General features: G+C 64.7%; 47 protein-coding genes (2 of these 47 running past the window's edge). 29 read left to right on the forward strand and 18 right to left on the reverse strand.

The features are described 5' to 3' along the window. Together ABIG06_RS23925 and ABIG06_RS23930 are read right to left on the reverse strand one after the other, a co-directional pair. A protein-coding gene (locus tag ABIG06_RS23925) for a Zn-dependent hydrolase (protein ID WP_124160689.1) crosses the window boundary here: on the reverse strand, positions 1–1,012 show its 5' portion. 239 nt of this gene lie to the left of the window's left edge; 1,012 of the gene's 1,251 nt are visible here — the first part of the coding sequence; it begins with the start codon at positions 1,010–1,012; the stop codon falls past the left edge of the window. Positions 1,013–1,094: 82 nt separating this feature from the next. Continuing rightward, positions 1,095–2,012: a LysR family transcriptional regulator gene (locus ABIG06_RS23930; RefSeq protein ID WP_124160690.1), complete on the reverse strand. Its 918-nt coding sequence runs from the start codon at positions 2,010–2,012 to the stop codon at positions 1,095–1,097. 120 nt (positions 2,013–2,132) lie between these two features. On the opposite strand from ABIG06_RS23930, the gene ABIG06_RS23935 reads away from it, so the two are divergent. The 6 genes from ABIG06_RS23935 (at position 2,133) to ABIG06_RS23960 (ending at position 7,710) form a co-directional block, all read left to right on the forward strand. Beyond that, a complete protein-coding gene (locus ABIG06_RS23935; RefSeq protein ID WP_370138834.1) occupies positions 2,133–2,948 on the forward strand; it encodes a putative hydro-lyase in 816 nt (271 codons plus the stop codon). An 88-nt stretch (positions 2,949–3,036) separates the two neighbouring features. Further along, a complete protein-coding gene (locus tag ABIG06_RS23940; protein ID WP_370138835.1) occupies positions 3,037–4,281 on the forward strand; it encodes an ABC transporter substrate-binding protein in 1,245 nt (414 codons plus the stop codon). A 196-nt stretch (positions 4,282–4,477) separates the two neighbouring features. Beyond that, positions 4,478–5,311 (forward strand): branched-chain amino acid ABC transporter permease, encoded by an 834-nt coding sequence (locus ABIG06_RS23945; protein WP_245454515.1) that lies wholly within the window; start codon positions 4,478–4,480, stop codon positions 5,309–5,311. Then, on the forward strand, positions 5,311–6,294 hold the full coding sequence (locus tag ABIG06_RS23950) for a branched-chain amino acid ABC transporter permease (protein ID WP_370138836.1): 984 nt from the start codon (positions 5,311–5,313) through the stop codon (positions 6,292–6,294). Before ABIG06_RS23945 ends, ABIG06_RS23950 begins: the two co-directional genes overlap by 1 nt. Beyond that, a complete protein-coding gene (locus ABIG06_RS23955) occupies positions 6,291–7,022 on the forward strand; it encodes an ABC transporter ATP-binding protein (RefSeq protein WP_124160695.1) in 732 nt (243 codons plus the stop codon). The genes ABIG06_RS23950 and ABIG06_RS23955 overlap by 4 nt, the downstream gene beginning before the upstream one ends. Continuing rightward, entirely contained in the window at positions 7,006–7,710 is a 705-nt protein-coding gene (locus ABIG06_RS23960; protein WP_124160696.1) for an ABC transporter ATP-binding protein, read from the forward strand. Before ABIG06_RS23955 ends, ABIG06_RS23960 begins: the two co-directional genes overlap by 17 nt. Before the next feature lie 165 nt (positions 7,711–7,875). On the opposite strand, the gene ABIG06_RS23965 is transcribed toward ABIG06_RS23960, so the two are convergent. Continuing rightward, entirely contained in the window at positions 7,876–8,562 is a 687-nt protein-coding gene (locus ABIG06_RS23965) for an aldolase (RefSeq protein WP_199751537.1), read from the reverse strand. A gap of 104 nt (positions 8,563–8,666) precedes the next feature. On the opposite strand from ABIG06_RS23965, the gene ltnD reads away from it, so the two are divergent. The 8 genes from ltnD (at position 8,667) to ABIG06_RS24005 (ending at position 21,963) form a co-directional block, all read left to right on the forward strand. Further along, the gene (ltnD, locus tag ABIG06_RS23970; RefSeq protein ID WP_124160698.1) at positions 8,667–9,584 is read left to right on the forward strand and encodes an L-threonate dehydrogenase; all 918 of its coding nucleotides are present in this window, start codon (positions 8,667–8,669) and stop codon (positions 9,582–9,584) included. A gap of 15 nt (positions 9,585–9,599) precedes the next feature. Continuing rightward, positions 9,600–10,382 (forward strand): 2-oxo-tetronate isomerase, encoded by a 783-nt coding sequence (gene otnI / locus ABIG06_RS23975; RefSeq protein WP_370138837.1) that lies wholly within the window; start codon positions 9,600–9,602, stop codon positions 10,380–10,382. Continuing rightward, entirely contained in the window at positions 10,379–11,653 is a 1,275-nt protein-coding gene (gene otnK / locus ABIG06_RS23980) for a 3-oxo-tetronate kinase (protein ID WP_370138838.1), read from the forward strand. The genes otnI and otnK overlap by 4 nt, the downstream gene beginning before the upstream one ends. 165 nt (positions 11,654–11,818) lie before the next feature. Further along, positions 11,819–13,510: a methyl-accepting chemotaxis protein gene (locus tag ABIG06_RS23985; RefSeq protein WP_370138839.1), complete on the forward strand. Its 1,692-nt coding sequence runs from the start codon at positions 11,819–11,821 to the stop codon at positions 13,508–13,510. A gap of 294 nt (positions 13,511–13,804) precedes the next feature. Continuing rightward, on the forward strand, positions 13,805–15,493 hold the full coding sequence (locus tag ABIG06_RS23990) for a methyl-accepting chemotaxis protein (protein WP_370138840.1): 1,689 nt from the start codon (positions 13,805–13,807) through the stop codon (positions 15,491–15,493). A 237-nt stretch (positions 15,494–15,730) separates the two neighbouring features. Next, complete coding sequence (locus ABIG06_RS23995; protein WP_370138841.1) at positions 15,731–17,425, forward strand: methyl-accepting chemotaxis protein; 1,695 nt, start codon at positions 15,731–15,733, stop codon at positions 17,423–17,425. A 169-nt stretch (positions 17,426–17,594) separates the two neighbouring features. Next, the gene (locus ABIG06_RS24000; protein WP_370138842.1) at positions 17,595–20,774 is read left to right on the forward strand and encodes an efflux RND transporter permease subunit; all 3,180 of its coding nucleotides are present in this window, start codon (positions 17,595–17,597) and stop codon (positions 20,772–20,774) included. Next, positions 20,761–21,963 carry an efflux RND transporter periplasmic adaptor subunit gene (locus tag ABIG06_RS24005; RefSeq protein WP_124160704.1) on the forward strand — a complete coding sequence of 401 codons (1,203 nt, stop codon included), beginning with the start codon at positions 20,761–20,763 and terminating at the stop codon, positions 21,961–21,963. Before ABIG06_RS24000 ends, ABIG06_RS24005 begins: the two co-directional genes overlap by 14 nt. A 150-nt stretch (positions 21,964–22,113) precedes the next feature. Here ABIG06_RS24005 and ABIG06_RS24010 read toward each other — a convergent pair whose 3' ends face one another. Continuing rightward, complete coding sequence (locus ABIG06_RS24010; RefSeq protein WP_124160705.1) at positions 22,114–23,622, reverse strand: acetyl-CoA acetyltransferase; 1,509 nt, start codon at positions 23,620–23,622, stop codon at positions 22,114–22,116. Between the two features lie 142 nt (positions 23,623–23,764). Next, entirely contained in the window at positions 23,765–24,898 is a 1,134-nt protein-coding gene (locus ABIG06_RS24015) for a nitronate monooxygenase (RefSeq protein WP_370138843.1), read from the reverse strand. A 239-nt stretch (positions 24,899–25,137) separates the two neighbouring features. On the opposite strand from ABIG06_RS24015, the gene ABIG06_RS24020 reads away from it, so the two are divergent. Both ABIG06_RS24020 and yghU read left to right on the forward strand, forming a co-directional pair. Then, positions 25,138–26,793: a flavin-containing monooxygenase gene (locus ABIG06_RS24020; protein ID WP_370138844.1), complete on the forward strand. Its 1,656-nt coding sequence runs from the start codon at positions 25,138–25,140 to the stop codon at positions 26,791–26,793. Between the two features lie 238 nt (positions 26,794–27,031). Next, positions 27,032–27,907 (forward strand): glutathione-dependent disulfide-bond oxidoreductase, encoded by an 876-nt coding sequence (yghU, locus tag ABIG06_RS24025; RefSeq protein WP_370138845.1) that lies wholly within the window; start codon positions 27,032–27,034, stop codon positions 27,905–27,907. Between the two features lie 332 nt (positions 27,908–28,239). On the opposite strand, the gene ABIG06_RS24030 is transcribed toward yghU, so the two are convergent. The 4 genes from ABIG06_RS24030 to ABIG06_RS24045 form a co-directional block, all read right to left on the reverse strand. Beyond that, positions 28,240–28,857, reverse strand: a complete 618-nt coding sequence (locus ABIG06_RS24030) for a flavin reductase family protein (protein WP_124160709.1) — start codon at positions 28,855–28,857, stop codon at positions 28,240–28,242. Positions 28,858–28,970: 113 nt separating this feature from the next. Continuing rightward, on the reverse strand, positions 28,971–30,248 hold the full coding sequence (locus ABIG06_RS24035) for an acyl-CoA dehydrogenase family protein (protein ID WP_370138846.1): 1,278 nt from the start codon (positions 30,246–30,248) through the stop codon (positions 28,971–28,973). Between the two features lie 281 nt (positions 30,249–30,529). Beyond that, on the reverse strand, positions 30,530–30,910 hold the full coding sequence (locus ABIG06_RS24040) for a VOC family protein (RefSeq protein WP_124160711.1): 381 nt from the start codon (positions 30,908–30,910) through the stop codon (positions 30,530–30,532). A gap of 127 nt (positions 30,911–31,037) precedes the next feature. Further along, positions 31,038–31,817, reverse strand: coding sequence for an SDR family NAD(P)-dependent oxidoreductase (locus ABIG06_RS24045; RefSeq protein ID WP_124160712.1), 780 nt, complete (start codon positions 31,815–31,817; stop codon positions 31,038–31,040). Between the two features lie 178 nt (positions 31,818–31,995). On the opposite strand from ABIG06_RS24045, the gene ABIG06_RS24050 reads away from it, so the two are divergent. The 3 genes from ABIG06_RS24050 to ABIG06_RS24060 are packed head-to-tail and all read left to right on the forward strand — an operon-like array spanning position 31,996 to position 34,148. Beyond that, positions 31,996–32,784, forward strand: a complete 789-nt coding sequence (locus tag ABIG06_RS24050) for an enoyl-CoA hydratase/isomerase (protein ID WP_124160713.1) — start codon at positions 31,996–31,998, stop codon at positions 32,782–32,784. Then, the gene (locus ABIG06_RS24055; RefSeq protein WP_124160714.1) at positions 32,781–33,767 is read left to right on the forward strand and encodes a phosphotransferase family protein; all 987 of its coding nucleotides are present in this window, start codon (positions 32,781–32,783) and stop codon (positions 33,765–33,767) included. Before ABIG06_RS24050 ends, ABIG06_RS24055 begins: the two co-directional genes overlap by 4 nt. Before the next feature lie 3 nt (positions 33,768–33,770). Continuing rightward, positions 33,771–34,148 (forward strand): DUF6285 domain-containing protein, encoded by a 378-nt coding sequence (locus tag ABIG06_RS24060; protein ID WP_124160715.1) that lies wholly within the window; start codon positions 33,771–33,773, stop codon positions 34,146–34,148. 124 nt (positions 34,149–34,272) lie between these two features. Here the strand turns inward: ABIG06_RS24060 and ABIG06_RS24065 are convergent, their stop codons facing one another. Further along, a complete protein-coding gene (locus ABIG06_RS24065; protein WP_124160716.1) occupies positions 34,273–35,052 on the reverse strand; it encodes an enoyl-CoA hydratase-related protein in 780 nt (259 codons plus the stop codon). Between the two features lie 213 nt (positions 35,053–35,265). On the opposite strand from ABIG06_RS24065, the gene ABIG06_RS24070 reads away from it, so the two are divergent. Further along, on the forward strand, positions 35,266–36,540 hold the full coding sequence (locus tag ABIG06_RS24070) for an acyl-CoA dehydrogenase family protein (protein ID WP_124160717.1): 1,275 nt from the start codon (positions 35,266–35,268) through the stop codon (positions 36,538–36,540). A 177-nt stretch (positions 36,541–36,717) separates the two neighbouring features. Here ABIG06_RS24070 and ABIG06_RS24075 read toward each other — a convergent pair whose 3' ends face one another. Both ABIG06_RS24075 and ABIG06_RS24080 read right to left on the reverse strand, forming a co-directional pair. Next, on the reverse strand, positions 36,718–38,295 hold the full coding sequence (locus tag ABIG06_RS24075) for a fatty acid--CoA ligase (RefSeq protein WP_124160718.1): 1,578 nt from the start codon (positions 38,293–38,295) through the stop codon (positions 36,718–36,720). Positions 38,296–38,527: 232 nt separating this feature from the next. Beyond that, positions 38,528–39,400 carry an SDR family oxidoreductase gene (locus tag ABIG06_RS24080; RefSeq protein WP_124160719.1) on the reverse strand — a complete coding sequence of 291 codons (873 nt, stop codon included), beginning with the start codon at positions 39,398–39,400 and terminating at the stop codon, positions 38,528–38,530. 105 nt (positions 39,401–39,505) lie between these two features. Here ABIG06_RS24080 and ABIG06_RS24085 point away from each other — a divergent pair, with 105 nt between their 5' ends. The 4 genes from ABIG06_RS24085 (at position 39,506) to ABIG06_RS24100 (ending at position 43,724) form a co-directional block, all read left to right on the forward strand. Beyond that, a complete protein-coding gene (locus tag ABIG06_RS24085; RefSeq protein WP_124160720.1) occupies positions 39,506–40,315 on the forward strand; it encodes a crotonase/enoyl-CoA hydratase family protein in 810 nt (269 codons plus the stop codon). Between the two features lie 116 nt (positions 40,316–40,431). Beyond that, complete coding sequence (locus ABIG06_RS24090; protein WP_124160721.1) at positions 40,432–41,976, forward strand: acyl-CoA synthetase; 1,545 nt, start codon at positions 40,432–40,434, stop codon at positions 41,974–41,976. A gap of 186 nt (positions 41,977–42,162) precedes the next feature. After that, positions 42,163–43,254: a rhomboid family intramembrane serine protease gene (locus ABIG06_RS24095; protein ID WP_370138847.1), complete on the forward strand. Its 1,092-nt coding sequence runs from the start codon at positions 42,163–42,165 to the stop codon at positions 43,252–43,254. Positions 43,255–43,319: 65 nt separating this feature from the next. After that, positions 43,320–43,724 carry a YccF domain-containing protein gene (locus ABIG06_RS24100; protein WP_370138848.1) on the forward strand — a complete coding sequence of 135 codons (405 nt, stop codon included), beginning with the start codon at positions 43,320–43,322 and terminating at the stop codon, positions 43,722–43,724. Positions 43,725–43,879: 155 nt separating this feature from the next. Here the strand turns inward: ABIG06_RS24100 and ABIG06_RS24105 are convergent, their stop codons facing one another. Then, a complete protein-coding gene (locus ABIG06_RS24105; RefSeq protein WP_424578395.1) occupies positions 43,880–44,797 on the reverse strand; it encodes an NADP-dependent oxidoreductase in 918 nt (305 codons plus the stop codon). 655 nt (positions 44,798–45,452) lie between these two features. Between ABIG06_RS24105 and ppc the strand changes: the two genes are divergently transcribed. Further along, positions 45,453–48,248, forward strand: coding sequence for a phosphoenolpyruvate carboxylase (gene ppc, locus ABIG06_RS24110; RefSeq protein WP_370138850.1), 2,796 nt, complete (start codon positions 45,453–45,455; stop codon positions 48,246–48,248). Positions 48,249–48,307: 59 nt separating this feature from the next. Here the strand turns inward: ppc and ABIG06_RS24115 are convergent, their stop codons facing one another. The 4 genes from ABIG06_RS24115 to ABIG06_RS24130 form a co-directional block, all read right to left on the reverse strand. Next, the gene (locus tag ABIG06_RS24115) at positions 48,308–49,471 is read right to left on the reverse strand and encodes an SMP-30/gluconolactonase/LRE family protein (RefSeq protein WP_370138851.1); all 1,164 of its coding nucleotides are present in this window, start codon (positions 49,469–49,471) and stop codon (positions 48,308–48,310) included. Between the two features lie 115 nt (positions 49,472–49,586). Beyond that, a complete protein-coding gene (locus ABIG06_RS24120) occupies positions 49,587–50,501 on the reverse strand; it encodes an SDR family NAD(P)-dependent oxidoreductase (RefSeq protein WP_319334213.1) in 915 nt (304 codons plus the stop codon). Between the two features lie 105 nt (positions 50,502–50,606). Then, positions 50,607–51,746: a thiolase C-terminal domain-containing protein gene (locus ABIG06_RS24125; RefSeq protein WP_370138852.1), complete on the reverse strand. Its 1,140-nt coding sequence runs from the start codon at positions 51,744–51,746 to the stop codon at positions 50,607–50,609. Between the two features lie 3 nt (positions 51,747–51,749). Then, positions 51,750–52,163, reverse strand: coding sequence for a Zn-ribbon domain-containing OB-fold protein (locus tag ABIG06_RS24130; RefSeq protein ID WP_027558650.1), 414 nt, complete (start codon positions 52,161–52,163; stop codon positions 51,750–51,752). A 178-nt stretch (positions 52,164–52,341) separates the two neighbouring features. Between ABIG06_RS24130 and ABIG06_RS24135 the strand changes: the two genes are divergently transcribed. The 4 genes from ABIG06_RS24135 to alkB all read left to right on the forward strand — a co-directional run bounded on the left by ABIG06_RS24135 (position 52,342) and on the right by alkB (position 55,935). Next, on the forward strand, positions 52,342–53,691 hold the full coding sequence (locus tag ABIG06_RS24135) for an amidase (protein ID WP_370138853.1): 1,350 nt from the start codon (positions 52,342–52,344) through the stop codon (positions 53,689–53,691). Continuing rightward, positions 53,684–54,370, forward strand: a complete 687-nt coding sequence (locus tag ABIG06_RS24140) for a DUF2848 domain-containing protein (protein WP_370138854.1) — start codon at positions 53,684–53,686, stop codon at positions 54,368–54,370. Before ABIG06_RS24135 ends, ABIG06_RS24140 begins: the two co-directional genes overlap by 8 nt. 155 nt (positions 54,371–54,525) lie before the next feature. Continuing rightward, on the forward strand, positions 54,526–55,272 hold the full coding sequence (locus ABIG06_RS24145) for a 2OG-Fe(II) oxygenase (RefSeq protein ID WP_370138855.1): 747 nt from the start codon (positions 54,526–54,528) through the stop codon (positions 55,270–55,272). Positions 55,273–55,281: 9 nt separating this feature from the next. Beyond that, positions 55,282–55,935 carry a DNA oxidative demethylase AlkB gene (gene alkB / locus ABIG06_RS24150; RefSeq protein ID WP_370138856.1) on the forward strand — a complete coding sequence of 218 codons (654 nt, stop codon included), beginning with the start codon at positions 55,282–55,284 and terminating at the stop codon, positions 55,933–55,935. A gap of 54 nt (positions 55,936–55,989) precedes the next feature. On the opposite strand, the gene ABIG06_RS24155 is transcribed toward alkB, so the two are convergent. Continuing rightward, on the reverse strand, positions 55,990–57,496 hold the 3' portion of the coding sequence (locus ABIG06_RS24155; RefSeq protein ID WP_370138857.1) for a thiamine pyrophosphate-dependent enzyme. The gene runs 122 nt beyond the window's last position; 1,507 of the gene's 1,629 nt are visible here — the last part of the coding sequence; the start codon falls outside the window, past its right edge; its stop codon occupies positions 55,990–55,992.

The following is a 57,496-nucleotide window of genomic DNA, read 5'->3' on the forward strand; positions in this document are numbered from 1 at the left end:
GCTTGGGATCGAAATGGGTCGGCGGCTTGCGCCAGACCAGGTCGAGCTTGACCTCGACCTTGCGGCGTGCCGCGATCTCGGCGATCGCCGCACGAAGATCGCGATCGAGTGCATCCATGATGGCGCCGTCGGCACTGCGGCAGTCCATGGTGAAGGCGATCTCGCCGGGAATGACGTTGCGCGAGGGATTTGCGATCACCGCCTCGCCGATGGTGCCGACCGCGTTCGGCCCGTGCTTCTTCGCAATCGCCTCCATCGCCAGCACGATCTCCGACAGCGTCGCCAGCGCGTCGCGCCGCAGCGGCATCGGGGTCGAACCCGCATGGCTCTCGAAGCCGGAAATCTTGCCGTCGTACCAGAGCACGCCCTGACCGGAATCGACCACGCCGATGGTCTTGCCTTCCGCTTCCAGAATTGGCCCTTGCTCGATGTGCAGCTCGACGAAGCATCCGAGCTTCTGGAAGCCGACCGGCTTGTCGCCGCGATAACCGATACTGTCGAGCGCCTGGCCAACGGTCATGCCTTCGGCATCCTTGCGCGACAAAATGTCGTCGGTGGTGAAGTCGCCGACATAGGCGGCGGAGGCCATCATCGCAGGTGCGAAGCGCGAGCCTTCCTCGTTGGTCCAGTTGACGACGCAGATCGGCGCCTCGGTCTCGATGCCGGCATCGTTCAGCGTGCGGATCACTTCCAGCGCGCCGAGCGTCCCCAGGATGCCGTCATATTTGCCGCCGGTCGGCTGGGTGTCGAGGTGCGAGCCGATGCCGACGGGCGGCTTCGACATGTCGCGGCCCCTGCGCAGGCCGAACTGTGATCCGAGCGCGTCGACGTGGACTTCCAGTCCGGCATCCTCGCAGGCCTTGCGGAACCAGTCGCGCACCTGCTTGTCCTCGGTGCTGAGCGTCAGCCGCCGCACGCCGCCCTTGGCGGTCGCGCCGAATTGCGCGGTCTCGTGGATGGAGCCCCAGAGGCGGGCGGAATCGATTTGCAGGTTGCTGGCGGCTCGGCTCATGCGGTCAGTCTCTCAGTTGTCATTCCGGGTCTGGTGCTGCGCACCATCCCGGAACGACGTTGCAGGTTGTCCGGCGCCTTTTTCAATGACGCGCCAGCGCGGGCGCGTCAACCGCGAGGCTGCTCTGCGCAATCTGCCTTGCGAGCTCGGCGACGCGCTCCACGGCGACGACGTCGGGCGAGGCGAGCCAGCTTGCGGTGAAGGTCAGCGGCGCGATCGCGAGATCGGTGTCGAGCAGTTGCAGCCGTCCGTCGGCGAGCTCGTTCTCGACGATGGCGTCGGGGATCACGGCGATGCCGAGCCCCTCGACCGCCATGTGGATGACCGTCGCGAGCGAGGCGGAGGCGTGAAGGCGGATCGGCGGCAGCTCCGGCCGGTCGAACACCTCGCGCACGACCTCGTAAGGCTTGGTCTTGCGCGGGAAGGTGATGATCGGAAACCGCGCGAGGTCGGCCGACGTCACCGGGCCCTTTCCGAGGCCGAGCGAGGGACTTGCGAGAAACCCGATCGGATAATCGGCAAGCACGCGATTGTGCACGCCGGAGGCGGACAGCGGTCCGACGACAAACGCAAGCTCGATCTCCTGGGCGAGCAGGCGCGCGGTGAGGTTCGGCGTGATGTCGACCTCGATCTCCAGCGACAGGTTCGGATAAACCTGGTTCACGCTCTTCACGAGACGCGGCAGCCAGGTGTGCACGATGGTCTCGGCGACGCCGAGCCGCATCACGCCACGCATCGCCGAGGCGTCGCTGATCTCCGCCATCATCTGGGCCCGCATGCCGATCAGCTTCTCCGCATAGACCATCATCTGCCGGCCGCTCGGGGTCGGCGAGGCCACGCGATGATCGCGGTTGAGCAGCTTCACGCCCATCTCGCGCTCGAGCTGGGCGATGCGCTGGGAGATCGCGGGCTGGGTCGTGTTGAGCCGTTGCGCGGCGCCGCGAAAGCTGCCGAGCTTCACAACCCAGAGGAACGTCTCGATCGACCTGAAGTCCAGCATTGGAAGGAGTATCCCAGTCGATAAATCGGATTTATCGATATTGATTAGAAACGACGATTAGACTTTATAGCACGCTTGGTGTTGGCTTGTCCTTGTCGAGTTTATAGGCAGGTCGATCACATGACTGTTTTGGTGGCAGCGCAGCAAACTGAAACGCCCGACGCCCTTCCGAGCCGCAAGGCCCGGCTTGCCTACCGCGAGGGGCTGGTCGCCTCCACCGCCGGCGTCGCTCCGGGTTTTGTCCAAGGCAATCTGGCGATCCTGCCTGCCGAGTATGCCGGCGCCTTTCACCGTTTCTGCCAGCTCAATCCGAAGCCGTGCCCGATCATCGGCATGTCGGACGTCGGCAGTCCGCATATCCGATCGCTCGGCGCCGATCTCGACATCCGCACCGACGTGCCACGCTATCGCGTCTGGCGCGATGGCGAAGTGGTGGACGAGCCGACCGATGTGAGGAAGCATTGGCGCGACGATCTCGTCACCTTCGTGCTCGGTTGCTCCTTCTCGTTTGAGGAAGCTCTGCTCGAGGAGGGCATGCCGATCCGGCACATCGAGCACAATGTGCGCGTGCCGATGTATCGCACAAACATTCCTTGCGGCGAGGCCGGTCCGTTCGCCGGTCCGATGGTGGTGTCGATGCGCCCGTTCAAGCCGGTCGATGCCATCCGCGCGGTGCAGATCACCTCACGCTATCCCGCCGTGCACGGTGCGCCCGTGCATCTCGGCCATCCGCATCTGATCGGCATCAAGGACATTGCGAAGCCCGATTACGGCGATCCGGTGCCGGTCGCCGATGACGAGATTCCGGTGTTCTGGGCCTGCGGGGTGACGCCGCAATCGGTGATCAACGCCGCGAAGCTCCCGTTCGCGATCACGCATTCGCCCGGCCTGATGCTGGTGACGGATCTGAAGAACAGAAACCTGGCCGTGATTTAGTAGGCAGCGTTTGCTGCTTCTTCAGGCTTTACCGCATCCATCAATCGCTTCATTCGATCAGCCGAATTCGATAACAGGGGACTTTGCCATGACTATCACTCGCCGCGACGTGCTGTTGGGAGCCACCGCCACTGCCGCTCTCGTGCCGCTGGCAGCGCGCGCACAGACGTCGGAGGTCGTGATCGGCGTGATCTATCCGTTCTCCGGCGGCAGCGCGCAGCAGGGCGTCGACGCGCAGAAGGCCTATGAGACTGCGCTCGAAGTCATCAACAAGGACACCGCTTTCGACCTGCCGCTGGCGAAAGGCGAAGGCCTGCCGGGCCTCGGCGGCGCGAAGATCCGTCTCGTGTTCGCCGACCACCAGGCCGATCCGCAGAAGGGCCGCGCCGAGGCCGAGCGCCTGATCACGCAGGAGAAGGTCTGCGCCATCATCGGCACCTACCAGAGCGCCGTCGCCGTCACCGTCAGCCAGATCTGCGAACGCTATCAGGTCCCGTTCGTGTCGGCCGACAATTCCTCGCCCAGCCTGCATCGCCGCGGCCTGAAATATTACTTCCGCGCCGCGCCGCATGACGAGATGTACTCGGCTGCGATGTTCGACTTCTTCGATGCGATGAAGAAGAAGGGCACCAAGATCGAGACGCTGTCGCTGTTCCACGAGGACACTATCTTCGGCACCGACTCCGGCAATGCCCAGACCAAGATCGCCGGCGAGCGCGGCTACAAGATCGTCACCGACATCAAGTACCGCGCCAACTCGCCCTCGCTCTCGGCCGAGGTGCAGCAGCTCAAGACCGCCAATGCCGACGTGCTGATGCCCTCGAGCTACACCACCGACGGCATCCTCCTGGTCAAGACCATGGCCGAGCTCGGCTACAAGCCGAATGCGATCGTGGCGCAGGACGCCGGCTTCTCCGAGAAGGCGCTCTATGATGCCGTCGGCGACAAGCTCGAAGGCGTCATCTCGCGCGGCACGTTCTCGCTCGACCTCGCGCAGAAGCGCCCGATGGTCGGCAAGATCAACGAGATGTTCAAGGCGAAGTCGGGCAAGGATTTCAACGACCTCACCTCGCGCCAGTTCATGGGCCTGATCATCCTCGCCGATGCCATCAACCGCGCCAAGTCGACCGACGGCGAGAAGATCCGCGACGCGCTGGCCGCGACCGACATTCCGGGCGAGCAGACCATCATGCCCTGGAAGCGCGTCAAGTTCGACGAGATGGGTCAGAACAACGACGCCGACCCGGTGCTGCTGCAATATGTCGGCGGCAAGTTCGTCACCATCTTCCCGCCGCAGGCCGCGATCGCCGAGGCGATCTGGCCGATGAAGTAAGCGTGGGAAGCGGGAGCTCAGATGTAGCTCCCGCCCTCATCCTGAGGAGCGGGCGTTGCCCGCGCCTCGAAGGACGAGGGCTGGGCCATCCTTCGAGACGCGCGCTGATGCGCGCCCCTCGGGATGAGGATCTATTTCGGGGGACAGACTTTTGACAGCCCAAGCCATTATCCAGAGTCTCGCGAGCGGCCTCCTCATGGGCCTGCTCTACGGACTGATCGCGGTCGGCCTCGCGCTGATCTTCGGCCTGATGGACGTCACGAACTTCGCCCATGGCGAGTTCCTGATGCTCGCGATGTACCTGTCCTTCTTCCTGTTCGCGTTCTTCGCCATCGACCCCCTGCTGTCGGCGCCCTTGGTCGCCGCGGCGCTCTTCGTTTTCGGAGCGGTGATCTACCTGCTCATTGTCCGCTTCGCCATGCGGGCCAAGGCCAATGCCGGCATGGTGCAGATCTTCACCACGTTCGGTCTCGCCATAGTCATGCGCGGCCTCGCGCAGTTCTTCTTCACCCCGGACTATCGCAGCATTCCGCAGTCCTGGCTCGGCGGTAAAACCATCTCGGTCGCCGGCATCTTCCTGCCGGAGCCTCAGCTGGTCGGCGCGCTGGTCTCGATTCTCGCCTTTGTCGGTCTCTACTTCTTCATCCATCGCACCGATTTCGGCCGTGCGATCGAAGCCACCCGCGAAGATCCCGGTGCGGTCGCTCTCGTCGGCATCGACAAGAACCGCGTGTTCGCGTTCGGCTGGGGCCTCGGCGCCGCGCTGGTCGGTCTCGCCGGCGCGATCATGGCGGTGTTCTTCTACATCTACCCCGACGTCGGCGCGTCCTTTGCGCTGATCGCCTACGTCACGGTGGCGCTCGGCGGCTTCGGCAGCGTGTTCGGCGCCTTCGCCGGCGGCATCATCGTCGGTCTCGTCGAGGCGGTCACCGCCTTGGTGCTGCCGCCGTCGCTGAAGTCGGTCGGCATCTACGCCGTCTATCTCCTCGTCGTCTTCATCCGGCCGCGCGGCCTGTTCGGGTCGATGTGATGGACAAGAATTTTGCCGCGCGGCGCCGCCGCGACCTCATCATCGCCGCAGGACTGGCCGGGCTCGCCGCACTGGCGCCGCTGTTCGTCAAGGACGTCTACGTCCAGAACATCCTGATCCTGACGCTGATGTACGCAGCGCTGTCGCAGAGCTGGAACATCCTGTCCGGCTATTGCGGACAGATCTCGCTTGGGCACGCGCTCTATTTCGGCATCGGCGCCTACACCACCGAGCTGCTGTTCACCAAGTTCGGCGTGCTGCCCTGGTTCGGCATGCTCGGCGGCGGCGTGATCGCGGCACTCATCGCAATGGGGCTCGGCTATCCCTTCTTCCGCCTGCGCGGCCATTATTTCGTGATCGCGACCATCGTCATCGCCGAGATCGGGCTGCTGCTTTTCCAGAACTGGGAGTGGGCGGGGGCCGCGATGGGAATCACCATCCCGATCCGCGGCGACAGCTGGCTGAAGTTCCAGTTCCTGCGCACCAAGCTGCCGTACTTCTATTTTGCGCTGGGGCTGTGCTGCCTCGCCTGGTTCGTCACCTGGTGGCTGGAAGATTCCAAATGGGGCTTTTGGTGGCGCGCGGTGAAGGACAATCCGGAAGCGGCCGAGAGCCTCGGCGTCGTCGTGTTCAATTCCAAGATGGGGGCGGCTGCCGTCTCCGCCTTCCTGGTCGCCATCGGCGGCGCCTTCTATGCGCAGTTTCTCGCCTATATCGATCCTGAGAGCGTGATGGGCTTCCAGTTCTCGCTGCTGATGGCGCTGCCGGCCGTGCTCGGCGGTATCGGTACGCTCTGGGGCCCCGTGCTTGGCGCCGCCATCCTGATCCCGATGACGGAGCTGACGCGCTCCTATATCGGCGGCTCCGGGCGCGGCGTCGATCTCATCGTCTACGGCACGCTGATCGTGCTGATCTCGCTGGCGCTGCCGCAGGGACTGGTGAGTCTGTTCTCCCGCGCCAAGACGAAAGGAGCCACGCGATGAGTGCGCTGCTCGAAACCCGCGGCGTCTGGCAGCGCTTTGGCGGGCTCATCGCCAACAGCGACGTCTCGATCTCGGTCGGCCGCGGCGAGATCGTCGGTCTGATCGGCCCGAACGGTGCCGGCAAGTCGACCCTGTTCAATCTCATCGCGGGCGTCCTGCCGCCGACGCAAGGCTCGATCCGGTTCGACGGCGAGGACGTCACCCACATGCCGGCGGCCGAGCGCTGCCAGCGCGGGATCGGCCGAACCTTCCAGGTGGTCAAGAGCTTCGAGACCATGACGGTGATCGACAACGTCATCGTCGGTGCGCTCGTGCGCAACACCGTGATGCGGGAAGCGCGCCGCAAGGCGCATGAGGTGCTGGAGTTCACCGGCCTTGCCGCGCGCGCCGACGTGCTCGCGAGCGACCTCGTGCCGGCCGAGAAGCGCCGCCTCGAAGTCGCGCGGGCGCTTGCGACCGAGCCGAAGCTGCTGCTGCTCGACGAAGTCCTCACCGGCCTCACGCCCACGGAGGCGCAGACCGGTGTCGCGCTCGTGCGCAAGGTGCGCGATGCCGGCATCACCGTGCTGATGGTCGAGCATGTCATGGAGATCGTGATGCCATTGGTGGACCGCGCCATCGTGCTCGATCTCGGCAAGGTCCTGGTCGAGGGCAAGCCCGCAGACGTCGTCCGCGATCCCAAGGTGATCAAGGCATATCTGGGAGATCGTCATGCTGTCGGTGCGTGAAGTCACCACCGCCTATCAGGGCCTGGTCGCGATCTCCGCGGTCTCGATCGAGGTCGAGAAGGGCGAGATCGTCTGCGTCGCCGGCGCCAACGGCGCGGGCAAGTCGACGCTGCTGAAATCCATCGCCGGCGCCGAGCGCCCGCGTTCCGGCACGGTGACATTCGACGGCAAGCGCCTCGACGGCATGGCGCAGCACCACATCACCGCCACCGGCATCGCCTATGTGCCGGAGAACCGCCGCCTGTTCCCGCGCCTGTCGGTGCGCGACAATCTTCGCCTCGGCAGCTATCTCTACCGGGGCGAAGCCAACCGTGAGCAGCCGCTCGATCTCGTCTTCACGCTGTTCCCGCGTCTACAGGAACGTTTGGAGCAGCGCGCCGAGACGCTCTCCGGCGGCGAGCAGCAAATGCTCGCCATCGGCCGCGCGCTGATGACACGTCCGCGCCTCTTGATGCTCGACGAGCCCTCGCAGGGCATCATGCCGAAGCTGGTCGATGAGATCTTCCAGGCCGTGAAGCGCATCCGCGATGCCGGCATGACCGTGCTGATCGTCGAGCAGCGCATGGCCGAATGCCTCGAGATCGCCGATCGCGCCTACATCCTGCAAACCGGACGCGTGCTGATGCAGGGCGCAGCAAGCGAGATCAAGGGCAATCCCGATGTGCGCAAGGCGTATCTGGGGCTGTAGCTAGACTGCCGCCGCAATCGCAGCCGTCATCCTGAGGTGCGCACTCTTCGCGCGCCTCGAAGGATGGGCTGCGGGCGTCTGTAGCCTATCGTTCGAGGCTTCACCTTGCGATGCTGATGCATCGCAAGGTTCGCACGTCAGGATGGACGGAGGTGAGAGCCGAGCCTAATGTCCGTGCCCGTGCTCCGGCAGCGCCACCCCGAACACCTTCACCAGATCCGTCACCTGCTCCGGCGACAAGTACCGCGGGTTCATCCCGCGCAGCAGCAGGTACAGCTTCGCCGTTTCCTCCAGCTCCTCGGTCGCGAACACCGCGGCTTCCAGCGTATCGCCGGCGACGACCGGGCCGTGATTGGCGAGCAGCACGGATGAATACTTGCCCGCCAGCCCCTTGATGGCGTCCGCCACCGCGGGATCGCCGGGGCGGTAATAGGGCACGAGCGCGGTGGCGCCGCATTTCATCAGATAATAGGCCGTCATCGGCGGCAGCGCGGCGCGCGGATCGATCTCGGGCAGCATTGAGAGCGCGACCGAATGGGTGGAGTGCAGGTGCACGATCGCGCGCGCGCTCCCGCGCGTGTCGTAGAGCGCGGTGTGCAGCGGAACTTCCTTGGTGGGCGCATCGCCCGAGACCAGCTGTCCCGTTCTATCCAGCCGCGACAGCCGCGCCGGGTCGAGGAAGCCGAGCGAGGCATTGGTGGGCGTCACCAGCCAGCCGCCGCTGTCCAGCCGCACGCTGATATTACCGGAGGAGCCCGGCGTCAGCCCGCGCTCGAACAGGGACCGTCCGAAGCGGCAGATATCCTCGCGCAGCCTTGTTTCGTCGCTCGTTTCAGTTTTCATGGCCGTCATGCCCGCTTGTCTCACGCTTTGGCGGCGCGGCCAAGCCGTGATATCGGTTCGATGAGCCGCCGCAAAGGGCGGCCGTCCGGGAAACGTTCGCAAGGATCAGTTGCATGTCGGCCTCCACGTCACAAAATCAGCGTATCGCCGTCATCGGGCTCGGCTCGATGGGATACGGCATGGCGACCTCGCTGAAGCGAGCCGGCCACGCCGTGACCGGCTGCGACGTTTCGACCGATGCCGTCGCGCGCTTTGTGAAGGATGGCGGCGCGGGGGTCACCACGCCGGCCGAAGCGGCCAAGGAGGCCGATATCGTCGTCAGCGTCGTCGTCAATGCCGCGCAGACCGAGGCGATCCTGTTCGGCAAGGATGGTGCCGCCGAATCCATGCCGAAGGACAGCGTCTTCGTATCCTCGGCCACCATGGATCCCGACGTGGCGCGGCGCCTGGCCAAGCAACTCGAGGCGACCGGTCGGCACTATCTCGATGCGCCGATCTCAGGCGGAGCGCAGCGCGCCGCGCAAGGCGAACTGACGATCCTCGCCTCCGGCAGTCCCGCGGCTTTTGCGAAAGCGCGGCCCGCGCTCGATGCCATGGCGGCAAAGCTCTACGAGCTCGGCGATGCCGCCGGGCAGGGCGCTGCGTTCAAGATGATCAATCAATTGCTCGCCGGCGTGCACATCGCCGCCGCCAGCGAAGCCATGGCGTTCGCGGCAAAGCAGGGCCTCGACATCCGCAAGGTCTATGAGGTGATCACGGCATCGGCCGGTAATTCCTGGATGTTCGAGAACCGCATGCCGCACGTGCTCGACGGCGATTACACGCCGCGCAGCGCGGTGGAGATCTTCGTCAAGGACCTCGGCATCATTCAAGACATGGCGCGCAGCGCCCGATTCCCTGTGCCGGTCTCCGCCGCCGCGCTCCAGATGTTTCTGATGACATCAGCCGCCGGTATGGGCCGCGACGACGACGCGTCGGTCGCGCGCATGTACGCGCAGGTCACCGGCGTGAAGCTGCCCGGCGACAAATAAGCAAGAGGAACTCCGATGCCCCGTTTTGCCGCCAATCTCTCGATGATGTTCACCGAGGTGCCGTTCCTCGACCGCTTCGATGCCGCGGCGCAAGCCGGCTTCACCGCGGTCGAGTTCCTGTTTCCCTATGATCATCCGGCCGAGGTGGTGGGCGAGCGGCTCAAGCGCAACGGCCTGACCCAGGCGCTGTTCAACCTGCCGCCGGGTGACTGGAATGTCGGCGAGAAGGGGTTTGCGGCACTCCCGTCACGGTTCAACGATCTTAAGGCGAGCCTGGAGACGGCGCTGCCTTATGCCAAGGCGACCGGCGTCAAGCGCCTACATCTGATGGCCGGCATCGCCAACCGCGGCGAGCGCGTCGCGATCGAGGCCTTCTACAAGTCGGTGGCCTGGGCCGCGGAATTCTTCGCGCCGCACGGCATCGACATCGTGATCGAGCCGATCAACGCACGCAACGTGCCCGGCTACTTCCTCAACGATTTCGGCTTCGCCCGCGATCTGATCCAGGAGTTGCGGCTTTCGAACCTCAAGCTCCAGTTCGACATCTATCACTGCCAGATCATCCATGGCGACGTCACCATGCGGCTGCGCGAGATGATGCCGATCATCGGCCACGTCCAGATCGCCAGCATCCCTTCGCGCAACGAGCCAGACGGCGAGGAACTGAACTATCCGTTCCTGTTCGACGAGCTAGACCGGCTCGGCTATGCGGGCTTCGTCGGCTGCGAATACAATCCCCGCGGCAAGACCACCGATGGGCTTGCCTGGTTCAAGCCTTATGCCGGAGTGAAGCCGTGACACTTGCGTTGGGCTGCATCGCCGACGACTACACCGGCGCCTCCGATCTCGCCAACACGCTGACGCGCGCGGGCCTGCGCACCGTGCAGACCATCGGTGTGCCCGCCGACGATCTCGCGCTGCCCGAGGTCGATGCCGTCGTGGTGTCGCTGAAGAGCCGCTCGATCGAAGCCGGCCTCGCGGTGTCGCGCTCGCGCGCCGCCGAAGCATGGCTGCGCGGCCGCGGCGCGGGCCACGTGTTGTTCAAGATCTGCTCGACCTTCGATTCCACCGATGCCGGCAATATCGGCCCGGTGATGGACGCGTTGCGCGCCGATTGCGGCGAAGCTGTCGTGCTGGTGACGCCGGCGTTCCCGGAGACAGGCCGTACCGTCTACCAGGGCAACCTCTTCGTCGGTGCCGCGCCGCTCAACGAGAGCCCGCTGAAGGACCATCCGCTCAACCCGATGCACGATTCGAACCTGGTGCGAGTGCTGGCGCGCCAGAGCAGGACACAGATCGGCCTCGTCGATCTCGTCACCGTGACGCGCGGCGCGGGCGCCGTGCGGGCGCGATTGGCCGAGTTCGCGGGCAAGGGCGTCGGCGCCGCGATCATTGACGCCGTCTTCGACCGCGACCTCGAGACCATCGGTCTCGTCGCTGGCGAACATCGGTTGTCGGTAGGCGCCTCCGGCATCGGGCTGGGACTGGCGCGTGCGTTGGTGTCGACGGGCAAGGTCAGGTCGGCGTCACGGAGCGCCGAAACCGGCGCGCCGGTCGTCGGACCGGCGGCATGCCTTGCCGGAAGCTGCTCGCAGGCGACGCTTCAGCAGATCGCCAACGCCGAACGCATCATGCCGGTGCTTCATCTCGATCCGGACCGTATCATTACGGGGGCGGGCGAAGCACAGCGCGCGCTGGACTGGGCAAGGCCACGACTGGCCGAGGGGCCGGTGCTGATCGCATCGAGCTCGACACCCAATCAGGTCGCCGCGCTGCAGGCGCGCCACGGTCGCGACGCCGCCGGCCATGCGATCGAGCAGGCCATGGCTGATATTGCGGAAAGCCTCGTCAAATCAGGCGTGCGGCGTTTGGTCGTTGCCGGTGGCGAGACATCCGGCGCCGTAGTAGATCGGTTGAAGATTCCCGGGTTTCTCGTAGGAGTGGAAATCGCCGCGGGCGTTCCAGTGTTGCGCGCGGTCGGCGCCGAAAGCGACATGCTGCTCGCTCTGAAGTCCGGAAATTTCGGCGGAGCAGAGTTTTTCTCCGACGCGCTTAGACTCATGCGCTGAGCGCAGGACATTTTTAGCTGACTGTTCATTTCTTTCGGGCTCCGTACTCGCACGGAGTCGCAGTTAACATCCGCACAAGTGCTCCGTTGGATGTCGGCGCTGCTCCCTTTGATTGATTCGTAAAACTCCGGACGCGCGCCCGCGCCAGTACAACGAGACCCGATTATGTTTGCCAAACTCTCCATCCGCACCAAAATCATCAGTGTCGTGGCATTCCTGCTGGTCGCGATGACCGGCATGGGCCTGCTCGCCGTCATGAAGATGCGGTCGATGAATGCCAATACCGTGGACATCACCACAAACTGGCTGCCCAGCGTGCGGGTGATCGGCGACCTTCGCGCCAGCGTCATCACGTATCGTAACGTGGTGCGCCAGCACATGCTGGCTGAAGGCTTGGAGGACAAGCTTGCGGTGGAGAAGACCGCCGCCACCGTGACGGAAGCGCTGGCCAAGGTGCGCAGCAGGTACGAGGCAATGATCAGCTCTCCGGAAGAGCAAGCTCTCTATAACCAGTGGTCCAAGCTCTGGGACGAGTACAAGAAGGGCACCGAGGAGGTCATGGCGCTGTCGCGCAAGGAGGCCGGCAAGCTCCCGCGCGAAGCCCAGGAACTCAACTCCAAGACGGTCAACAAGATCGGGCTCCAGGCGGATGAGGTCCTGAACAAGGACATCGAGCTTAACACCAAGGGCGGCGAACAGGCGGCGCAGAATGCGGCCGACAGCTATTCCTTCGCGCTCACGCTGGTCTCGATCATTCTCGGCGCCGCCGTCGTCCTTGGTATCGGCGTCAGCTTCTATCTCGTCCGAGACGTCTCCCGCGGCATCAACTCGATCATCGAGCCGATGCAGGCGCTGGGTAAGGGCGACCTCTCCGCCGAAGTCCCGCGTCGCGGCGAGAAGACGGAGATCGGCGCCATGGCCGACGTGCTCCAAATCTTCAAGGAAGCCCTGATCGCCAAGAAGGCCGCCGACGAAGCTGCCGCGGTCGACGCAGAAGCCAAGATCGAGCGCGGCCGCCGTGTCGACAACATCACCCGCGAATTCGAAGCGATGATCGGCGAGATCGTCCAGACCGTGTCGTCGGCCTCGACCCAGCTCGAAGCCTCCGCCTCGACCCTGACCGCGACCGCCGACCGTTCGCAGCAACTGGCGACCACGGTGGCCTCCGCTTCGGAGGAAGCCTCGACCAACGTGCAATCGGTCGCCTCGGCGACGGAAGAGATGGCTTCGTCGGTCGGCGAGATCAGCCGTCAGGTGCAGGAATCGGCGCGGATGGCGGGCGATGCCGTCGGCCAGGCGCGCGCCACCACCGAGCGCGTCAGCGAGCTCTCCAAGGCCGCCGCGCGCATCGGCGACGTCGTCGAGCTGATCAACACCATCGCTGGCCAGACCAATCTGCTCGCGCTGAATGCCACCATCGAAGCCGCACGTGCCGGCGAGGCCGGTCGCGGCTTCGCCGTGGTCGCCTCCGAGGTGAAGGCGCTCGCCGAGCAGACCGCGAAGGCGACCGGCGAGATCGGCCAGCAGATATCCGGCATCCAGGCGGCGACCAACGACTCGGTGGGCGCGATCAAGGAGATCTCCTCGACCATCGAGCGTCTGTCGGAGATCTCGTCGGCGATTGCAGCGGCGGTGGAAGAGCAGGGCGCGGCGACGCAGGAAATCGCCCGCAACGTGCAGCAGGCCGCGCAGGGCACGCAGCAGGTGTCGTCGAACATCACCGACGTGCAGCGCGGCGCGACCGAGACCGGCACGGCTTCATCGCAGGTGCTGTCGGCGGCGCAGATGCTGTCGAACGATTCGAACCGGCTGAAGACCGAGGTCAGCAAGTTCCTGACCAACGTCCGCGCGGCGTGACTGGTTGCAATTCAGCGACCAAAAGAGCGGAGCGACTCGTTCGGCGGCCGTTGACAGTTTGGCTCGGAGCCGCCCAGCGGGTCCGAGCCTGTAGTCGAGTGGCCCGTCTTCCGTTTCCGATACTCCAGTAAGAATGCGGAGCATTGCTCCGCATGACCTCCGTAGGAATGCGGAGTATGGCTAATGGTTTCATCACATGTCGCGCGCATAAAGACAGGGCCGAACTTCGTGCGCAACTCGGGGAAGCTGTGCGCCCGATGAGCAATTGGTGCACCGGCAAGCTTGGGGTATCTGATGTCCTGGATCAATAATCTGCGCATTTCCATCAAGGTTTCTGCGGTGTTTGTCGCGATCTGTCTCGTCGTCGCCGGCAGCACCGGGGCAATCTACAATTCGCTGAGCGTGATGAGCTCGACGGCGAAAATGACCGTTCATACCTATGAGGTGCTTGAGCAGCTTTCCGGCCTTGTCAGCGCCATGGTCAATCAGGAAACCGGTGTTCGCGGCTATCTCGTGTCGGGCGATGCGGGCTTTCTCGCCCCCTATGAGGCCGGGCAAAAACAGTTTCAGGCGGCGGCGGCCAAGGTCGGCAGCCTGACCTCGGATAACGCGACGCAGCAGAAGCGCCTTGATCAAGTCAGGGCGTTCGCGAGTGACTGGGCGACCAACATCGCGCAGCGCGAAATCGCGCTGATGAAGGATCCGGCAACTCAGGCAAAGGCCCGCGAGCTCGAAGCATCCGGCGCCGGCAAGAAAGCGATGGATGGCTTGCGCGCCGTGGTGCAGGAGATGGACAAGGAAGAGCGGTCGTTGTTGTCGGTGCGGGCCGCGGCTGCCGACGCTGCGTCCAGCAACGCAACTCTGTCCATGCTGATCGGTGGCCTCGTCACCCTGCTGCTATCGCTTGTGGGCGCCTTCGGCGTCGCGTTCGCGGTGACCCACCCAATCCAGCGCATCACCACGGAGATGGGGATTCTTGCGCAGGGTGACACATCGGTGGTCGTTTCGGGCACCGAACGCAAGGACGAGATCGGCGAGATGGCCCAGGCGGTTCAGGTGTTCAAGACAAATGCGATCGAGGTCGAGCGGTTGAAGGCGGAACAGGTCGAGGCTGAGCGACGGAATGCGGAGCAACGCAAGCAAGACATGATCAGGCTCGCAGACGATTTCGAAGGCGCTGTCGGTCAGATTATCGGAACGGTCTCGTCCGCCTCGACCCAGCTCGAGGCGTCGGCCAGTACCCTGACGGGTACGGCCGAACGCTCGCAGCAACTGGCGACCACGGTGGCCTCCGCTTCGGAGGAAGCCTCGACCAACGTGCAATCGGTCGCCTCGGCGACGGAAGAGATGGCTTCGTCGGTCGGCGAGATCAGCCGTCAGGTGCAGGAATCGGCGCGGATGGCGGGCGATGCCGTCGGCCAGGCGCGCGCCACCACCGAGCGCGTCAGCGAGCTCTCCAAGGCCGCCGCGCGCATCGGCGACGTCGTCGAGCTGATCAACACCATCGCTGGCCAGACCAATCTGCTCGCGCTGAATGCCACCATCGAAGCCGCACGTGCCGGCGAGGCCGGTCGCGGCTTCGCCGTGGTCGCCTCCGAGGTGAAGGCGCTCGCCGAGCAGACCGCGAAGGCGACCGGCGAGATCGGCCAGCAGATATCCGGCATCCAGGCGGCAACCAACGACTCGGTGGGCGCGATCAAGGAGATCTCCTCGACCATCGAGCGTCTGTCGGAGATCTCTTCGGCGATTGCAGCGGCGGTGGAAGAGCAGGGCGCGGCGACGCAGGAAATCGCCCGCAACGTGCAACAGGCCGCGCAGGGCACGCAGCAGGTGTCGTCGAACATCACCGACGTGCAGCGCGGCGCGACCGAGACCGGCACGGCTTCATCGCAGGTGCTGTCGGCGGCGCAGATGCTATCGAACGATTCGAACCGGCTGAAGACCGAGGTCAGCAAGTTCCTGACCAACGTCCGCGCGGCGTGAAATCGCGCGCAGAGCCCATCCCATCAAACGGGCGGCGCCTAGCGCGCCGCCCGTTTTATTTCCTTTATGGTAGGGGTGATCGCGCCTCCGCGGGGAATTACCTGCTGGTGCCCGTAAACATACGGGGGGCTCGTTTCATCAATAGTTAAATTCGATTTACGAGAATCGTAGAAGACGCCTCGAACAGCGGCCGTCCTATTTTTTGGAAGAACGCAACCCAGTTCGTCGGAGGCTTCGATGCGCAAGAATTTTCCTGTCACCCAGATCGAATATCCCGTCAGCGACGAGACGCTGATCGTCTCCCGTACCGATCTCAAGGGCAAGCTCACCTACTTCAATGAGGACTTCATTGCCGCTGCCGGCTTCACGTCGGCGGAACTCATGGGGCAGCCGCACAACATCGTCCGCCATCCCGACATGCCGCCGGAGGCGTTCGACAATCTGTGGGACACGCTGAAGGGCGGCAAGCCGTGGCTCGGCGCGGTGAAGAACCGCCGCAAGAACGGCGACTTCTACTGGGTGCTGGCGACGGCCTCGCCGATCCGCGAGAACGGCGAGGTCAAGGGCTATACCTCGATCCGCACCAAACTGCCGGCCGACCAGCGCAAGCTCGCCGAAGAGGTCTACGCCGCCATCCGCGAGAAGAAGCCGCATGGCTATCGCATCGACGCCGGCATCATCCGCCGCCGCTCCTGGCTCGACCGCTTCAGCATCTTCACCGGCACGCTGAAGGCGCGCCTGGTCACGACCCTGGTGCTCCAGGCGCTGTTCATGCTCGCGCTCGGCATCGGCGGCGCGCTCTCCACCGGCGGCTCGGCCAGCCTGATCCTGTCGGCGCTTGCCGCCGTAGGCGCCGCCATCGTCTGCTTCGCCGGCTTTGCGACCATGCGTGCGATCCAGGAGCCGATGCGGCAGCTCAACGACATTCTGGTCAACATCGTGCAGGACAAGCTCGACAACCGGATCGTGATCGAGCGCGACGACGAGATCGGCGAGGCCCTGCGCAACCTTCAGACCGTGCAAACCATCGTCCGCTTCAGCCGCGACGAGGTGCAGGCGGTGCAGCGCCGGGCCGAGGCGCAGCGCAAGGCCGACATGACCAAGCTCGCCGACGGTTTCGAGGCCGCGATCGGCGAGATCGTCGAGACCGTGTCGTCGGCGGCAACCGAGCTCGAGGCTTCGGCCTCGACGCTGTCTTCGACCGCCGGTCGGGCGCAGGAATTGGCGACGGTGGTCGCAACCGGCTCGGAAGCAGCGTCGACCAACGTCCATTCGGTAGCTTCGGCTGCCGAAGAGATGTCGTCCTCGGTGCGCGAGATCGGCCGCCAGGTGCAGGATTCCAGCAGGATCGCGAGCGAGGCGGTCAGTCAGGCCCACGCTACCACCGAACGTGTCAGTGAATTGTCGCGAGCCGCATCGCGGATCGGCGACGTCGTCGAGCTCATCAATGCGATTGCCGGCCAGACCAACCTGCTGGCGCTCAATGCCACGATCGAGGCGGCGCGGGCGGGCGAGGCCGGTCGCGGCTTCGCGGTGGTCGCCTCCGAGGTCAAGGCGCTTGCCGAGCAGACGGCCAAGGCCACGGGCGAGATCGGCCAGCAGGTCGGCGGCATTCAGTCGGCGACGCAGGATTCAGTCGGAGCCATCGGCGAGATCAGCGGCACCATCGCGCGTCTGTCGGAGATCGCCTCGGCGATCGCAGCGGCCGTGGAGCAGCAGGGCGCGGCGACCCAGGAGATCGCCCGCAACGTTCAGCAGGCGGCGCGGGGAACGCAGCAGGTCTCGTCCAACGTCGGCGACGTCCAACGCGGCGCCTCCGAAACCGGCTCGGCCTCCTCGCAGGTGCTGACTGCGGCGCAGATGCTGTCGCGCGATTCCAACCGCCTCAAGCTCGAAGTCGGCAAGTTCCTGGACTCGGTCCGTGCCGCCTAGCGGCACGTGGCCGCATGGCTGCGATGTCCGTTTTGCAGTGCGGTAGCAGGGAAGTGAATGCAGGATAGTTCTGGTAATTAGCGTTTCCGACGGTGCTCAGGTAAAGGGGAAAAGGGGGTCGCCGTGGGGGCGGATTCCTCATTTCGCTTGACCTGGAATTGCCTGGCGCATGATTGCTCTGGTCCGTATTGCCCTGAGCCGGCCTTATACGTTCGTCGTGCTCGCGCTGCTGCTGCTGATCATCGGACCGCTCGCGGCGCTGCGAACCCCGACCGACATCTTCCCGGATATCCGTATTCCCGTCATCGGCGTGGTCTGGCAGTACACCGGGCTGCCGCCGGACCAGATGTCCGGCCGCATCACCACGCCGTTCCAGCGCGCGCTGACGACCACGGTCAATGACATCGAGCACATCGTCGCCAACTCCTACAACGGCTTTGGCATCATCAAGCTCTTCTTCCAGCCCAACGTCGACATCCGCACCGCCAACGCCCAGGTGACTGCGATCTCGCAGACGCTGCTCAAGCAGATGCCGCCGGGCGCGACGCCCCCCTTGATCCTGAACTACTCGGCTTCCACCGTGCCGATCATTCAGGTGGCCCTGTCGGGCGACGGGCTCACCGAGCAAAATCTCGCCGATATCGGCATCAACCAGCTTCGTACGCCCCTGGTCACGGTGCCGGGCGCGGCGATTCCCTATCCGTTCGGCGGCAAGCAGCGCCAGGTCCAGATCGACCTCAACCCCACAGCGCTCCAGGCCCGCGGCCTCTCGGGCCAGGACGTCGCCAATGCGCTGGCGGCCCAGAACCTGATCACACCGGTCGGCACCCAGAAGATCGGCCAGTTCGAGTACAACATCCAGCTCAACAACTCGCCGCTCCGGATCGACGAGCTCGGTAACCTGCCGATCAAGACCGTCAACGGCGCCATGGTCTATGTGCGCGACGTCGCCACGGTGCGCGACGGCAATCCGCCGCAGACCAACATCGTCCATGTCGACGGCAACCGCTCGGTGCTGATGATGGTGCTGAAGGCGGGCGCGACCTCGACGCTCGATATCATTGCCGGCATCAAGCAGAAGGTCATTGACGTCAAGGACCAGCTGCCCGACGCACTGAAGATCGGTTTCATCGGTGATCAGTCGGTGTTCGTCCGCGGCGCGATTCAAGGTGTGGCCTTCGAGGGCGTGATCGCGGCGCTCCTCACCAGCGTCATGATCCTGCTGTTCCTCGGCAGCTGGCGCTCGACCATCATCATTGCGGTCTCGATCCCGCTGTCGGTGCTGGGCGCCATCATCATGCTGTCGGCGATCGGCGAGACGTTGAACATCATGACGCTCGGCGGCCTCGCGCTCGCGGTCGGCATCCTCGTCGACGATGCCACGGTCACGATCGAGAACATCAACTACCATCTGGAGCAGGGCAAGCCGGTCGAGCAGTCCATCCTCGACGGCGCCAACCAGATCGTGACGCCGGCCTTCGTCTCGCTGCTCTGCATCTGCATCGTGTTCGTGCCGATGTTCTTCCTCACCGGCGTCGCGCGCTTCCTGTTCGTGCCGATGGCCGAAGCGGTGATGTTCGCGATGATCTGGTCGTTCATCCTGTCGCGCACGCTGGTGCCGACCATGGCGAACTATTTGTTGCAGGCGCACGTCCATCACGAGGATGGACCGCCGAAGTCGCGCAATCCTCTGGTCTGGTTCCAGCGCGGCTTCGAGGCACGGTTCGAGCGCATCCGCGGCTTCTATCGCGGCCTGCTCGGGCTTGCGCTGGCGCACCGGGCGGTGTTCGTCATCGGTTTCATCTGCATCGTCGGCGCGTCCTTCGCGCTGGTGCCGTTCCTGGGGCGCAACTTCTTCCCCGCCGTCGATGCCGGCAACATCCTGATGCATGTCCGCACCCAGGTCGGCACCCGCGTCGAGGAGACCGCCAATCAGCTCGCCGACGTGCAGAAGGCGGTGCGCAAGCTGATTCCGGGCGAGATCGAGACCATGACCGACAATATCGGCATGCCGATCTCCGGCATCAACATGACCTACAACAACACCGGCGTGGTCGGCCCTCAGGACGGCGACATTCAGATCAAGCTGAAGGAAGGCCACAAGCCGACCGAGGAGCATGTCCGCGTGCTGCGCGAGCAGCTGCCGCGGCTGTTCCCCGGCGTCAGCTTCGCGTTCCTGCCCGCCGACATCGTCAGCCAGATCCTGAATTTCGGGGCGCCGGCGCCGATCGATCTGCAAATCCGCGGCGCCAATGTCGGCGCGAATTTTGCCTATGCCAACAGCCTGCTGGCGAAGGTCCGCAAGATTCCCGGCGTTGCCGATGCGCGCATCCAGCAGTCGCCGAACAACCCGACCTTCAACATCGATGTCGACCGCACCCGCGCGCAATATGTCGGCCTCACCGAACGCGACGTCACCAACAGCCTCGTGGTCAATCTCGCCGGCTCCTCGCAGGTGGCGCCGACCTACTACCTCAATCCCGATAACGGCGTGTCCTACTCGATCGTGATGCAGACGCCGCAATACCAGATCGACTCGCTCAGCGCGCTGCAGACCCTGCCGGTCACCGCGGCCGGCAATGCGCAGTCGCCGATCCTCGGCGGCATCGCCGACATCAAGCGCTCGACGTCGAGCGCGGTCGTCTCGCAATACGACATCCAGTCGATGGTGCAGATCTTTGCCACGACCTCGGGCCGCGATCTCGGTGCGGTCGCCGCCGATATCCGCCAGCTGATCGCCGACACCGCGAAGGATGTGCCGAAGGGCTCTTCCGTGGTGCTGCTCGGCCAGGTGCAGACCATGAACAGCGCCTTCACCGGCCTCCTGTTCGGCCTGCTCGGAGCCGTCGTGCTGATCTACTTCCTGATCGTCGTGAACTTCCAGTCGTGGTCCGACCCGTTCGTGATCATCACCGCGTTGCCGGCCGCGCTTGCCGGCATCGTCTGGATGCTGTTCGTGACCGAGACCACGCTGTCGGTGCCGGCGCTGACCGGCGCCATCATGTGCATGGGCGTTGCCACCGCCAACAGCGTGCTCGTGATCTCCTTCGCCCGCGAGCGCTACGAGGAACTCGGCGATCCCGTCGCCGCCGCGCTCGAAGCCGGCTTCGTCCGGTTCCGCCCCGTGCTGATGACCGCACTTGCCATGATCATCGGCATGGCGCCGATGGCGTTGGGGTTGGGTGAGGGCGGCGAGCAGAATGCGCCGCTGGGCCGCGCCGTGATCGGCGGCCTGATCTTTGCAACATTCGCCACGCTGATGTTTGTTCCCGTGGTGTTCAGCATGGTTCACAAGAAACAAGGCGCCAGACCCGCCGCCTCATTGGAGACTCCGCATGTCGCCCACTGAACCCCGCTCGCCGGTGTCGCACCGGAAACTGGGCATCTTCGGCGTGGTGGCGCTGATTGCGGCAGGCCTTGTCGTCGGCACCGGCATCCGTGCCCGCGAGGAGCAGGGCTCCAAGCTGAAAGAGTGGACTGACGACCAAGCCGTTCCCAGCGTGGCGGTGACGCTGCCCAATGCCAAGGACCTCAACGCCACCATCGACCTGCCGGGCCGGCTGGAAGCCTACTACCGCGCCCCTATCTTCGCGCGCGTGTCGGGCTATTTGAAGAGCTGGAGTGCCGACATCGGCGCCCGCGTCAAGGCCGGCCAGGTGATTGCCGAGATCGAGGCGCCCGACCTCGATCAGCAGCTGCTGCAAGCCCGCGCCGACCTTACCAGCCAGCAGGCCAGCGCCAGGCTGTCGGAGGCAACGCTGAACCGGCGCAAGACGCTGGTCGCCTCCAACTTCGTCTCCGCGCAGGAGATCGACGAGCGCACCGCCGACCTCTCCAACAAGAAGGCCGCCGTCAATTCGGGGCAGGCCAATGTCGAGCGCCTGGAAGCGCTCGCCGGCTACAAGAAGATCACAGCGCCGTTCGACGGCGTCGTCACCGCGCGCGACACCGACGTCGGCGCGCTCATCAATGCCGGCGGCGGCTCGGGCCCGGCGATGTTCGTGATCTCGGACATCACCAAGCTGCGCGTCTACGTCAACGTGCCGCAGAACTACGTGCCGGCGATCAAAATCGGGGCCAGAGCGATCATCACGCTGCCGGAATATCCCAATCGGACTTTCCAGGCGACTGTGGAGGCTTCCTCGCAGGCCGTCGACGTCGCCTCCGGCACCACGCGCATGCAGCTCGGGCTCGACAATTCCAGAGGCGAGTTGATGCCCGGCGGCTATGCCAGCGTGAAGCTCAGCCTGCAGCGTGACTCCGCGCCGCTCAGCATCCCCGCCAGCGCCTTGATCTTCAACGGCAGCGGCCTGCGTGTGGCGACGGTCGGGTCCGACGACAAGGTGCTGTTCAAGCCGGTCACGATCGCGCGCGATCTCGGCCGCGAAATCGAGCTCGCGTCGGGCATCGCGCCGGACGATCGCGTCATCACCGCCCCGCCGGATGGTCTGTCGGATGGCGATGCGGTGCGCGTGGTTGGCGCGGGTGCCAAGAGTAAGCCGACAACCGCGTCGGAGAAGCAGGCGCCGAAAAGCTGAGACGGTCTCGTGCCCCGGACGCAGCGCAGCATGCAATGATGCGCTGCTGAGCCGGGACCCATCTCTCCTTCTGTGCCGTGCTGCCTTTTTGGGGCCCGGCTCTGCGGAGCGGCATTACATGCCGCACCGCGTCCGGGACACGAGGGCCAACTACGCCGCCCGCCACTCCGGCACGCCATCCGCGGCCATCGCGATCTCGCCGAGTGAGCCGACCGGCGTGCGATCCATATTGAGCAGACGTGCCAGCGTCGCGCCGTCGGTCGCCGGAATCCGCGCCAGCGTGCGCCGGTCATCTTCGGTGCGCAGCATCACCACGCCGTGCTCGACATCGCCGCTGCGGCCATAGAGCACCGTAAAGCTCTCGACCTTGCCTTTGCCTCCAGCCTCGGTGACGAACTCCGGCACCGCGCGCTTGTTGCGATCCGCCTGCGTTTGCACGCTCGTCTCCTGCGCCAGCGCCTCGCGCGGCGGGCTCTTCGACACCACCAAGGCATGGTGCTTGGTGACGAAGCCGCCCTGGCCGTAGAGCAGGCCGAGTCCGGCGCCGCCGCGCAGGCGCCGCACCATCGCGCAGGCCGCATGCGTCATGTAGGTGTTGAGCGGCGCCCCGAAGAAGGTAAGCCCGCCGGTCACGGTCGGCTGCACGTCCGCGCCCAGGCCGAGCGTCCGCCGCGCCATCTTGGGCACGCAGGGAAAGCAGCTGTAGAGCTCGATCGCATCGAACTTTCTGCCGTCGCCGCCGGCGAGGTCCATCACGGCGTTCAGCACCGCGTTCTGCGGATGGCTCTCGTAAAACTGATCGCGCAGGAGATAATCGCGCGGTTCTTCGGCCGAGGCGCCGCCGAGCGGGTAGACGAGCTTGTCCTCGGCGATGCCGGCCTCACGCGCCTTGGCAAGACTGGTGAGCAGCAGCGCGCCACCCATATTGACGCTCGGGTTGGCAACCATGAGCTTGTTGTAGGGCCACGCGATCAAGCGGTTGTCGGCGGTCGGCGTCGTGATCTCCTCGGGCCCATAGCGCCGCTTCAGCCAAGCATTCGGATTTTGCGCGGCGGCTTCCGAATAGCGCGACCACAGCACACCGGACTCCGCCATGGCCTCGCGCGGCGTCTGTCCCCAATGGGCAGAGGAGGCCGCCTCATAGAACGGATAGACCGTGACGGGGCGGAATACGCCGAGCTTGACCGCCAGCGGCTTCTGGAAAGCCGCGCCGCGCTTGGGCTCCTCGACGTCGTGGGCGAACGGGGTCCATGGCAGCTTGACGCCCGCACGCTCCGCCTTGGTCGCGGTCGACTGCGCCTCCGCGCCGCATACGGCCGCCACAGTGCATTCGCCGCGCGCAATGCGCTTTGCGGCCTCGTGGATGTAGCGGATCGGGCTCTCGCCGCCAACGGGGCCGTAATAACAATGCGAAGGCGCGATCCCAAGCCGCTGCGCCAAAAGCCTCTCCGGATCGCGATAGCGCCAGCTCAGGAAATTGACGAGGTCGAGCGATTGCACGTCACCGAGCAGCTTTGTGCCGGCGTCCTGCTCGGCCCGCCGCAGCGCCTGCTCGAGCAGGTCGAGTGGCTCGAGGCCTGCGGTGATCTCCTTGGGGCGGTCGACGATCTCGCCGACGCCGACGATGACGGGGATGCGGTCAGGGGAAACAGTCGTCATTGTTCTTGCTTTTCACTCTCTCAGATTTCTCCGACCGCATCCTGAGGAGAGCCTGCGCGGCAGGCGTCTCGAAGGATGGGCCGCGGGCTCTCATGGTTCGAGACGGTGCTTGCGCGCCTCCTCACCATGAGGGTCTACACCATCATTCCGCCACCAGTGCATTCATATGCTCGACGGCTTCGGCAAACTCTTCCTTGAACTCCTGTACCACCGCGCCGGCCGATTTCACGCTGTCGATCAGGCCGACGCCCTGGCCGACGAAATAGCTGACGAGATCGCGAGCTTTCGCATTCCCGCTCGCCGCCGCGCGGTCGATGGAGTTGAAGGCGTCGCGGCTGATGATGCTTTGCAGCGGCATTGGCAGCGCTCCGGGGCTTTCCGGCGAGCGATCCCAGGCGTCGGTCCAGACCGAGCGGAGCTGCCGTGCCGGCTTTCCGGTGCGGCCCTTCGAGCGCACAGCGTCGCGGGAGGAAGCAGCGATCATCTTCTCGCGAAAGATCTCAGTGGTCTCGGCCTCGACGGTCGCAAGCCACACCGAGCCGGTCCACGCGCCGGCCGCGCCCATCGCCATGCAGGCCGCCATCTGCCGTCCGGTCATGATGCCGCCGGCCGCGAGCACCGGCACGTCGCGGATCGACTTGATCGCCTTGATCACCTCCGGCACCAGCACCATGGTCGAGACCTCGCCGCAATGGCCTCCGGCCTCGGTGCCCTGCACCACGAGGATGTCGACGCCGGCCGCGACCTGGCGCAGCGCGTGCTCCTTGGCGCCGACAAGCGCTGCGACCGGCACTCCGTGTCTCTTGCCCATCTCGATCATCGCCTTCGGCGGAACGCCCAGCGCATTGGCGATCAGCCGTATCGGATGACGGAAAGAGACTTCGAGCAGTTCCAGCGCGGTCTCGGCATCGAACGGCTGCGGTTGGTCGTCCGCGACGTCCGTGGTGGTCAGTTCGATGTCGTACTTCTTCAGGAGATCGCGCGTGTAGTTGCGATGCTCCTGCGGTACCCGCGCTTCCAGGCTCTTCCAGGTGACGTCCTTCTCGCCCGCGGTCGAGATGTTCTCGGGGATCAGCACGTCGATGCCGTAGGGCTTGCCATCGACATGCGCATCGATCCAAATCAGCTCGCGTTCGAGCGTCTCCGGCGTGTGCACGGTCGCGCCCAGCACGCCAAAGCCGCCGGCGCGGCTGACGGCGGCAACGACGTCGCGGCAATGGCTGAAAGCGAGCAGCGGGAACTCGATGCCCAGCATGTCGCAGATCGGCGATTTCATGGCCCTCTCCCGGCAGCAGCCGTCGCGTTGCTGTTGTTGCTTTGCTTGCGAAGGCGCTCGACGCTAGCCCATCGCCATCCGCGATGCCAAGCAGGATTTGGTGGCGCATCTTGCGTGCAGGCGCCGCGAAGCGGATGAGCCATTCCGCTGCACAAAATAAGCGGCCCGATTTGCCTCTTGCGCTTTCGAGAGCGACAGCAAATGCTGGCGCACAACAACAGAAAAATCAGGGAGCGCCAATGTCGTCAACGCAATCGAACCCGGCCCGCGCCGCCGAAGCCTACGACGTGGTCGTCGTCGGTGCCGGCTTCGCCGGCCTGTACATGCTGCATCGCCTGCGCGGGCTCGGCTTCTCCGCCCGCGTCTACGAGCAGGGCGGCGGCGTCGGCGGCACATGGTACTGGAACCGCTATCCCGGCGCGCGCTGCGATGTCGAGAGCATGCAATATTCCTATTCCTTCTCCGAAGAGCTGCAGCAGGAATGGGACTGGAGCGAACGCTACGCGCCGCAACCAGAGATCCTGAAATATGCCAACCACGTCGCCGACCGCTTTGATCTGCGCCGCGACATCCAGTTCAACACCCGCGTCCAGCGTGCCGCATTCGACGAGCGCGCGACATGCTGGTCGGTGACGACCTCCGACGGCAAGACGGTCGAAGCCAAATTCGTCGTGCTCGCCACGGGTTGTCTCTCCAACGCACGCAAGCCGGACATCGAGGGCCTGGAGAACTTCAAGGGGCCCGTCTACCACACCGGCAACTGGCCGCATGAAGAGGTCGACTTCACGGGCCTGCGCGTGGGCCTGATCGGCACGGGATCATCGGGCATCCAGTCGGCTCCCATCATCGCAGAGCAGGCGAAACATCTCACGGTGTTCCAGCGCACCGCGAATTTCTCCGTTCCCGCCCGCAACGCCGCGTTGACCGATGAGGAACGCGGCGCGTTCCGCAAGAACTATTCGGAGATCCGCCGCTTCGCCCGCGAGGTCGCCCGCAACGGCATCTATGCCGAGCAGCCGGATCGTGGCGCGCTCGATGACAATGACGATGTCAGGCGCGCCAAGTATTCGGCGCGCTGGGAGCGCGGCGGGCTCACATTCATGTATGCCTATAACAATCTCGGCCTCGACCGGGCCGCGAACGACACCGCGGCGGATTTCGTGCGCGGCAAGATCGCCGAGATCGTGCAGAACCCTGACACCGCGAAGCTGCTTCAACCGAGCAGCCACCCGATCGGCACCAAGCGCATCTGCGTCGATACCGACTATTTCGCGACCTTCAACCGGCCGAACGTCTCGCTGGTGGACATCAACACCAACCCGATTCAAGAGATCACCGCAAACGTCGTGCGCGTCGCGGGGAAGGACCACGAGGTCGATGCGCTGGTGCTGGCGACCGGCTTCGACGCCATGACCGGCTCGGTCGCCAGGATCGACATTCTGGGCCGTGGCGGGCAAACGCTGAACCAGAAATGGGCCGAGGGACCCAAAACCTATCTCGGCCTGATGAGCGCGGGTTTTCCAAACCTCTTCATCATCACCGGGCCCGGCAGCCCGTCGGTGCTGTCGAACATGATCGTGTCGATCGAGCAGCATGTCGACTGGATCGCCGATTGCCTCGATCACATGCGCAAGCAGGGGCTCGCCACCATGGAGGCAGGCAGGGAGGCCGAGGAGAGATGGGTCACCCATGTCAACGAGGTCGCTCACGGCACGCTCTATCCGCAAGCCAATTCCTGGTACATGGGCGCCAACATCCCGGGCAAGCCGCGCATCTTCATGCCTTACATCGGCGGCGTCGGCGTCTACCGGCGGATCTGCGACGAGGTCGCGGCGAAAGGATATGAGGGATTTGCGATGGACCGGGCGGAGCAGGGGATGGCGGTGGCGTCTTAGGTGACGCCGTCATTCCGGGGCTCGCGCCAGCGAGAAGCCCGGAATCCATTTTTTCCAGCATTCCGCGGCCCGATGGATTCCGGGCTCGCTTTTCGGGCTGCCCGGAATGATGGCGGAGGCGGCGGCTTGCCATGACGAAACGGTGAGTTGCCCCGCCGGGCAATGCATTTCCGGGGCCTTGTCATAGGCCGTTCGCGGGCTAATTAATGCAGACGCATCTTTCCGCCGGAGCCCACGCATGACCGATGACCCCGCCTACGTGCCGCCCAAAGTCTGGACCTGGAACAAGGAGAATGGCGGACAATTCGCCAGCATCAATCGCCCGATCGCCGGCCCGACTCACGACAAGGAGCTGCCGGTCGGCAAGCATCCCTTGCAGCTCTATTCGCTGGCGACACCGAACGGGGTGAAGGTGACGGTGATGCTGGAGGAGCTCCTGGCCCTGGGCCACAAGGGCGCTGAATACGACGCCTGGCTGATCAAGATCGGCAACGGTGATCAGTTCGGTAGCGGCTTCGTCGACATCAACCCCAACTCGAAAATCCCGGCACTGATGGATCGCTCCGGGCCTGAGCCGATCCGCGTGTTCGAGTCCGGCTCGATCCTGTTCTACCTCGCCGAGAAGTTCGGCGCCTTCCTGCCGAAGGACATCAAGACACGCACCGAGGCGATGTCCTGGCTGTTCTGGCAGATGGGCAGCGCGCCGTATCTCGGCGGCGGCTTCGGCCATTTCTATGCGTACGCGCCGTTCAAGATCGAATACGCCATCGATCGTTTCGCGATGGAAGTCAAACGCCAGCTCGACGTGCTCGACCGCCGCCTCGCCGACAACGAATATCTCGCGGGCAAGGACTACACCATCGCCGACATCGCGGTGTGGCCCTGGTACGGCGCGCTCGCCAAGGGGCTGGTCTATGGCGCCGGCGAATTCCTTTCGGTGCAGGACTACAAGAACGTGCAGCGCTGGACCGACCAGATCGCCAAGCGTCCGGCCGTGAAGCGCGGGCGCATGGTCAACCGCATCTCCGGCGACCCCGCCAGCCAGCTCCACGAACGCCACGACGCCAGCGATTTCGAGACCAAGACCCAGGACAAGCTCGCGCCCGCGACGTAGGTGTTGGGCTCGCTCGCCCCGCTTGCGGCAGGGCTACCGCATTTGGGAGCGACTTCGCCGCCGTCATCCTTCGAGACGCCCGTCTGATGCGGGCTCCTCTCTATGAGCCACCTGTCAGGCGTCGTCTGAGGTGGTTCATGGTTCCATGTGCAGCGTCCGCTTTCGGCGCTGGGGACTCAGGATGAGGACGGAGTTCGCGCCAGCAGTTTCGGCGGGCTCGATGCCAATGAACCTCATCCCGAGGAGACCGCTGGAAGCGGTCGTCTCGAAGGACGAGGCGCTTGCTCGCCCCGACGCATTGAGGCGATAGTCCCGCGCAGGCGGCGCGACGGCTAACTCGTCTTTACACCTTCCGCCGCCGGGAAAACCACGCGGTCATCGGTGCGGCAATAGCGGTCAGCGAACATGCGGCCGATCGGGTGATAGCGGTCCATGTGCACCCGCATCGCCTCGGGATCCCACAGTTCGTCGCGGATGTGGAAGTGGATGCCTTCGCCCATGATCAGGCGGCGATCATTATTGACGTCGATCATCTTCCAGAGCTTGCACTCCATCGCCCAGGGCGTGTCGGCGAGCCGCGGCACGGCGACCTTGGTCGATGGCGCGAGCTTCAGCCCGAGATGGTCGGGCTCGCCGATCTCAGGCGGAAAATCGCCGCTGCTCTCGTGCATCGCTCTTGCCAGCGGTTCGTCGGCGATGTTGACCACGAACTCGCCGGTCCGCTGGATGTTGAGGAACGTGTCCTTGTCCTCGCCGTTCGGCTTGCGGTTCGCCGCGAACATGCAGAGCGGCGGATCTTCGCAGAATGCGTTGAAGAAGCTGAACGGGGCGGCGTTGACCACGCCGGTCGGCCCGAGTGAGGTCACCCACGCGATCGGCCGCGGCAAAATGAAGGAGGTCAGCACCTTGTAGCGCTCGCGTGGCGTCAGGTCGCTGGCGGCGTAGTCCATGATGGCTCCTGGGCAAGTCGTCATTGCCGGGCTTGACCCGGCAATCCATCAATTCCGAAGAAATGTTCTCTTCGATGGATGCAGTGGTCAAGCCCGCGAATGACGAGGAGAGATCACGCCATGCTCAGCTCGTGCCGGCCGACCACCATCCAGTGCACCTCGTCCGGACCGTCGGCAAAGCGCAGGTGGCGCACGTCCTGGTACATTTCGGCCAGCGGGGTCCAGTGCGAGATGCCGGTGGCGCCGTGCATCTGGATCGCCTGGTCGATGATCTTGCAGGCGCGCTCCGGCACCATGGCCTTGACCATGGAGACCCAGACGCGGGCTTCCTTGTTGCCGAGCACGTCCATCGCCTTGGCGGCCTTCAGCACCATCAGCCGCATCGCCTCGATCTCGCAGCGGGCCTGCGCGATGATCTGCATGTTGCCGCCGAGATGGGCGATCTTCTTGCCGAAGGCTTCGCGGGTGAGGCCACGCTGCACCATGAGGTCGAGCGCCTTCTCTGCCTTGCCGATGGTGCGCATGCAGTGATGGATGCGGCCCGGGCCGAGGCGGAGCTGCGAGATCTCGAAGCCGCGGCCTTCGCCGAGCAGCATGTTCTCCTTCGGCACGCGGACGTTGTTGAAGCGCATATGCATGTGACCGCGCGGGGCGTGGTCCTGGCCGAACACGTACATGGGCCCGAGCACCTCGACGCCGGGCGTGTCGCGCGGCACCAGGATCTGCGACTGCTGCTTGCTCGGCGCCGCATCCGGATTGGTCTTCACCATCACGATCAGGATCTTGCAGCGGGGATCGCCGAGGCCGGAGATGTAATATTTCTCGCCGTTGATGACCCATTCGTCACCGACGAGTTTCGCGGTGGTCGAGATGTTCTTGGCGTCGGAGGAGGCGACGTTCGGCTCGGTCATCACATAGGCCGAGCGGATCTCGCCGTTGAGCAGCGGCTTCAGCCACTTCTCCTTCTGCTCCTTGGTGCCGATGCGCTCCAGCACCTCCATGTTGCCGGTGTCGGGCGCCGAGCAGTTCATGGTCTCGGAGGCCAGCGGGCTCTTGCCGAGCTCGGCCGCGATATAGGCATAGTCGAGATTCTTCAGGCCCTGGCCGGTCTCGTCATCGGGCAGGAAGAAGTTCCACAAGCCCTCCTGCTTGGCCTTGTTCTTGGCCTTCTCCAGCACCTCGAGCTGCTTTGGCGTGAAGCTCCAGCGATCCTCCTTGCCTTCGCCCGCCTTGGCGAATTCGATCGACATCGGCTCGACGGTGTCGCGGATGAACTTCTTGACGTGGTCATAGAGTGGACGGACCTGGTCCGACATCCTGAGATCGTTGAGCTCGTCGCCGGGATTGAGCGTGTAGTTGGTGGTGCGGGGAATGTAGGTGTGTTTTGTCATTGTTCCTCCCGGGGCGCTAGAATGTGTTGAGCGCAAGAATAGTCGCAGCGCCGCCAAAGTGCGAGCGCGCTTTTGTCACGCGAGCCATGCCACGCGATGCAATATCGCGAGGTCGTTTGAAATGTTGTTTGAATGGGGCGGCGCGAGTGGGTTGAGCGCCGTCAGATCCTCACGACTCCGTCATTGCGAGCGCAGCGGAGCAATCCAGAATCTTACCGCGGCGGCAGTCTGGATTGCTTCGTCGCAAGAGCTCCTCGCAATGACGAGGAGAGTCCGAGGCCTCACGCCGGCATCCGATGCATGGCACAGATCTTGTTGCCGTCGAGATCGCGCAGGTAAGCCAGATAGAGCTGGCCGCCCGGGCCCTGGCGAATGCCGGGCGGATCCTCGATGGATTTTGCGCCGGCTGCGATACCAGCCGCGTGCCAGGCGTCGACCTGCTCCGGGGAATTGCAGGCAAAGCCGATCGTGCCGCCATTCGCGCAGGTTGCCGGTTCACCGTTGATCGGCTTCGAGACCGAGAAGACGCCGGTTTTGGTGATGTAGAAGATGCGATGGCCGTCGACCCTGGCCGGCCGCACTTCGAGCGTGCCGAGCAGCTTGTCGTAGAACGCCTTGGCCTTGTCGAGGTCGTTGGTGCCGATCATGACGTGTGAAAACATTTGCCCGTTCCCTCTGCGCTCACAAACAGAAACCGCAGGGTGGACAAAGCGCAGCGTGCCCACCACCACACTCGCAGGGCTTATGGTGGGCGCGGCGCAGGAGCGCCTTTGCCCACCCTGCGAGATCTCAAAACGCCGTATAGCCGCCATCGATCACGAACGTATCGGCAGTGTGATACGACGACGCCTTGCTCATCAGATACACCGCGATGCCGCCGAAATCGGATGCCTCGCCGAAGCGCCGCATCGGAATGCGTGGCATGACGTTGGCGACGAACTTGTCGTTGGCCATGAGCCCTGCCGTCATGTCGCTCTTGATCCATCCTGGCAGGATCGCATTGGCGGTGACTCCATAGCGTGCCAGCTCGACGCCGAGCGCGCGTACCAGCGCGTTGATCGCCGCCTTGGTCGCCGCATAGTGCTCGTTGCGCGCGGTGCCGAAGATCGAGGCGAGGCTCGAGGTCGCGACGAGGCGGCCAAAGGGATCGCCGGCATTGGCGCGCTCGGTCATGTGCTTCGCCGCGGCCTGGAACGCGTGGAACACGCCGTCGAGGTTGGTTGCGAACATCGTGCGCCATTCCTCCTCGGTGCGTTCGATGAAGGAGCGCCGTCCGCCGCCGCCGATGCCGGCATTGGCGAAGCAGCCGTCGACCCGGCCGAACGTGTCGAGCGTCGCCTTCATCGCGGAATTGACCGAGGCTGGGTCGGTGACGTCGCAGACGCGGGTGTCGACCTTGCCGGCAAGGCCGGCCATGCTCGCGGCAGCGGACTTGTTCTTGTCGGCATTTCGGCCCCAGATCGAGACGTTGCAGCCTTGCGCCGCGAGCGCCTGCGCAATGCCGAGCCCGATGCCGCCATTGCCGCCGGTGATCACGGCCACGCGGCCGGTGAGGTCGAAAAGGTTCATGGCGCGTTTCCTGTTCCTGACAAGACTTCCTGGCATGAGGCGTATCAGCCGCTGCGCACAAGATTGCTTGCTATGCTCCGATCACCATGGACAAGGTCGCGACAAAAATCAAATATGCGCCCCGGCAAAGTAATTCCGGTCTGCGAAACTATCGCGGGTCGCAACTGACGAGGAAACCATGCAGTTCAAACACGTCACGCTCGATTTCGATGGCGCCGTCGCGGTCCTCAAGCTCGACCATCAGGAGGTGATGAACGCGGTCTCCGTGGACATGCTGGGGGGTCTCGCCGAGGCGCTCGATGCGATCGAGGAGAAGAAGGACGAGGTGCGCTGCGTGGTGCTGACCGGCGCGGGCCGCGCGTTCTGCACGGGTGCGAATCTCCAGGGCCGCAACAATCAGTCGAAGAAGACCAAGGCCGGCCTGACGCTGGAAACCGGCTTCCACCCTTTCCTGCGCCGCATCCGCAATCTGCACTGTCCGATCGTGACCGCGGTCAACGGTCCCGCCGCCGGCGCCGGCATGAGCTTCGCGCTGCTCGGCGACATGATCCTGTGCGCGCGCTCGTCCTATTTCCTGCAAGCCTTCCGCCGCATCGGCCTCGTGCCGGATTGCGGCTCGACCTGGCTCTTGCCGCGCCTCGTCGGCCGGGCGCGCTCGATCGAATTGTCGCTGATGGGCGAGCGGCTGCCGGCGGAGAAGGCGCTGGAATGGGGCCTCGTCAACCGCGTCTACGACGACGGCGTGCTGATGGAAGAGGCGATGAAGCTCGCGCGCGATCTCGCCAGCGGCCCGACCATCGCATTGTCGCTGATCCGCAAGCTCTATTGGGACAGCCCGGAAAATTCCTTCGAGGATCAGCTCAATCTCGAATTCCAGTGCCAGCTCCGTGCCGGCGACACCCAGGATTTTCGCGAGGGCGTCGGCGCGTTTCTCGAGAAGCGTCCCGCGCAGTTCAAGGGCAAATGATCGAGGCCGAGCTCTCGCGCAGCGTCGCGCGCTGGTGCAGCGGAGCAAGCGGCGTCACGGGCGCGGCAAAGCTGTCCGGCGGCGCCAGCCAGGAAACCTGGCGCTTCGATATCGTGCATCCCGATGGGCCGATCGGCGCGATCCTGCGCCGCTCGCCGAAGGGCTATGGCGCGGCGCCAACGCGCGCGGCAGGCCTTGCCGCTGAAGCGCAGCTGATGCAGCTCGCCTTCGAGGCCGGCGTTCCGTCGCCGCGCGTGCTGCATGTGTTGACGGTCGAGGACGATCTCGGCACCGGCTTCATCATGCAGCGGGTCGAGGGCGAAACCATCGCGCGCAAGATTCTTCGCGATGAGGAGTACGCGGCGGCGCGGCCCCTGCTGGCGCGGCAGATCGGCGGCATTCTCGCAGCCCTTCACAGGCTGCCGCAGGACAAATTGCCCGAGCTGCGCAGAAGGGGCGCGACCCAGGAAATCGCCGAGTTTGAGCGCGACTATCGCAGTTTGAACTGGCCCAAGCCCGTGTTCGAGCTGGCGCTGCGCTGGCTGCGCGACCACGATCCCGGTCCCGCGGCCGAGACCACGCTGGTTCACGGCGATTTCCGCAACGGCAATCTCATCATCGGCGCCGACGGCGTCCGCGCCGTGCTCGACTGGGAGCTCGCCCATCTCGGCGACCCCATGGAGGATCTCGGCTGGGTCTGCGTCAATTCCTGGCGGTTCGGCGAAATCGACAAGCCTGTCGGCGGTTTTGGCACACGCGAGGAGTTGTTCGCGGGCTACGAGGCGGCCGGCCGCAAGGTCGACCCCTCGCGCGTGACATTCTGGGAAGTGATGGGCACGCTGCGCTGGGGCATCATGTGCGGCGGCATGATGCAGCGCTTTCGCGAGGGCCCCGATCATTCCATGGAGCGCGCCATGATCGGACGCCGCGCCAGCGAGACCGAGATCGATCTCTTGCGGCTGCTGGCGCCGCGCGGGAGCTGAACCATGCAGGACGAACCGATCCCGATCGAGCTGACCAAGTCCGTCGCCGATTTCCTCCGTAACGACATCGCGCCGCTGATCTCGGGTCACCAGGCCTTCAAGCTGCGCGTCGCCATCAACATCCTCGATCTCGTGACGCGGCAGCTGACGCGGGAGGATGAGAGCGATGCGAAGGAGATCGAGCGCCTGCGCGCGCTGCTCGGCCTGGAGGGCTCAATCGCCGAACTCAACCGCGTGCTCGCCGAGCGCATCGCCAGGGGAGAAGTCGATCTCGCGACACCCGGTCTCGCCGAGCATCTCTGGGCGACCACGATGGACAAGCTCGCGGTGGATCAGCCGAACTACGCATCGTACAGGCGCGAGCTGGACCGAAGCGGATAGCTCTCTCACCGTCATTCCGGGGCGTCGCGAAGCGACGAGCCCGGAATCCATTTATCCACTGTCTCTGACGCTTAATGGATTCCGGGTTCGCGCCTGAGAGGTGGAATGACCGAGCAAAGCGCGGTCACTTCCCCACCCATTTCGGCGGCCGCTTCTCCGAGAACGCCTTCGGGCCCTCGATGTAGTCCTGCGAGGCGACCATCGCCTTCACCGCAGGGTACTCGCGCTGCTCCTCGATCGCCTGCTCCAGCGACACGCCAAGCCCCTTCTGGATCGCCTGCTTCGAGGCCCGGATCGACATCGGCGAGTTCTTGCTGATCATCTCGGCCCAGCGCAGCGCGGCGTTGAGGGCATCGCCCTGCGGCACCACCTCGTTGACGAAGCCGAGCTCCAGCCCTTCCTTGGCGCTGACATGGCGCGCGGTGAGGATCATGCCCATGGCACGCTTCAGCCCGATCTGCCGCGGCAGGCGGTGCAGGCCGCCGGCAAGCGCGGCGAGGCCGACGCGCGGCTCGGGCAGGGCGAAGGTCGCGTTCTCCGACGCAATGATCAGGTCGCACGCCAGCGCGATCTCGAAGCCGCCGCCCATGGCGACACCGTTCACGGCGGCGATGATCGGCTTGTCGCAGTCGAAGCGTGAGGTGAGACCGGCGAAGCCGCCCTTGTCCCAGCCGCGTTTTCCCCCCGCCGCCTGCCACTTCAAATCGTTGCCGGCGCAGAACGCCTTGTCGCCGCTGCCCGTGACGATGGCGATCCACTGCTCGGGATCTGCGGAGAAATCGTCAAACACCTTCTGAAGCTCGAAATGCGCATCGGTGTGCAGCGCGTTGTAGACCTCGGGCCGCGACAGCGTGACGATCGTGATCGGCCCCTTGCGTTCCACCTTTGAGAATTTCAGCTCCATCGCGCGCTCCCGCATTTTCCCGTGAAGGAATATTGCCGTCATACTACCGCGCGTTGGCGGCAGAGCACCATCGAATTGCGCTGGTGCGCCTTGCGCGCGCCCCACGTCTCGCCTTGCTTGACTTGCACACGCTCTTCTCCGCTTAATCGTGCGAAGCATGAGTGCCCCTAGCGCCTTAACGCAAAACGACAAAATCAATCCGGGAGAGAACCTGTGGATTTCGCATTGCCTGCCGATCTCGTCGCCTATCTGGGAGAGCTCGACCGCTTCATCGAACGCGAGATCAAGCCGCTGGAAGAGGCCGATGACAACATCCGCTTCTTCGACCACCGCCGCGAATGGGCGCGCACCGATTTCGAGAATGGCGGCCTGCCGCGTCAGGAATGGGAGGCGCTGCTGCGCAAAGCCAAGGATCTCGCCGACGCAGCCGGTCACCTGCGCTTTCCGGTGCCGAAGCAATATGGCGGCAAGGACGGCTCCAACCTCTGGATGGCCGTGATCCGCGAGCATTTTGCCGCAAAGGGGCTCGGCCTGCACAACGATCTCCAGAACGAGCACTCCATCGTCGGCAACTTCCCCGTCGTCACCATGCTCGACCGCTACGGCCGCGATGACCAGAAGGCGATGATCGACGGCTCGATCAGGGGCAAGTACCGCATCACCTTCGGCCTGACCGAGCCGCATCACGGCTCGGACGCGACCCACATGGAGACACGCGCGGTGCCCGCGACCCGCGACAACGTCAAGGGCTGGATCATCAACGGCGAGAAGATGTGGACCACCGGCATGCACGTCGCCACGCATTGCGCGCTGTTCGCGCGCACGAGCGGCAATGACGGCGATGCTCGCGGCATCACCTGCTTCCTGGTGCCGGCGAAGAGCCATGGCGTGAAGGTCGAGGAGTACATGTGGACCTTCAACATGCCGACCGACCATCCCCGCGTCAGCTTCACCGACGTGTTCGTGCCGGAGGACGCGCTGTTCGGCGAGGTCGGCCGCGGCTTGTCGCTGGCACAGTGCTTCGTGCACCAGAACCGTATCCGCCAGGCCGCAAGCTCGCTCGGCGCCGCCGTCTACTGCATCAACGAGAGCGTGAAATACGCGCGCGAGCGAAAACCGTTTGGCCGGGCGCTCGCCGAGAACCAGGCAATCCAGTTCCCGCTGGTCGAGCTCGCAACGCAAGCCGAGATGCTGCGCCTTCTGATCCGCAAGACCGCCTGGGAGATGGACCAGCTCACCGAGGACCAGATCGAGCGTACGCTGTCCGACCGTGTCTCGATGTGCAACTACTGGGCAAACCGCCTCGGTTGCGAATCCGCCGACCGCGCCATGCAGGTCCATGGCGGCATGGGCTATTCACGCCACAAGCCGTTCGAGCACATCTACCGCCACCACCGCCGCTATCGGATCACCGAAGGCAGCGAGGAGATCCAGATGCGGAAGGTGGCGGGATTCCTGTTCGGCTACATGGGGCCGGGGAAGCATTGACTGTTGGCGAGGGTAACAATCCAGGTCTTCGTATGGAGGTGGTCTGGATTGCTTCGTCGCAAGGGCTCCTCGCGATGACGCGGAGAGAGCAACGCCTCTCTCCTCCGTCATTTGCGAGTGTAGCGAAGCAATCCAGCGTCTCTCAAAGAAGGTAGTCTCGATGGCTGCGCCTCGAGGCTAGTTCACCCTTCGATCCTTCCCCGCCCAATACGGCTCGCGCAATTGCCTCCGCAGAATCTTGCCGCTCGGATTCCGCGGCAGCGCCGGCAAAAACTCGACGCTCTTCGGCGTCTTGTAGCCGGCGATGCGCGTCCGGGTGAAGTTGATGATGTCGGCGGCGGTTGCCTGCTTGCCCGGCTTCATCACCACCACGGCCTTTACCGCCTCGCCCCATTTGTCGTCGGGCACGCCGATGACCGCGGCTTCGGCGACATCGGGGTGATCGCACAGCGCGCTCTCGACCTCGGCGGGGTAGATGTTCTCGCCGCCGGAGATGATCATGTCCTTGATGCGGTCGTGAATGTAGAGATAGCCGTCCTCGTCCATGTAGCCGGCATCGCCGGTGCGCAGCCAGCCGTCGCTACGCAGCGTCGCAGCGGTTGCCTCCGGCAGGTTCCAGTAGCCCGCCATGTTCGATCCCGAGCGCGTCGCGATCTCGCCGACCTGGCGCGGCGGCAGCGGCTTGCCGTCCACGTCCAGGATCGCGATCTCGACGCCCGGCAGCGCCTTGCCGGCCGAGCGCATCCGCTCGAGGCCCTCGACGTGATCCTCCGGCGGCAGCGCGACGATCGTGCCCGTGGTCTCGGTCATGCCGTACATCTGCACGAAGCCGCATTTGAAGATCTCGATGCATTCCTTCAGTAGCGCCGCGGGTATAGGCGAGGCGCCATAGAGCATGTACTTCAGCCGCGAGAAATCGACGGTTTTCGCGCGCGGCTGCCGCACTACGAATTGCATCGCCGCCGGCACCATGAACAGCTTCGTGATCCCGGACTGCTCGAAGAAATCCAGCACCTTGCTCGGATCGAACTCGCGCGCGATCACGCCGCGAGCACCGTGATAGAGTCCCATCACGCCCCAGCCGGAGCCGCCGATGTGGAAGATCGGCATTGCGACCAGCGAGACGTCGTCCGTCGACCACCGGTTCCACTCCGGCTTGTCCTCGGCATTGCCTGTCTGCACCAGGTTCAGGAAGTTCGCGTGGCTCAGCATCGCGCCCTTCGGCCTGCCTGTCGTGCCCGAGGTGTAGAGCTGGATGGCGATGTCCTTTGTGTCGATCGGCACCTTCGGGTCGTCGCCGCTCTGCGCATCGCGCCAGGCCGTAAAGTCCTGCCATTCTGGCGCACCGCCTTCGGTGGTGATGGTGGTGCGCACGGTGGGGAGTTGGTCCCGGATCTGGCGGACCAGCGTGATGAACTCCGGACCCACGAACAGCACTGGCGCCCTGCAATCCTCGACGATGAAGGCGACCTCCGGGCCCGCGAGCCGCCAGTTCACCGGCGCCATCACGACGCCAGCTTTCATCGCGCCCATCAAGAGCTCGAAATAGAGGTCGCTGTTCTTGCCGAGATAGGCGATGCGGTCGCCCTTCGTCACGCCCATCGCGAGGAGCGCGTTCGCGACCTTGTTGGTCTTGATGTCGAACTCGGCGAAGCTGGTGGTGCGGCCTTCGAATTCATAGGCGATGGCGCTGCCCCGGCTCTTCGCACGCTCGCGCACCATGTCGGCGAGGTTCGCCAATGGCTGTATGGACATGTTTCTCCCGTGGCGTCTTGTTCTTATGCCGGGGAGTGTGGCGTCATCCGCGGGTGAAGACAAGATGGGCGAGGACGGTGGTGCTTCCGTGTCCCGGACGCTGCGCAGGACGAAGTGATGCGCTGCAGAGCCCGGGCCCATTCTATCCACGCGCAAGAAATCTGGGCCCCGGCTCAGCAGTGCACCACGCCGAAGGCGGCGCGCTGCACTGCGTCCGGGGCACGAGAGAGCGTCACCCCCGCTTCGCCCGGTCCTTCTCGTTCTGCGCCATGATGCTCTCGCGCGCGGTCTTCCAGTCGTCGTCGCTCCAGTCGCGGAGCTGGTAGAAATTGCCGCCCATGGCGAGCGCCTGGGCGCCGTCCATGGCGATGGTCTCGCCGTTGATCCAGTCGCAGCCGCCGGAGATCAGGAACACCGCGAGGTTCTGCAGTTCCTCCATGGTGCCGACGCGGCCCATCGGGTTCATCGCCCTGGTGCGCGCGCCGGCTTCGTCGCCCGGCTTGATGCGCTTGCTCATGCCCTCGGTCGGGATCTCGCCCGGCGCGATGGTGTTGAGGCGGATGCCGTAGCGGCCCCATTCGGTCGCCAGCGACATCGTCATTGCGTGGATCGCCGACTTGCTCATCGCCGACGGCACCACGTAGGGCGAACCGTTGCGCACCCAGGTCACCGTGATCGAGACGACGTTGCCGGGCTGCTTCAGCGCGATCCAGCGTTTGCCGATAGCGTGCGTCACGTAGAACGTGCCGTGCATGACGATGTTGGCAACCGCATCGAAGCCGCGCGGCGACAGCTCCTCGGTCCGCGAGATGAAATTGCCGGCGGCATTGTTGATGAGGTCGGTCAGGGGAGCCTCGCGGAAGATGTTCTCCACCATCTCCTCGACCGCGAGCGCGTTGCGGATGTCGACGCCATGGCTGGTAACGCGGCCGCCATGGAGATCCATCAGCTCGGTCGCGGTCTCGTCGCAGACGATCTTGCGCCGGCCGCAAATGTGCACGTCGGCGCCGAGCTGGAGAAAGCGCGCCGCCATCGACTTGCCGAGACCCGTGCCGCCGCCGGTCACGAGAATGCGCCGGCCGGCCAGAAGATTTTCCTTGAACATGGCTGTTTCCCCCGTAGGGATTGTCAGTTAATTGGTCGATTGACTAAATCCGTCCGTCAGCTTTCTGTAAAGCGGCACCGAACAAGAACAGGGGAGAATTCATCCATGGAAGATCGCGTCTCGATCTCGATCTCGGAAGGCGTCGCTGATGTGCGCCTGGTGCGCGCCGACAAGATGAACGCGCTGGATCAGCCCATGTTCGAGGCCCTCGTCGCCGCAACCGACCGGCTTTCGAGGGAAAAAGGCGTGCGCGCCGTCGTGCTGTCAGGCGAGGGCCGCGCCTTCTGCGCCGGTCTCGACATGGGGCGTTTTGCCGCCATGAAGGAGAAGGGCGGCAACGGAATTCCGGGTGGCGAAAATCGAGACCTGACCAAGCGCACGCACGGCCAGGCGAACTTTCCGCAACAGGCGGTATGGGGATGGCGCCAACTTCCGGTACCGGTGATCGCAGCCGTGCACGGCGTCGCCTTCGGTGGCGGTTTCCAGCTCTCGCTCGGCGCCGACATGCGCTTTCTCACCCCCGACGCGCGGATGTCGGTCATGGAGATCAAATGGGGCCTCGTGCCTGATATGGCGGGCACGCCGATCCTGGCCTCGCTCGTGCGCGACGACATCCTGCGCGACCTCACCTATACCGGCAGGATCTTCTCAGCGCAGGAGGCGATGGCCTACGGCCTTGCCACGCGCATCTGCGACGATCCGCGCGCTGCCGCGCTCGAAGTCGCGCGCGAGATCGCCGGCAAGAGCCCCGATGCGATCCGTGCGGCCAAGCGGATGCTGAACAATCTCTCGGTCGATCCGGGCCCGGCGCTGCTGGCGGAATCGGTCGAGCAGCAGAAGCTGATCGGCAGCGCCAACCAGACCGAAGCCGTGCGCGCCAATCTGGAAAAGCGTGCGCCGAAGTTTGCGGATTGATCCGCTCTCCGTCGTTCCGGGATGGTCCGAAGGACCAGACCCGGAACCTCGAGATTCCGGGTTCGATACTGCGCGTCGCCCCGGAATGACGAACACAACACCAAAGATAAACAACAATGAGCGAAACGTCTGACTTCCTCGGCATCGTCTCCGGCGACCGCCGCCGCACCCACACTGAAGTCGCCAACCGCGCCGACCGCATCGCCTCCGGCCTCGCCAAACTCGGCGTCCGCCCGGGCGATTGCGTCTGCATGCTGATGCGCAACGACATCGCCTTCCTGGAAGCCGCCTATGCCGCGATGCGGCTGGGGGCCTATGGCGTGCCGATCAACTGGCACTTCAAGCCGGAGGAAATCAACTACATCCTTGGCGATACCGGCACGTCCGTGCTGATTGGACACGCCGACATGTTGCACGCCCTGCGCGATGCGATCCCCAACGGCGTCACCGTGCTCAGCGTGCCGACGCCGCCGGAGATCCTGTCCAACTACAAAATCGATCCCGATCATCTGAAGACACCGGACTTCGCGATCGATTTCGAATCCTGGCTTGTACAATTCCAGCCTTATGACGGCCCGGTGGTGCCGCAGCCGATGAACATGATCTACACCTCAGGCACGACCGGCCATCCCAAGGGCGTCCGCCGCAACGCGCCGACGCCGGAGCAGCAGGCCGCCGGCGAGCGCATGCGCGCGATGATCTATGGGCTAAAGCCTGGCGCCCGCGCGCTGCTGCCGGGTCCGCTCTATCATTCCGCGCCGAACTCCTTCGGCATCCGCGCCGGCAAGCTTGGCGGGGTACTGGTGCTGATGCCGCGCTTCGAGGCGGCGGAATTCCTGGAAGCGATCGAGCGGTACAAGATGGACACCATCTTCATGGTGCCGACCATGTTCATCCGCCTGATGAAGCTCCCCGAAGCTGTGCGGAAGAAGTACGACGTCTCCTCGCTGCGCCACGTCATCCACGCCGCAGCGCCGTGCCCGGCCGACGTCAAGCGCGCCATGATCGAATGGTGGGGGCCGGTGATCTACGAATTCTACGGTTCGACCGAATCCAGCGCCGTCACGTTTGCGACCTCGGAGGACGCGCTGAAGAAGCCTGGCACCGTCGGCAGGATATCGCCCGGTGCCGAACTGCGCTTCATCGGCGATGACGGCCGTATGCTTGGCGTGGGCGAGATCGGCGAGATCTATTCCCGCATGGCCGAGCTTGCCGATTTCACCTACCACAACAAGCCGGAGAAGCGCGCCGAGATCGATCGCGACGGCTTCATCACCTCCGGTGACGTCGGCTATATCGACGAGGACGGCTACGTCTTCATCTGTGATCGCAAGCGCGACATGGTGATCTCGGGCGGCGTCAACATCTACCCGGCCGAGATTGAATCCGTGCTGCATGCCGTGCCCGGTGTGCATGATTGCGCGGTGTTCGGCATCCCCGATGCCGAATTCGGCGAGGCGCTGATGGCCGTGGTCGAGCCGCAGGCGGGCGTCACGCTCGATGCGTCCGATGTCCGCGCCGCGCTGAAGGCGCATCTGGCCGACTACAAGGTGCCCAAGCATATCGAGATCCGCACCGGCCTGCCGCGCGAAGATTCCGGAAAAATCTTCAAGCGCCGCCTGCGCGATCCCTATTGGGAGCAGGCGGGCCGGAAGATCTGACGATATCGTAGGGTGGGCAAAGCGGAAGCGTGCTCACCAATTTCGCTTACGTTCCGCGCCGGGCTCGACCTGCGCAAGTTCGAGGGGCGGTAGCCCAGGCTGCCAGGTACGCGCAGGAGTAGCAATCATTGATCGGCTCGGCTAAGTTGGCGTTCCCACGCCCACGCCAGCCCGCGCTGATCATCCATGCCCTCGTACCGTGCCAGTCCTGGTTTCTTCGAAGTCCCCCATGCCGCCGTCTACGTGCTGATGACGGTCACTATCCTCGCGTCGGGTTTCTGCTTCATCCTGGCGGGCGGCGCGTCGGCGCCGGCGGAGTTGCTGTATCGGTTCGGTGGCATGTATGCGACCGCAATCGCGCGGCACGAGTACTTGCGCCTCGTCGCGTATGGCTTCCTGCACGTTGATTTCGTCCACCTCACCATGAACATGTTGTGCCTTGTGCTGTGGGGCGCACATCTCGAGCGGCGGGTCGGGCCGGCCTATTTCCTAATCATCTACCTCTGCGCGATGGTGTTCGGTGCCGTCATCGGCAATGGCATCCATTCCACGCCTTATTTGACAGTCGGGGCGTCCGGCGCCACGTCGGGCATCCTCGGCGCGCTGCTCTGCCTCTGGATACTCGGCAAGCACGACGTCGGGTTCGACTTCTTCGCTATAAACATCGGATTGAACATTGCGTTTGCGCTCGGCAATTCGCGGATCGACTGGGGCGTCCATCTCGGCGGTTTTGCAGCCGGATTGATCACGTGCGCATTGCTCGACCTTGTCGAAAAAGCGAACGCCTGGACGCTTCGTTGCAAGTTTCCCGAGGTCGTCAAGGTTAACCTGACCCTGCTAGCCTTCGTCATCGCGCTGTGGGCGTGGGGCGGTCCGGCGCAGAGCATCGCTACAGGCCTTTCCGCATGGGGGCTGATGGTCGTCATCGTGGTCGCATGCTGTGCCGTTGTGAAGATGGTCGATCTCGCGCTCTCTATGAAAAAGGGTCTCGCGGTCGTCGTGCCGGCCCTGGCTGGAGTGAACGCTGCTGCAGTGCTGTTGTGCGGTTGGGCGTTGGCATTCGCTTGCTGGCCGCACATGCCAATTGGATACATTCCGCTCGACCTGTTTCTTGTCATATTCTGCCCGAATTCCATTCTCATCTCGGGACTTGCCGCGGTTGGCGTCGCCGCGCTGACGCTTTTTCTCGGTGCGAAGGAGATTTTTCGAGGGATCGCGGATGTTGGATTCGTCGGCACGTCACTGCGAGCCGAACGCAGTCGTCGCCACGGTCTTTGATTCCGGCGAGGGCGCCTATATATGCCTACTTGCTGACGCGGATAATCTCGAGGCTCCTGAATCCCATGGCCCCCGTTTCCATTCTCCTCAACATCCTCTGGATCCTCATCGGCGGCGCCTGGATGGCGTTCGGCTGGGTGGTCGCCGCGGTCATCATGGCCATCACCATCATCGGCCTGCCCTGGGCGCGGGCGGCGTTCAACATCGCGGTCTACACGCTGCTGCCGTTCGGCTCGAGGGCGGTCAGCCGCTACGAGGTCACGGGTGTCGAGGATATCGGCACGGGTCCGCTCGGGGTGATCGGCAACATCATCTGGTTCGTGCTCGCCGGCTGGTGGCTGGCGCTCGGCCACGTCCTGACGGCCTTGGTGCTCGCCGTCACCATCATCGGCATCCCTTTCGCCTGGGCGCATCTGAAGCTCGCGGGCATCGCGCTCTGGCCGATCGGCAAGGTGATCGTACCGGCCTGAGACGTGACTTCATAAGGGTTGGCGCTCGGCGACGGAGCTGGAGGTCGCAGGGCTTGGCCATTATTGGCGGCTCATAAACCGAAGCGGACAACTCAACCGGCGACCGACCCTGGACAGCGTCGGTCGACCGCGTGCCTCGATGGGCTTTGCCTCGCTCAGGGACGAACACGGATGATCGTATTCCCCTTGCGTCGCTCGGTCGAATTCAGGGCGGCGACGGCGTCATCGAGGCTTGAAATCTTGCCGATGTGCGTCCTCAGTCGTCCGTCTTGCACCCGCTGGACGATCTCACGCAGTTGAGCGCGATCCGGCTCGACGACGAAGTCGACTGCTAGACCGTCGGAAGGCCGCGCCTCGGCGGGGCCGACGATGGTCACCAGTGTTCCTCCGGCTCGAATCCGTTCGACCGACCGCTTCTGTATGTCACCGCCAATGACATCGAACACCAGATCGATCTTGCCCACGTCGTCCAGGGCGTCGTTGTCGAGGTCGACGAACTCCTTCGCGCCGAAGTCGAGCACCGTCTGACGGTCGGCGGCGCGTCCGGTCCCTATGACGTAGGCGCCGGCCTCTCGTGCGAGTTGCGTCACCATCGACCCGACCGCGCCGGCCGCGCCGTGCGCGAGGACACTCTGCCCCGCCTTAAGATGGCCGTGCTGGAACAGTCCTTGCCATGCGGTCAGACCTGAGATCGGCAGGCTCGCCCCCGCTGTGAAATCGACGTCGTCCGGCAGCGGCGCAAGATTGCGCGCCTCGATCGCCACATATTCGGCCAGCGTGCCGTCGCGATACCAGTCCGCGAGGCCGAACACCCGCTGTCCCAACACCAGCCCTGTCGTTCCATATCCAAGCGCGGTGACCACTCCGGCCAGCTCGTGCCCCGGGATAGATGGTGTTCGGTCGCGATCGAGGCGATCAGTCCAGGTCGAAGGCCACGTCAGCTCAGTCGGAACAAATCGCGCCGCATGAACCTGAACCAGCACGTCGTTTATCGCAGCCTGCGGTTCGGGCCGGTCCACCAGCTTCATTCCAGCCGCTCCAGCGGCTTGGTCCCTTACAACGATAGCTTTCATGAGAATGGTCCTCGGTCATTTGTTTCTCTTGTTGCAGGAAGCGCGGACGTGCCGACCACCCAGTGGGCAATGCGAAACTCTCGTCGGAGATTTGCGCCGTTTGCATCGACCGGGAGCCTCAAATCCTGATGGATCGGGATTCCGGTCGCTGGCGTTTAGATGCGCTGCGCCCAGTCATAAAACAGGACCAAGACTGACGAATTCGGCTGTACCAAGCTCGATCGCCTCTCCCCATCCAGGATGCCGCGCGCCGGCGTCCCGACGGTCGCCGCCCGCGAGTTCACGGCAGGCCGAGGGGCGGCGGCTAGCGCTGGGGGGTGTTGTGAAGATGCTGCATCGTTGTGGAGGCGCGGAGCACTCGGCCGCCTCGGTGAGATTTCGGCAATCTCTCGTGCCCCGGACGCAGCGTAGCGCGCCGCGTCTTCGCGGCGTGATGCGCTGCAGAGCCGGGGCCCATGTTGCGGCAATGTGCTCTGTGGCTTGTGGGTCCCGGCTCGACGCAGCAACGCTTGCCGCGTTGCTGCTTGTCCGGGACACGCGATCATCGCCCCAGCCCTGCCGCGACGCCACCAAGTTCATCTTGCACTGCGGCAGAAAAATATCGCACACTCGCCGTTGCCGGGCATCCAAGCGAGCTCGAACCAAGGAGCGAGCCATGTCCCTCCAGACCGTACCATCCGAGGCCGATCAGCGCCCAAACCGCCCCGAGGACGTCCAGGCGCTGGAGGCCGACGCGCGGTTGCGGGACGACATCCGCCTGCTCGGTCGTATCCTCGGCGACACCGTGCGCGACCAGGAGGGCGCCGACGTGTTCGACCTGGTCGAGCGCATCCGGCAGACCTCGATCCGGTTCCACCGCGACGAGGACCGGCTCGCCCGCCGCGAACTCGAGCAGATCCTCGACAGCATGTCGACCTCCGAGACGGTGCGGATCGTCCGTGCCTTCAGCTATTTCTCGCACCTCGCCAACATTGCCGAGGACCAGAACAACATCCGCCAGATGCGCGCGCGCAGCGCTGCCAAAAGCGACGGCTCCGGCGTGCTGGCGGAGACGCTGGCGCATGCCAAGGCGGCGGGCATCGGTCCCGATCAGCTCCGCAACTTCTTCAAGACCGCATTGGTCAGCCCGGTGCTGACCGCGCATCCGACCGAAGTCCGCCGCAAGAGCACCATGGACCGCGAGATGGAGGTCGCCAGCCTGCTCGACCGTCGCGAGCGGGTCGCGTTGACCGCGGAGGAGGCGGTCGCCAGCGACGAGCAGCTTCGCCGCGAGGTGCTGACGCTGTGGCAGACCAATCTCTTGCGCCGGACCAAGCTGACCGTGCTCGACGAGGTCGCCAACGGCCTGTCCTTCTACGACTACACCTTCCTGCGCGAGGTGCCGCGGCTGATCAACACGCTGGAGGACCGGCTGGAGGAGGGAGGCGCGCAGGCTGCGGGCGAACTCGCCTCGTTCCTGCGCATGGGCAGCTGGATCGGCGGCGACCGCGACGGCAACCCCTTCGTCACCGCCGACGTCATGCGCGGCACGCTGCGGCTGCAATCGAGCCGGGTGATGCAATTCTATCTGAACGAGCTGCACGTGCTCGGCTCCGAGCTGTCGATCGCGGCTCATCTCGCCGATGTCTCCGAGGAACTGCGCAACTTGGCGGAGCGCTCGCCGGACACCTCGCCGCACCGGAGCGGCGAGCCTTATCGTCTCGCGGTGTCCGGCATCTATGCCCGGCTCGCCGCAACGGCCGAAATGCTCGAGGTCGAGATCACACGCCGGCCGGTCGGCAAAGCGGCGCCTTACGCCAGCGTCAAGGAGCTGCAGGCCGATCTCGACGTGCTGCACCGCTCGCTGATCTCCAACAACGCGCGCGTCATCGCCCGCGGCCGGCTGCGGCTGCTGCGCCGCGCGGTGGACTGCTTCGGCTTTCATCTCGCCCGGCTCGACATCCGTCAGAACTCGGCCGTGCACGAACGCACCATCGCCGAGCTGATGGACGCCGCCAATCCCGGCATGTCCTATCTCGCGCTCGGCGAGGACGCGCGCATCTCGCTGCTCACCAACGAATTGCGCTCGACGCGCGCGCTGGTCTCGCCATTCGTCAAATACAGCGACGAGACCATGGGCGAGCTCAACGTCTTCCATGCCGCCGCGGAAGCGCATGCGAAGTTCGGCCCGGACGCGATCCCTCAATGCATCATCTCGATGTGCAAGGGCATGTCGGACATGCTGGAAGTGGCGGTGCTGCTCAAGGAGGTCGGCCTGGTCCATCCCTCCGGCCGCAGCGCCATCAACATCGTGCCGCTGTTCGAGACCATCGAGGATCTGCAGGCCTCATCCGGCATCATGGACCGCATGCTGTCGCTGCACGATTACCGCCGGCTGGTCGACAGCCGCGGCAGTGTGCAGGAGGTCATGCTCGGCTATTCCGACTCGAACAAGGACGGCGGCTTCGTCACCTCGGGCTGGGAACTCTATAAGGCGGAGATCGGACTGGTCGAGGTGTTCGAGCGCCACCACGTGCGGCTGCGCCTGTTCCACGGCCGTGGCGGTTCGGTCGGCCGCGGCGGCGGCCCGAGCTATGACGCCATCATCGCGCAGCCCGGCGGCGCCGTGAACGGCCAGATCCGCATCACCGAGCAGGGCGAGATCATCTCGTCGAAATATTCCAATACCGAGGTCGGCCGCAACAATCTGGAGATCCTCGCCGCCGCGACGCTGGAAGCAAGCCTCCTGCATCCGCGCCAGAGCGCGCCGCGCCGCGAATATCTGGTCGCGATGGACGAATTGTCGAACCTCGCGTTCAAGGCCTATCGCGGCCTGGTCTACGAGACCGAAGGCTTCGTCGATTATTTCTGGGCTTCCACCGTCATCAACGAGATCGCGACGCTCAATATCGGCAGCCGCCCGGCCTCACGCAAGAAGACCCGCGCGATCGAAGACCTTCGCGCCATTCCCTGGGTGTTCTCCTGGGCGCAATGCCGCCTGATGCTGCCGGGCTGGTACGGCTTCGGCAGCGCAGTCGAGCAATGGATCGCCGAGCATCCCGACAAGGGCATGCCGTTCCTGAAGGAGCTCTATAAGGAATGGCCGTTCTTCCGGATGCTGCTGTCGAACATGGACATGGTGCTGGCGAAAAGCTCGATCGCGATCGCCTCGCGCTATGCCGAGCTCGTCCCCGATGAAGCCTTGCGCGAAAAGATCTTCGGCCGCATCCGCCGCGAATGGCATTCCTGCATCGAGACGCTCCTGGACATCATGGGACAGGACCGCCTGCTCCAGGGCAACCCGCTGCTGGAACGCTCCGTGCGCCACCGCTTCCCCTATCTCGATCCGCTCAACCACGTGCAGGTCGAACTCTTGAAAGAGCACCGCGCGCAGAACCCGGACGAGCAGGTGCTGCGCGGGATTCAGCTCACGATCAACGGCATCTCGGCGGGCTTGAGGAATACGGGGTAACTCATCCGTCGTTCCGGGTCGATGCTGCGCCATTGGCCCGGAATGACGTCATCACCAACTCACGGCTTCATCGCGCCCTGCACACTGGTGTAGACCGCATAGAGCGACGTCGAGCCGCAAATATAGAGCCTGTTGCGCTGCTGGCCGCCGAAGCACAGATTGGCAACGGTCTCCGGGATATGAATCTTGCCGAGCAACTCACCCGACGGCGTATAGCAGCGCACGCCGTCCTCGTTCGGATCGCCCCAGCCGACCGAACACCAGACCCGCCCTTCGGTGTCACAGCGGACACCGTCGGTAATGCCGGGCTTCGGCATGTCTGCAAAGACCTTGCTGTTCGAGACCTTGCCCGCGGCGACGTCGAGGTCGAACACGCGGATATGCGAGGGATTGTCCGGCCCGTCCGTGAACCCGGTATCGCAGATGTAGAGCTTCTTCTCGTCCGGCGAGATGGCGAGTCCGTTCGGCTCGACAAAGTCGTCGACCACGACCTTGACCTCTCCGGACTTCGGATCGACCCGATAGACGTTCTTCTTGTCCTGCTCGGGCTCTGCCTTGATTCCCTCATAGAAGCCGCCGATGCCGTAAGCGGGGTCGGTGAACCAGATCGCGCCGTCGGCGGTGACGACCGCATCGTTCGGCGAGTTCAGTCGCTTGCCGTTGAACTTGTCGGCGATGATGGTGATCGAGCCGTCGAGTTCGGTCCGTGTTACGCGGCGGCCGCTGTGCTCGCAGGTGATCAGGCGTCCTTCGCGGTCAATGGTGTTGCCGTTCGAGTTCATCGAGGGCTGACGATAGACGCTGAGATGACCGTCATCCTCCGAAAAGCGCATGATGCGGTTGTTCGGAATGTCGCTGAACAACACATAGCGGCCCGCGGCGAAATACACCGGACCCTCGGCCCAACGGAAGCCGGTCGCCACCCGCTCGACCGCCATCGTGCCGGCGAAGGCGGGAAAACCGGAGGGGCCGAATGTCGGCGGTCCCTTCTTGGCGGATTCCAGATGAGCGTCAGGATAGCGGCTGCCGGGCAATGGTCCGAGCGGCAATGGCGCCGTCGACATCGTCGGCGCGCCGGTCTGGCCGAGCGGTGTAACGGAAGCCGCGCCGGCGGCGCCGATGGTCATGCCCGTCGCCGCGACGGCTGCAGCGCCCTTCAGCAGGGTGCGGCGGGCGAGGACGGGTTCGCCAGAAACGGTGGTGATAGGAAGTCGTGTCGTCATGGTCGCCTCCCGATTTTTTTGTTGGGAGGAGACCATCCGCCCGCATTCGGGCGTAAAGCGGGCGATCTCCGGCCGGGCAGCCGGAGATCGCAATGCAGCAATGGACGGAATCCGTCTAGACCGGATCCCAGGTGAAGATATCGGCCGAGCGGTCGAGCTTGTAGAACGAGCCCTTCAGCGCCGGCATGCCGTGCTCGGCGATCGACTGCGGCGTCCAGCCCTCGCTCCGCTGCACCGAGCGGATCGGGCGGTTCTGGCTGAACAGGAAGATCTCGTTCATGCGCACGCCGAAGATCTGGCCGGTGACGTCCTTGGCGGAATCGCCGAGCAGATAGCCGCAGAGCGGGGCGATCTTCTCCGGCCCCATCTGCTTGATCTTCTCGACGCGCGCCTTCTCGGCCTCGGTCTCAGTCGGGATGGTCCCGATCATGCGCGTCCAGGCAAAGGGCGAGACGCAGTTGGAGCGCACGTTGAAGCGGCCCATGTCGAGCGCGATGGACTTGGAGAGGCCGACGATGCCGAGCTTGGCGGCGGCATAATTGGCCTGGCCGAAGTTGCCGATCAGCCCGGAGGTCGAGGTGAAGTGCACGAAGGAGCCTGATTCCTGCTCGCGGAAGATGCGGGCCGCCGCATGCGAGACGTAGAACGAGCCCATCAAATGCACCTTGATGACGGCCTCGAACGCCTCCACGCTCATCTTGTGGAAGATCATGTCGCGCAGGATGCCGGCGTTGTTGACGACGCCGTCGAGCCGGCCGAAATGATCGGTCGCCGTCTTCACGATCTTGCTGGCAGGGATCGCTTCCGCCACGCTTTCGAAATTGGCGACCGCCGTGCCGCCCCGCTTCTTGATCTCCTCGACCACTTCTTCGGCCGGAGCAGCGTTCGAGCCGGCACCGTCGGCGGCGGCGCCGGGATCGTTGACCACGACCTTGGCGCCTTCCGCCGCGCACAGCAGTGCGATCTCGCGCCCGATGCCGCGGCCTGCGCCGGTGACGATGATGACCTTGTCTTGCAGTGATTTGCTCATGTAGCTTCTCCTGTTGCGTCCGTCATTCCGGGATGGTGCGAAGCACCAGACCCGGAATCTCGAGATTCCGGGTTCGCGCTTTGCGCGCCCCGGAATGACGGTTAGTTACCTCTCGTTCGTAAACACGATCGTGCCACTTGCGGCGAACATGCCGCCGACGCCGTGGCACACCGAAATCTTCGCGTTCGGCACCTGTGCCGGCGCGATACCTCGCATCTGGCGCACGCTCTCCTGGAGCGCGTACATGCCGTACATGCCCGAATGCATGTAGGACAAGCCGCCGCCATTGGTGTTGAGCGGCAACTTAGCCCCAGGCCGCGTGTTGCCGTCCGCGATGAACCGGCCGGTTTCTTCGTACGGCATGAAGCCGAGATCGCCGAGGCCGAACAGGGGCAGATGCGCGAACGCATCGTAGATCATGAGATGATCGACGTCCTTGTGGGCAATGCCGGCCTCCTTGAACGCCAGTGGCCCTGCCGTCTTGAACGCGCGCGAGGAATTGAAGGTCTCCATCTGGCTGACCATCGGTGTCTCCACGCTCTCGCCGGTGCCCATGATGTAAACGGGCTTGCGCGGAAAGTCCCTGGCGCGGTCCGCCGAGGTCAGGATCAGCGCGCCGCCGCCGTCGGTGACGAGGCAGCACTGAAGAAGGCGGAACGGATAGGCGATCATGCGCGAGTTGAGGACATCAGTGACCGTGATCGGGTCTTTCATCATCGCGCGCGGATTCTTCGCCGCCCATTCCCGCTGCACCACCGCAACCGAAGCGAGCTGCTCGTGGGTGATGCCGTAGGTCTTCATGAAGCGCAGCACCGGGATCGGAAACATGCTGGGCGGACCGTAGACGCCATAGGGCGCCTCGAACTGGCCGTTGAGGCTGTCCGGCGGCGTCGAGCGCGGCAATTTGCCGATCATCGACTTGCCGCTTTCGGCATGGGTGATCAGAACGGTCTTGCACAGGCCGGCCTCGATCGCCGCGGCGGCATGGCGGACGTGGAGCATGAACGAGCAGCCGCCGACCGAGGTGCCGTCCACCCAGGTCGGCTTGATGCCGAGATAGTGGCAGACCTGCTGCGGCGTCTCGACCGCGGTGGCAAAGCCGTCGATGTCGGACAGCTTCAGCCCGGCGTCCGCAATGGCATTGAGTGCGGCGTCCGCATGCAGCTGTAGCTGGGAGGCGTTGGGAATGACGCCGAGCTCGGTGGTCTCGGCCGCGCCGACGACGGCAACCTGGTTCTTGCGCATGGCTTATCCCTTCGCCGGACGGAAGACGGGGAGGGTGATCTTGTCGTCGAGCTCCTGGAACGCGACCTCGAGCTTCATGTCGAGCTCGAGCGCCTCCGGCGTCTGCGGGCAGTCGATGATGTTGCTCATCATTCGCGGCCCCTCGTCGAGCTCGACCACGGCGATGGCGTAGGGCGGCGTGAAGCCCGGCGCGGCGGGACGATGGTTGATCACGTAGCTGTAGAGAAAGCCCTTGCCGCTCGCCTTGAAGATGCTGACCTTGCGCGAGGCGCAGGAGGGGCAGAACGGGCGCGGCGGAAAGTAGACATGCGCGCAGGCGTCGCAACGCTGCAGGCGCAATTCGCCCGCTTTCGTGCCATCCCAGAAATGCTGGGTCTCCGGCGTCGGTTTCGGTCGCGCGCGCTGCGGTTCGGCCATATTGGCGGCTCCTCCCAAAAGACAGGCTTCGCGCCCGCCTGTTTCGATCTTGATGCGACAATCGACTATAGTGCGTCAACGGTCCAGCAATGCGCATGCATGCCATCATGCGCACAATGCTTGTGTCGAACTGAGCCAGCGCTATAGATTGCGCGCGCCAATATTCCGTGAGACAGACATGCCCAATTTTCCGACACTGGCGAAGCTCGCCGAAGACCTCGAAAGCGGCCGCACGACCTCGCGCAAGCTGGTCGAGGCGTGCATTGCCAGGATCGCCGATCCCGCCGGCGAGGGCCAGCGCGCCTTCATCCATGTCGACAAGGACGCCGCGCTGGCGGCGGCCGATGCAATGGACGGCTTGCGCAAGGTCAACGCGGCGCCGTCGCGCTTTGCCGGCATCCCGATCTCGATCAAGGACCTCTTCGACATCAAGGGCCAGGTGACGCGCGCCGGCTCGCGCGCGCTGGACGATTCGCCGCCGGCCGAGCAGGATGCCGCAACGGTGGCGCGGCTGCGCAGGGCGGGGTTTGTCGTGATCGGCCGAACCAACATGACCGAGTTCGCCTATTCCGGCATCGGCATCAATCCGCATTACGGTACGCCGAAGGGCGCCTGGAACCGCGCCGAAGGCCACGTGCCCGGCGGCTCGTCCTCGGGCGCGGCGGTGTCCGTGCTCGACGGCATGGCGCACGGCGCGCTCGGCACCGACACCGGCGGCTCCTGCCGGATTCCGGCCGCCTTCAACGGCATCGTCGGCTATAAGCCGACGCAGCGCCGCGTGCCGCTCGACGGCTCCGTGCCGCTGTCGTTCTCGCTCGACAGCATCGGCCCGCTGGCACGATCGGTCAGCTGCTGTGCCATACTCGATGCCGTGCTGGCGAACGAGCCGATCGTCCCGCTGAAGCCGCGCCCTGTAAAGGGCATGCGGCTCGCGGTGCCCACCACTATCGCGCTCGACGATCTGGATGCAGAAGTGGCCCAAACCTTCGAGCGCGCGCTGAAGTCGCTGGCCGATCACGGCGCCATCATCGAGCGCATCGAGATGGCCGAATTCCACGACATCGGCCCGATGAACGCAAAGGGCGGGTTTGCGGCCTCTGAAAGCTATGCCTGGCATCGCTATCTCATCACGTCCAAGGGCGACGTCTATGATCCCCGCGTGTCCGTGCGCATCATGCGGGGCGAGGCACAGAGCGCGGCCGACTATATCGATCTCCTCAACGAGCGCCGCTCGCTGATCGCCCGCGTCAATTCGCGCATTGCACCCTATGATGCGCTGGCGCTGCCGACCACGGCCAACACGCCGCCGAAGATCGCCGACCTCGCCGACGACAAGGCGTTCACCACTCAGAACCTGCGCGCGCTGCGCAACTGCACCCTGATCAACATGATCGACGGCTGTGCCATCTCACTGCCCTGTCATCGCGAGGGCGACATTCCCGTCGGCCTGATGCTGGCGGGCGCGGGCGGCTCGGACCGCCGTATCTTTGAACTTGCTGCCGGCATGGAGGCCGTCATTCGTGTTTGACCTCACTTTCACCGTCGATGCCGAGGACACCACCACGCCGCTGACGCTGGCGATCGACCAGATGGTCATCGCCGGCTGGACCGGCCGCGATCCCGTCGCGCGCGACAAGCACATCGCGGAGCTGCAGGAGATGGGCATCGCCCCGCCGGCCTCGACACCGATCTACTACCGGGCTTCGGTACGGCGGCTGACCCAGGAAGACCGCATCGAATGCACCGGTGGCGACTCCAGTGGTGAGGTCGAGTTCGTGCTGATCGGCTGGCAGGGCCGCATCTTAGTCGGCTGCGGCTCCGACCACACCGACCGCAAGGTCGAGGCCTACAACGTCACTGTCTCAAAACAGATGTGCGACAAGCCGATCGCCTCGACGTTGTGGGAGCTGGAGGACGTCATCGGCCACTGGGACAAGATGATTCTGCGCTCCTTCGCCACGATCAAGGGCGAGCGCGTGCTCTACCAGGAGGGCACGCTGGATGCGATGCTGCCGGTCACCGAGCTCATCGCGCGCGGCTTTTCGGGTGGGAAGTTCCCCGACGGCTGCGCTATGTTCGGCGGTACCTTCGCCGCCAAGGGCGGCATCCGCCCGGCAGAGCGGTTCGATTTCGAGCTGGAAGACCCCGTGCTGAAGCGCACGATCAGGCACGGCTACGACGTGGTGACGTTGCCGGTGCGGGGCTGATCTCTCTCCTCACCGTCATTGCGAGCGAAGCGAATCAATCCAGAGTCTCTCCGCGGAACCTGGATTGCTTCGTCCAAGGGCTCCTCGCAATGACGGGGAGAGAGTCATCGGAAATCGGGTGGCGAGCTGAACGTCCGGCTGCAAAGGTGATTGCCATGACAATGACCGTTCGAAAATCAGCCCAATCCTCCGTTGCCGACCTCGCCGCCCATGTCGACGCCCTCGACTGGCCGCAGATCACCGCCGAGCTCGACTCCCAGGGCTGCGCCGTCCTGAAGGACCTGCTCACGCCCGACCAATGCCGCGGCATCGCCGCGCTCTACCCGGACGACACGCGCTTCCGCAGCCGCATCGTCATGGGCCGCCACGGCTTTGGCCGCGGCGAGTACAAGTACTTCTCCTATCCGTTGCCCGATCTGATCGCGCAACTCCGCCCGGCGCTCTACGCGCAGCTGCAAGGCGTCGCCAATCGCTGGAACGAGGCGATGGGAATCGACATCCGCTATCCCGGAGATCACGCCGCCTTCCTGAAGCGCTGCCACGAGGCGGGCCAGGCGCGCCCGACACCGCTGCTGCTGCAATATGAGGCCGGCGACTACAATTGCCTGCATCAGGACCTCTATGGCGAACATGTGTTCCCGCTCCAGGTCGCGATCCTGCTTTCTGAGCCCAGCCGCGATTTCACAGGCGGCGAGTTCGTGCTGACCGAGCAGCGCCCGCGCATGCAGTCCCGTGCCGAGGTCGTGCCGCTCGCGCAGGGCGATGCGGTTGCCTTCGCCGTGCACCACCGCCCGGTGCAGGGGACACGCGGCATCTACCGCGTTAATCTGCGCCATGGCGTCAGCCGGATCAGGTCCGGCCAGCGCCATACGCTGGGCGTGATCTTTCATGATGCCAAATGAGCGCTGCGATTGACGGGTGATCTGTTCGACAGTGTTGCCGAGGCGCAGCCGTCGCGTGAGGAGATCGCGGACGGCGCCGTGCTGCTGCGCGGTTTCGTCAAGCCGATCGAGGGCGAGCTGATCGAAGCGGTGCGCGCCATCGTGGCGCAGTCTCCGTTCCGGCGGATGACCACGCCCGGCGGCCACCAGATGTCGGTGGCGATGACCAATTGCGGCGAGCGCGGCTGGATCACCGATCACACCGGCTATCGTTACGACCCGGTCGATCCGCGCACCGGCGCGCCATGGCCGGCGATGCCGCCCGTGTTCCGCGATCTGGCACGCGGCGCTGCGGAGCAGGGCGGTTTCGCGGGCTTTGCGCCCGACGCCTGCCTCGTCAACCGCTACGAGCCCGGGACGCGGCTGTCGCTGCATCAGGACAAGGACGAGCTGGACTATGCGGCGCCGATCGTCTCGGTCTCGCTCGGGCTGCCCGCGACCTTCCTGTTCGGTGGCATGGCGCGCAGCGACAAGCCGCGCCGCTTCCGGCTCGTCCATGGCGATGCCGTGGTCTGGGGCGGGCCGAGCAGGCTCGCCTATCACGGCGTGGCGCCGCTTGCCGACGGCGAGCATCCGCTGCTCGGACGGCGGCGGATCAATCTGACGTTTCGCAGGACGCGGTGACCTTGCTTTTCCCACAGGGGAGAAGGAAGAAGTCCCGGCATGATGGAGCTTCGTCTACGGCTTCGCCGGGTGGATGAACGCCCAGGGGCTCACTTCCGAATCCCTGGTCACCTCGACCGAGACCAGATACGGCCCACCATGGGCCAGTGCCTTCTCCAGCACGGCCCTGAACTGATCCGGCGCGGTGACGCGCGCGGCCGCGACGCCAAAGGACTCCGCGAGCTTGACGAAATCCGGATTGACGAGGTCCGATGCCACCACGCGACCGTCGAAACGTTCGCGCTGGTCGCGGCGGACGTTGCCATAGGCGTTGTTGTTGAACACCAGCGTGACCACGCCGATGTTGAACTGCACGGCGGTCGAAAGTTCCTGCACGCCGAACATGAAGCCGCCGTCGCCAGTGATGGCGACCACCGGCTTGTCGGGATTGGCGACTTTCGCGCCGAGCGCAGTCGGAAAGCCCGAGCCGAGCGTGCCCTGGTAGCCCGAAGTGATGAAGGTACGCGGCTGGTAGACCGGGAAGCCGTACCAGGAGGCGAAGCCGACTTGCGACAATTCATCCGTAACGATCGCATTCGCCGGCAGCACCTCGCGCAGGATGTTGAGATAGGCCATCTGCGGCTGGATGCGCTGGATCTCGGCTTGCGCTGACGCGGTCGCCTCGCGGATCGCCTCCCGCCGGCCACGGGCGCGCGCATAGCCGGCTTTCCTCACGGCCGCGACGAGATCGGCCGTACCGGCCTTGGCGTCGGCGACGATGGCGACATCGGAGATGATCCGGCGCATCTCGGCCGGGTCGATATCGATCCGAATGGATTTCAGTCCACTCGGTTGATAAGGCCAGCGAAAGCCCGAGGCCGGCAGCTCCGCGCGCGTGCCGACTGCAATCATCAGATCGGTCGTGGGCCACAACCTGTAGGCCGCCGCCATGGTGAGGCCGAGTTCATGCGCGTTCGAGACGATGCCGCGGCCGCTGCGGAACGCGACCACGGGCGCATCGATCATCTCGGCGAGCTCGAGGATCTCCTCGCCCGCCTCGATCGCGCCGCTGCCGACGAAGATCATCGGCGCTTTGCTGGATTTAATCAGTGCAGCCGCCTGTTTGATCAGGTCAGGATCGGGGAGCGGCGCGGGCAGCGGCTCCAGCACTTGGGCTGCCGCCGTATCCGCCCGTTGGGTGAAGACGTCCCAGGGCATCTCGACCGAGGCGGGGCCGCGCCGTCCGGACGTCATCTCCTGGAACGCGCGTGCCACGATCGTCGGCGCATTGCCGGGATATTCGATCCGATCCGCCCATTTCACATAGGTGCGCAAGGTGGCGAGCTGGTCGGGCATCTCGTGCAGATGGCCGCGGCCCTTGCCGAGAAATTGCGTCGGCACCTGGCCGGTGACGCACAGCACCGGCTCATTGCAGCCGAACGCGGTCAGCATCGCGGCGCTGGCATTGAGCACGCCGGGGCCAGGCACCACGCTGAACACGCCGGGCCTGCCGCTGGAGCGCGCATAGCCGAATGCCATGTAGCCGCAGGCCTGCTCGTGCCGCGCGCCGATCACCTTGAGC

Source organism: Bradyrhizobium sp. USDA 326, assembly GCF_049739485.1.
Lineage (GTDB): Bacteria > Pseudomonadota > Alphaproteobacteria > Rhizobiales > Xanthobacteraceae > Bradyrhizobium.

Excerpts from the sequence above, each read along its gene's own strand:
- ABIG06_RS24035 (WP_370138846.1), bottom strand. The coding sequence starts at position 30,248 with ATGACAAAACACACCTACATTCCCCGCACCACCAACTACACGCTCAAT.
- ABIG06_RS23965 (WP_199751537.1), bottom strand. The coding sequence starts at position 8,562 with ATGACGGCCATGAAAACTGAAACGAGCGACGAAACAAGGCTGCGCGAG.
- ABIG06_RS24010 (WP_124160705.1), bottom strand. The coding sequence starts at position 23,622 with ATGACGACTGTTTCCCCTGACCGCATCCCCGTCATCGTCGGCGTCGGC.
- ABIG06_RS23950 (WP_370138836.1), top strand. The coding sequence starts at position 5,311 with ATGGACAAGAATTTTGCCGCGCGGCGCCGCCGCGACCTCATCATCGCC.
- ABIG06_RS24065 (WP_124160716.1), bottom strand. The coding sequence starts at position 35,052 with ATGGAGCTGAAATTCTCAAAGGTGGAACGCAAGGGGCCGATCACGATC.
- ABIG06_RS24115 (WP_370138851.1), bottom strand. The coding sequence starts at position 49,471 with ATGACGACACGACTTCCTATCACCACCGTTTCTGGCGAACCCGTCCTC.
- ABIG06_RS24040 (WP_124160711.1), bottom strand. The coding sequence starts at position 30,910 with ATGTTTTCACACGTCATGATCGGCACCAACGACCTCGACAAGGCCAAG.
- ABIG06_RS23955 (WP_124160695.1), top strand. The coding sequence starts at position 6,291 with ATGAGTGCGCTGCTCGAAACCCGCGGCGTCTGGCAGCGCTTTGGCGGG.
- ABIG06_RS24125 (WP_370138852.1), bottom strand. The coding sequence starts at position 51,746 with ATGCGCAAGAACCAGGTTGCCGTCGTCGGCGCGGCCGAGACCACCGAG.
- ABIG06_RS24120 (WP_319334213.1), bottom strand. The coding sequence starts at position 50,501 with ATGAGCAAATCACTGCAAGACAAGGTCATCATCGTCACCGGCGCAGGC.
- ABIG06_RS24020 (WP_370138844.1), top strand. The coding sequence starts at position 25,138 with ATGTCGTCAACGCAATCGAACCCGGCCCGCGCCGCCGAAGCCTACGAC.
- ABIG06_RS24135 (WP_370138853.1), top strand. The coding sequence starts at position 52,342 with ATGCCCAATTTTCCGACACTGGCGAAGCTCGCCGAAGACCTCGAAAGC.
- ABIG06_RS24050 (WP_124160713.1), top strand. The coding sequence starts at position 31,996 with ATGCAGTTCAAACACGTCACGCTCGATTTCGATGGCGCCGTCGCGGTC.
- ABIG06_RS23990 (WP_370138840.1), top strand. The coding sequence starts at position 13,805 with ATGTCCTGGATCAATAATCTGCGCATTTCCATCAAGGTTTCTGCGGTG.
- ABIG06_RS24055 (WP_124160714.1), top strand. The coding sequence starts at position 32,781 with ATGATCGAGGCCGAGCTCTCGCGCAGCGTCGCGCGCTGGTGCAGCGGA.
- ABIG06_RS24100 (WP_370138848.1), top strand. The coding sequence starts at position 43,320 with ATGGCCCCCGTTTCCATTCTCCTCAACATCCTCTGGATCCTCATCGGC.
- ABIG06_RS23960 (WP_124160696.1), top strand. The coding sequence starts at position 7,006 with ATGCTGTCGGTGCGTGAAGTCACCACCGCCTATCAGGGCCTGGTCGCG.
- ABIG06_RS23995 (WP_370138841.1), top strand. The coding sequence starts at position 15,731 with ATGCGCAAGAATTTTCCTGTCACCCAGATCGAATATCCCGTCAGCGAC.
- ABIG06_RS24005 (WP_124160704.1), top strand. The coding sequence starts at position 20,761 with ATGTCGCCCACTGAACCCCGCTCGCCGGTGTCGCACCGGAAACTGGGC.
- yghU (WP_370138845.1), top strand. The coding sequence starts at position 27,032 with ATGACCGATGACCCCGCCTACGTGCCGCCCAAAGTCTGGACCTGGAAC.
- ltnD (WP_124160698.1), top strand. The coding sequence starts at position 8,667 with ATGTCGGCCTCCACGTCACAAAATCAGCGTATCGCCGTCATCGGGCTC.
- ABIG06_RS24130 (WP_027558650.1), bottom strand. The coding sequence starts at position 52,163 with ATGGCCGAACCGCAGCGCGCGCGACCGAAACCGACGCCGGAGACCCAG.
- otnI (WP_370138837.1), top strand. The coding sequence starts at position 9,600 with ATGCCCCGTTTTGCCGCCAATCTCTCGATGATGTTCACCGAGGTGCCG.
- ABIG06_RS23935 (WP_370138834.1), top strand. The coding sequence starts at position 2,133 with ATGACTGTTTTGGTGGCAGCGCAGCAAACTGAAACGCCCGACGCCCTT.
- ABIG06_RS24090 (WP_124160721.1), top strand. The coding sequence starts at position 40,432 with ATGAGCGAAACGTCTGACTTCCTCGGCATCGTCTCCGGCGACCGCCGC.
- ABIG06_RS24080 (WP_124160719.1), bottom strand. The coding sequence starts at position 39,400 with ATGTTCAAGGAAAATCTTCTGGCCGGCCGGCGCATTCTCGTGACCGGC.
- ABIG06_RS24105 (WP_424578395.1), bottom strand. The coding sequence starts at position 44,797 with ATGAAAGCTATCGTTGTAAGGGACCAAGCCGCTGGAGCGGCTGGAATG.
- ABIG06_RS23940 (WP_370138835.1), top strand. The coding sequence starts at position 3,037 with ATGACTATCACTCGCCGCGACGTGCTGTTGGGAGCCACCGCCACTGCC.
- ABIG06_RS24145 (WP_370138855.1), top strand. The coding sequence starts at position 54,526 with ATGACAATGACCGTTCGAAAATCAGCCCAATCCTCCGTTGCCGACCTC.
- ABIG06_RS24075 (WP_124160718.1), bottom strand. The coding sequence starts at position 38,295 with ATGTCCATACAGCCATTGGCGAACCTCGCCGACATGGTGCGCGAGCGT.
- ABIG06_RS24060 (WP_124160715.1), top strand. The coding sequence starts at position 33,771 with ATGCAGGACGAACCGATCCCGATCGAGCTGACCAAGTCCGTCGCCGAT.
- ABIG06_RS23945 (WP_245454515.1), top strand. The coding sequence starts at position 4,478 with ATGGGCCTGCTCTACGGACTGATCGCGGTCGGCCTCGCGCTGATCTTC.
- ABIG06_RS24085 (WP_124160720.1), top strand. The coding sequence starts at position 39,506 with ATGGAAGATCGCGTCTCGATCTCGATCTCGGAAGGCGTCGCTGATGTG.
- ABIG06_RS24045 (WP_124160712.1), bottom strand. The coding sequence starts at position 31,817 with ATGAACCTTTTCGACCTCACCGGCCGCGTGGCCGTGATCACCGGCGGC.
- ppc (WP_370138850.1), top strand. The coding sequence starts at position 45,453 with ATGTCCCTCCAGACCGTACCATCCGAGGCCGATCAGCGCCCAAACCGC.
- ABIG06_RS23985 (WP_370138839.1), top strand. The coding sequence starts at position 11,819 with ATGTTTGCCAAACTCTCCATCCGCACCAAAATCATCAGTGTCGTGGCA.
- ABIG06_RS24095 (WP_370138847.1), top strand. The coding sequence starts at position 42,163 with ATGCCCTCGTACCGTGCCAGTCCTGGTTTCTTCGAAGTCCCCCATGCC.
- ABIG06_RS23930 (WP_124160690.1), bottom strand. The coding sequence starts at position 2,012 with ATGCTGGACTTCAGGTCGATCGAGACGTTCCTCTGGGTTGTGAAGCTC.
- ABIG06_RS24030 (WP_124160709.1), bottom strand. The coding sequence starts at position 28,857 with ATGGACTACGCCGCCAGCGACCTGACGCCACGCGAGCGCTACAAGGTG.
- ABIG06_RS24015 (WP_370138843.1), bottom strand. The coding sequence starts at position 24,898 with ATGAAATCGCCGATCTGCGACATGCTGGGCATCGAGTTCCCGCTGCTC.
- ABIG06_RS24000 (WP_370138842.1), top strand. The coding sequence starts at position 17,595 with ATGATTGCTCTGGTCCGTATTGCCCTGAGCCGGCCTTATACGTTCGTC.